This is a genomic window from Acinetobacter ihumii (assembly GCF_900625095.1).
GTDB lineage: Bacteria > Pseudomonadota > Gammaproteobacteria > Pseudomonadales > Moraxellaceae > Acinetobacter > Acinetobacter ihumii.
On the sequence record NZ_LR130760.1, the window covers coordinates 3,014,090 to 3,071,760 of the forward strand.

49 protein-coding genes, 1 tRNA gene and 1 pseudogene are annotated in these 57,671 nt (G+C 38.7%); 26 read left to right on the forward strand and 25 right to left on the reverse strand.

Annotation, left to right across the window (positions count from 1 at the left end; genetic code table 11):
* Together E0D95_RS15690 and metG are read right to left on the reverse strand one after the other, a co-directional pair.
* Positions 1-221, reverse strand: a pseudogene (locus tag E0D95_RS15690) (LA2681 family HEPN domain-containing protein); the annotation flags it as partial.
* Positions 222-284: 63 nt separating this feature from the next.
* Positions 285-2,351, reverse strand: coding sequence for a methionine--tRNA ligase (gene metG, locus E0D95_RS14165; protein WP_284690732.1), 2,067 nt, complete (start codon positions 2,349-2,351; stop codon positions 285-287).
* A 477-nt stretch (positions 2,352-2,828) separates the two neighbouring features.
* Between metG and E0D95_RS14170 the strand changes: the two genes are divergently transcribed.
* From E0D95_RS14170 to E0D95_RS14180, 3 genes are all read left to right on the forward strand, one after another.
* Positions 2,829-3,293: a hypothetical protein gene (locus E0D95_RS14170; protein WP_130804627.1), complete on the forward strand. Its 465-nt coding sequence runs from the start codon at positions 2,829-2,831 to the stop codon at positions 3,291-3,293.
* Between the two features lie 272 nt (positions 3,294-3,565).
* Positions 3,566-4,792 (forward strand): iron-sulfur cluster carrier protein ApbC, encoded by a 1,227-nt coding sequence (gene apbC, locus E0D95_RS14175; RefSeq protein ID WP_130804629.1) that lies wholly within the window; start codon positions 3,566-3,568, stop codon positions 4,790-4,792.
* Between the two features lie 141 nt (positions 4,793-4,933).
* Positions 4,934-5,812, forward strand: a complete 879-nt coding sequence (locus E0D95_RS14180; RefSeq protein WP_130804631.1) for a 5'-methylthioadenosine/S-adenosylhomocysteine nucleosidase — start codon at positions 4,934-4,936, stop codon at positions 5,810-5,812.
* Here the strand turns inward: E0D95_RS14180 and E0D95_RS14185 are convergent.
* On the reverse strand, positions 5,809-6,393 hold the full coding sequence (locus E0D95_RS14185) for a DUF2062 domain-containing protein (protein WP_130804633.1): 585 nt from the start codon (positions 6,391-6,393) through the stop codon (positions 5,809-5,811). The genes E0D95_RS14180 and E0D95_RS14185 overlap by 4 nt on opposite strands.
* Before the next feature lie 457 nt (positions 6,394-6,850).
* Between E0D95_RS14185 and E0D95_RS14190 the strand changes: the two genes are divergently transcribed.
* The 8 genes from E0D95_RS14190 to E0D95_RS14225 all read left to right on the forward strand — a co-directional run bounded on the left by E0D95_RS14190 (position 6,851) and on the right by E0D95_RS14225 (position 17,775).
* Positions 6,851-7,444 (forward strand): LysE family translocator, encoded by a 594-nt coding sequence (locus E0D95_RS14190; RefSeq protein WP_130804635.1) that lies wholly within the window; start codon positions 6,851-6,853, stop codon positions 7,442-7,444.
* 107 nt (positions 7,445-7,551) lie between these two features.
* Positions 7,552-8,121 carry a dCTP deaminase gene (dcd, locus tag E0D95_RS14195; protein WP_130804637.1) on the forward strand — a complete coding sequence of 190 codons (570 nt, stop codon included), beginning with the start codon at positions 7,552-7,554 and terminating at the stop codon, positions 8,119-8,121.
* A gap of 258 nt (positions 8,122-8,379) precedes the next feature.
* A complete protein-coding gene (locus E0D95_RS14200; protein WP_130804639.1) occupies positions 8,380-9,936 on the forward strand; it encodes a hypothetical protein in 1,557 nt (518 codons plus the stop codon).
* 499 nt (positions 9,937-10,435) lie between these two features.
* Entirely contained in the window at positions 10,436-11,731 is a 1,296-nt protein-coding gene (locus E0D95_RS14205) for a hypothetical protein (protein ID WP_228258869.1), read from the forward strand.
* Between the two features lie 249 nt (positions 11,732-11,980).
* Positions 11,981-13,417 carry a hypothetical protein gene (locus tag E0D95_RS14210; RefSeq protein ID WP_130804643.1) on the forward strand — a complete coding sequence of 479 codons (1,437 nt, stop codon included), beginning with the start codon at positions 11,981-11,983 and terminating at the stop codon, positions 13,415-13,417.
* A 10-nt stretch (positions 13,418-13,427) separates the two neighbouring features.
* Positions 13,428-14,105 (forward strand): hypothetical protein, encoded by a 678-nt coding sequence (locus E0D95_RS14215; RefSeq protein WP_130804645.1) that lies wholly within the window; start codon positions 13,428-13,430, stop codon positions 14,103-14,105.
* A gap of 37 nt (positions 14,106-14,142) precedes the next feature.
* On the forward strand, positions 14,143-16,596 hold the full coding sequence (locus E0D95_RS14220) for a DUF6160 family protein (RefSeq protein ID WP_213073705.1): 2,454 nt from the start codon (positions 14,143-14,145) through the stop codon (positions 16,594-16,596).
* Between the two features lie 222 nt (positions 16,597-16,818).
* On the forward strand, positions 16,819-17,775 hold the full coding sequence (locus E0D95_RS14225; protein ID WP_130804647.1) for a DUF6160 family protein: 957 nt from the start codon (positions 16,819-16,821) through the stop codon (positions 17,773-17,775).
* An 8-nt stretch (positions 17,776-17,783) separates the two neighbouring features.
* Here E0D95_RS14225 and E0D95_RS14230 read toward each other — a convergent pair.
* Positions 17,784-17,859: transfer RNA gene (locus E0D95_RS14230), tRNA-Arg, on the reverse strand.
* Between the two features lie 70 nt (positions 17,860-17,929).
* Complete coding sequence (locus E0D95_RS14235; protein ID WP_130804650.1) at positions 17,930-19,294, reverse strand: amino acid permease; 1,365 nt, start codon at positions 19,292-19,294, stop codon at positions 17,930-17,932.
* A gap of 261 nt (positions 19,295-19,555) precedes the next feature.
* On the opposite strand from E0D95_RS14235, the gene E0D95_RS14240 reads away from it, so the two are divergent.
* Positions 19,556-20,554, forward strand: coding sequence for a GGDEF domain-containing protein (locus tag E0D95_RS14240; protein ID WP_130804652.1), 999 nt, complete (start codon positions 19,556-19,558; stop codon positions 20,552-20,554).
* Positions 20,555-20,771: 217 nt separating this feature from the next.
* Positions 20,772-21,674 carry a polyprenyl synthetase family protein gene (locus E0D95_RS14245; protein ID WP_130804654.1) on the forward strand — a complete coding sequence of 301 codons (903 nt, stop codon included), beginning with the start codon at positions 20,772-20,774 and terminating at the stop codon, positions 21,672-21,674.
* A gap of 75 nt (positions 21,675-21,749) precedes the next feature.
* Here the strand turns inward: E0D95_RS14245 and E0D95_RS14250 are convergent, their stop codons facing one another.
* The 4 genes from E0D95_RS14250 to E0D95_RS14265 all read right to left on the reverse strand — a co-directional run bounded on the left by E0D95_RS14250 (position 21,750) and on the right by E0D95_RS14265 (position 24,963).
* On the reverse strand, positions 21,750-22,607 hold the full coding sequence (locus E0D95_RS14250; protein ID WP_130804656.1) for an SPFH domain-containing protein: 858 nt from the start codon (positions 22,605-22,607) through the stop codon (positions 21,750-21,752).
* A gap of 12 nt (positions 22,608-22,619) precedes the next feature.
* On the reverse strand, positions 22,620-23,087 hold the full coding sequence (locus E0D95_RS14255; protein ID WP_130804658.1) for an NfeD family protein: 468 nt from the start codon (positions 23,085-23,087) through the stop codon (positions 22,620-22,622).
* A gap of 267 nt (positions 23,088-23,354) precedes the next feature.
* Positions 23,355-24,272 carry a patatin-like phospholipase family protein gene (locus tag E0D95_RS14260; RefSeq protein WP_130804660.1) on the reverse strand — a complete coding sequence of 306 codons (918 nt, stop codon included), beginning with the start codon at positions 24,270-24,272 and terminating at the stop codon, positions 23,355-23,357.
* A gap of 67 nt (positions 24,273-24,339) precedes the next feature.
* Positions 24,340-24,963, reverse strand: a complete 624-nt coding sequence (locus E0D95_RS14265) for a lysophospholipid acyltransferase family protein (protein WP_130804662.1) — start codon at positions 24,961-24,963, stop codon at positions 24,340-24,342.
* 111 nt (positions 24,964-25,074) lie between these two features.
* Here E0D95_RS14265 and E0D95_RS14270 point away from each other — a divergent pair, with 111 nt between their 5' ends.
* The 4 genes from E0D95_RS14270 to E0D95_RS14285 all read left to right on the forward strand — a co-directional run bounded on the left by E0D95_RS14270 (position 25,075) and on the right by E0D95_RS14285 (position 30,011).
* A complete protein-coding gene (locus tag E0D95_RS14270; RefSeq protein ID WP_130804665.1) occupies positions 25,075-26,322 on the forward strand; it encodes an MFS transporter in 1,248 nt (415 codons plus the stop codon).
* Positions 26,323-26,451: 129 nt separating this feature from the next.
* Complete coding sequence (locus E0D95_RS14275) at positions 26,452-27,561, forward strand: porin (RefSeq protein WP_130804667.1); 1,110 nt, start codon at positions 26,452-26,454, stop codon at positions 27,559-27,561.
* Between the two features lie 427 nt (positions 27,562-27,988).
* Entirely contained in the window at positions 27,989-28,663 is a 675-nt protein-coding gene (locus E0D95_RS14280) for a response regulator transcription factor (RefSeq protein ID WP_130804669.1), read from the forward strand.
* A 22-nt stretch (positions 28,664-28,685) separates the two neighbouring features.
* Complete coding sequence (locus tag E0D95_RS14285) at positions 28,686-30,011, forward strand: ATP-binding protein (protein WP_130804671.1); 1,326 nt, start codon at positions 28,686-28,688, stop codon at positions 30,009-30,011.
* 194 nt (positions 30,012-30,205) lie between these two features.
* Here the strand turns inward: E0D95_RS14285 and E0D95_RS14290 are convergent, their stop codons facing one another.
* Positions 30,206-31,393, reverse strand: a complete 1,188-nt coding sequence (locus tag E0D95_RS14290; RefSeq protein ID WP_130804673.1) for an ammonium transporter — start codon at positions 31,391-31,393, stop codon at positions 30,206-30,208.
* Between the two features lie 310 nt (positions 31,394-31,703).
* Here E0D95_RS14290 and E0D95_RS14295 point away from each other — a divergent pair, with 310 nt between their 5' ends.
* Positions 31,704-32,609: an AEC family transporter gene (locus tag E0D95_RS14295; protein WP_130804675.1), complete on the forward strand. Its 906-nt coding sequence runs from the start codon at positions 31,704-31,706 to the stop codon at positions 32,607-32,609.
* A gap of 184 nt (positions 32,610-32,793) precedes the next feature.
* Here E0D95_RS14295 and E0D95_RS14300 read toward each other — a convergent pair whose 3' ends face one another.
* Together E0D95_RS14300 and E0D95_RS14305 are read right to left on the reverse strand one after the other, a co-directional pair.
* Positions 32,794-33,462 (reverse strand): HNH endonuclease, encoded by a 669-nt coding sequence (locus E0D95_RS14300; protein ID WP_130804677.1) that lies wholly within the window; start codon positions 33,460-33,462, stop codon positions 32,794-32,796.
* Positions 33,462-34,178 carry an ATP-binding protein gene (locus tag E0D95_RS14305; RefSeq protein ID WP_165443244.1) on the reverse strand — a complete coding sequence of 239 codons (717 nt, stop codon included), beginning with the start codon at positions 34,176-34,178 and terminating at the stop codon, positions 33,462-33,464. Before E0D95_RS14305 ends, E0D95_RS14300 begins: the two co-directional genes overlap by 1 nt.
* A gap of 190 nt (positions 34,179-34,368) precedes the next feature.
* Here E0D95_RS14305 and E0D95_RS14310 point away from each other — a divergent pair, with 190 nt between their 5' ends.
* Positions 34,369-34,776: a GFA family protein gene (locus E0D95_RS14310; protein WP_130804682.1), complete on the forward strand. Its 408-nt coding sequence runs from the start codon at positions 34,369-34,371 to the stop codon at positions 34,774-34,776.
* Between the two features lie 21 nt (positions 34,777-34,797).
* Here the strand turns inward: E0D95_RS14310 and E0D95_RS14315 are convergent, their stop codons facing one another.
* The gene (locus E0D95_RS14315) at positions 34,798-35,514 is read right to left on the reverse strand and encodes a glutamine amidotransferase (protein ID WP_130804683.1); all 717 of its coding nucleotides are present in this window, start codon (positions 35,512-35,514) and stop codon (positions 34,798-34,800) included.
* A gap of 311 nt (positions 35,515-35,825) precedes the next feature.
* Positions 35,826-37,337: an acetaldehyde dehydrogenase ExaC gene (exaC, locus tag E0D95_RS14320; RefSeq protein ID WP_130804684.1), complete on the reverse strand. Its 1,512-nt coding sequence runs from the start codon at positions 37,335-37,337 to the stop codon at positions 35,826-35,828.
* A gap of 164 nt (positions 37,338-37,501) precedes the next feature.
* On the opposite strand from exaC, the gene E0D95_RS14325 reads away from it, so the two are divergent.
* Positions 37,502-38,686, forward strand: coding sequence for a transcriptional regulator (locus E0D95_RS14325; protein WP_130804686.1), 1,185 nt, complete (start codon positions 37,502-37,504; stop codon positions 38,684-38,686).
* Positions 38,687-38,689: 3 nt separating this feature from the next.
* Here E0D95_RS14325 and E0D95_RS14330 read toward each other — a convergent pair whose 3' ends face one another.
* Positions 38,690-39,640, reverse strand: a complete 951-nt coding sequence (locus tag E0D95_RS14330) for an alpha/beta hydrolase (RefSeq protein WP_130804688.1) — start codon at positions 39,638-39,640, stop codon at positions 38,690-38,692.
* Positions 39,641-39,833: 193 nt separating this feature from the next.
* The gene (gene mdh / locus E0D95_RS14335; RefSeq protein ID WP_130804690.1) at positions 39,834-41,006 is read right to left on the reverse strand and encodes an iron-dependent methanol dehydrogenase; all 1,173 of its coding nucleotides are present in this window, start codon (positions 41,004-41,006) and stop codon (positions 39,834-39,836) included.
* A 308-nt stretch (positions 41,007-41,314) separates the two neighbouring features.
* Between mdh and E0D95_RS14340 the strand changes: the two genes are divergently transcribed.
* Complete coding sequence (locus tag E0D95_RS14340; protein ID WP_130804692.1) at positions 41,315-43,027, forward strand: AAA family ATPase; 1,713 nt, start codon at positions 41,315-41,317, stop codon at positions 43,025-43,027.
* An 18-nt stretch (positions 43,028-43,045) separates the two neighbouring features.
* On the opposite strand, the gene thiM is transcribed toward E0D95_RS14340, so the two are convergent.
* The 3 genes from thiM to E0D95_RS14355 form a co-directional block, all read right to left on the reverse strand.
* Entirely contained in the window at positions 43,046-43,870 is an 825-nt protein-coding gene (thiM, locus tag E0D95_RS14345; RefSeq protein ID WP_130804695.1) for a hydroxyethylthiazole kinase, read from the reverse strand.
* Between the two features lie 54 nt (positions 43,871-43,924).
* The gene (locus E0D95_RS14350) at positions 43,925-45,082 is read right to left on the reverse strand and encodes a hypothetical protein (RefSeq protein ID WP_130804697.1); all 1,158 of its coding nucleotides are present in this window, start codon (positions 45,080-45,082) and stop codon (positions 43,925-43,927) included.
* 149 nt (positions 45,083-45,231) lie between these two features.
* Positions 45,232-45,489, reverse strand: coding sequence for a hypothetical protein (locus E0D95_RS14355; RefSeq protein WP_130804699.1), 258 nt, complete (start codon positions 45,487-45,489; stop codon positions 45,232-45,234).
* A gap of 391 nt (positions 45,490-45,880) precedes the next feature.
* Between E0D95_RS14355 and pepN the strand changes: the two genes are divergently transcribed.
* Positions 45,881-48,487 carry an aminopeptidase N gene (gene pepN / locus E0D95_RS14360; RefSeq protein ID WP_130804701.1) on the forward strand — a complete coding sequence of 869 codons (2,607 nt, stop codon included), beginning with the start codon at positions 45,881-45,883 and terminating at the stop codon, positions 48,485-48,487.
* A gap of 102 nt (positions 48,488-48,589) precedes the next feature.
* Positions 48,590-48,958, forward strand: a complete 369-nt coding sequence (locus E0D95_RS14365; protein WP_130804703.1) for a hypothetical protein — start codon at positions 48,590-48,592, stop codon at positions 48,956-48,958.
* A 71-nt stretch (positions 48,959-49,029) separates the two neighbouring features.
* Here the strand turns inward: E0D95_RS14365 and E0D95_RS14370 are convergent, their stop codons facing one another.
* Complete coding sequence (locus E0D95_RS14370; protein WP_130804705.1) at positions 49,030-49,473, reverse strand: universal stress protein; 444 nt, start codon at positions 49,471-49,473, stop codon at positions 49,030-49,032.
* Positions 49,474-49,739: 266 nt separating this feature from the next.
* Between E0D95_RS14370 and E0D95_RS14375 the strand changes: the two genes are divergently transcribed.
* Positions 49,740-50,183: an RDD family protein gene (locus E0D95_RS14375; RefSeq protein ID WP_130804707.1), complete on the forward strand. Its 444-nt coding sequence runs from the start codon at positions 49,740-49,742 to the stop codon at positions 50,181-50,183.
* A 49-nt stretch (positions 50,184-50,232) separates the two neighbouring features.
* Here the strand turns inward: E0D95_RS14375 and E0D95_RS14380 are convergent, their stop codons facing one another.
* The 4 genes from E0D95_RS14380 to E0D95_RS14395 form a co-directional block, all read right to left on the reverse strand.
* Positions 50,233-51,408 (reverse strand): benzoate/H(+) symporter BenE family transporter, encoded by a 1,176-nt coding sequence (locus tag E0D95_RS14380; RefSeq protein ID WP_130804709.1) that lies wholly within the window; start codon positions 51,406-51,408, stop codon positions 50,233-50,235.
* Positions 51,409-51,513: 105 nt separating this feature from the next.
* Positions 51,514-52,167 carry a leucine efflux protein LeuE gene (gene leuE / locus E0D95_RS14385; RefSeq protein ID WP_130804711.1) on the reverse strand — a complete coding sequence of 218 codons (654 nt, stop codon included), beginning with the start codon at positions 52,165-52,167 and terminating at the stop codon, positions 51,514-51,516.
* A 72-nt stretch (positions 52,168-52,239) separates the two neighbouring features.
* Positions 52,240-53,229, reverse strand: a complete 990-nt coding sequence (gene tal, locus E0D95_RS14390) for a transaldolase (RefSeq protein WP_130804712.1) — start codon at positions 53,227-53,229, stop codon at positions 52,240-52,242.
* Positions 53,230-53,313: 84 nt separating this feature from the next.
* The gene (locus tag E0D95_RS14395; protein WP_130804714.1) at positions 53,314-54,195 is read right to left on the reverse strand and encodes an HTH-type transcriptional regulator AceR; all 882 of its coding nucleotides are present in this window, start codon (positions 54,193-54,195) and stop codon (positions 53,314-53,316) included.
* An 88-nt stretch (positions 54,196-54,283) separates the two neighbouring features.
* On the opposite strand from E0D95_RS14395, the gene aceI reads away from it, so the two are divergent.
* Entirely contained in the window at positions 54,284-54,709 is a 426-nt protein-coding gene (gene aceI / locus E0D95_RS14400; RefSeq protein ID WP_130804716.1) for a chlorhexidine efflux PACE transporter AceI, read from the forward strand.
* A 245-nt stretch (positions 54,710-54,954) separates the two neighbouring features.
* Positions 54,955-55,962, forward strand: coding sequence for an alpha/beta hydrolase (locus E0D95_RS14405; RefSeq protein WP_130804718.1), 1,008 nt, complete (start codon positions 54,955-54,957; stop codon positions 55,960-55,962).
* Between the two features lie 86 nt (positions 55,963-56,048).
* Here E0D95_RS14405 and E0D95_RS14410 read toward each other — a convergent pair whose 3' ends face one another.
* Complete coding sequence (locus E0D95_RS14410) at positions 56,049-57,602, reverse strand: acetyl-CoA C-acetyltransferase (protein ID WP_130804720.1); 1,554 nt, start codon at positions 57,600-57,602, stop codon at positions 56,049-56,051.
* Positions 57,603-57,671 lie beyond the last annotated feature (69 nt).

A 57,671-nucleotide genomic window follows, 5' to 3' on the forward strand; every position in this document is an offset into this window, starting at 1 on the left:
CCTTTTGAAATAGAATTTGTATTTTTTAAATAAGTTCCAGCATCTATGAATTGACTAGCTAGATTAAAATAAAGATTTAAAACAATATCGTTTGTTTCATGTTTTTCTAATTCACACAGCATCATTTCAGAGCCTAATAAGGCTTCTGCCCATTCACTTTGATCGATAGAGTTAGAAAGAGAATTTATAGCTTCATTAATTTTTTCTAGTGAAAGTTTCATTTTAAATTTTTATAAAAAAGCCCTACTAAAATATAGCAGGGCTTTTTAAAAGTGTCTAAAAAATTAAGACACTTTATCACCCGCTTTCGCACCAGATTCAGGTGAAATCACCCAAACCCCTTCGCCATTACCTGCGGCAAGTACCATACCGTTAGAAATACCAAAACGCATTTTACGAGGTGCAAGGTTCGCAACCATCACCACCAATTTGCCTTTTAAGTCTTCAGGCTGATAAAACTCACGAATACCGCTAAATACATTACGTGGTTCAGCTTCACCCACGTCTAAAGTGAGTTGAAGTAATTTATCAGAACCATCCACGATTGCTGCTTCAAGTACTTGAGCAACACGAAGGTCAACTTTCATAAAATCTTCGATACCGATGATTTCGGCCTCACCCACTTTAGGCTCAACTTTTTTCTCAGCCCTTTTGTCTTTTTTCTTTTCCACTTTTGGCGTTTCAGCCGCAGCAGCTAAAGAATCCTTCGATGCATCGACCATTGCAGCCACCGCTTTAGGGTCAACACGTTGCATCAACGGTTGGAACTGAGCAATTTCATGGCTGATTAAAATCTGCTTACGCGATGCAAAATCAAAACGGTCTAGTTGTAAGAATGCCTGCACTTGATTGGCAAGTGTTGGCAAAACTGGTGCAAGATAAATCGCCAATTGACGGAATAAGTTAATTCCGACAGAACAAACCTCATGAACTTGCTGTTCCTGACCTTCTTGCTTCGCCAAAGCCCACGGTTTTTTCTCATCAATATATTGATTGGCACGATCCGCAAGCGCCATGATTTCACGAATGGCAGCACTAAACTCACGCTCTTCATAAGCTTTGGCAATCGAATCACCTGCATCAATAAAGCTTTGAACTAGATCAGATTCTACGCAATTTGCAGATAACGTATTGTTAAAATCTTTATTGATAAACTTGGCACAACGACTGGCAATATTCACGACTTTGCCGACCAAATCCGAATTTACTTTTTGAATAAAATCGTCCAGATTTAAATCTGAATCTTCGACCTTATCAGAGAGTTTAGAGGCAAAGTAATAACGCAAATATTCAGGATTCAAATGCTCTAAATAAGTTTCAGCTTTAATAAACGTACCGCGAGATTTCGACATCTTCTGACCATTAACGGTCAAAAAGCCATTTACAAACAAACCAGTTGGCGTGCGGTAATTTGCACCTTCAAGCATTGCCGGCCAGAACAAGGCATGGAAGTAAACAATGTCTTTACCAATGAAGTGATAGACTTCATTTTTACTGTCTTTTTTCCAGTAGTCATCAAAATTTAAGTCTGGACGTTTGGTTTTGATATAGTTTTCAAAGCTCGACATATAGCCAATTGGCGCATCGACCCAGACATAAAAATATTTATTCGGCGCATCTGGAATTTCAAAACCAAAATAAGGCGCATCACGGGAAATATCCCAATCTGCCAAACCAGCTTCAAACCATTCATCTAACTTGTTGGCAATAGAGACAGGTAAGCGACCTTCGTCGCGCGTCCATTTTTGTAAATATTCAGAAAAATTAGGTAGTTTAAAGAAGTAATGATCAGACGATTTTTCAACAGGCGTGGCACCGCTTAAAGTCGACCGTGGATCGATCAGTTCAGTTGCATTATAGGTTGTGCCACAGACTTCACAGCTATCGCCATATTGATCGGGCGATTTACATTTTGGGCATGTGCCTTTAATAAACCGGTCGGATAAAAACATCTGTTTTTCAGGATCAAACAACTGAGTTACAGGGCGAATGGCAATATTGTCAGCATCGCGATTTTTAAGATAAATTTCTTGCGAGCGTGATTTGTTGGTATCGCTATGAGTTGAATCATAATGATCAAAACTAATGCCAAAACCTGCAAAATCGCGCTCATGTTCTTTTTGAACATTGGCAATTTGCTGTTCTGGGCTAATGCCATTGGCCTCGGCACGTAGCATAATTGCTGTGCCGTGAGCATCGTCCGCGCAGACATAAGTCACATCATGTCCCATTGCACGCATGGCACGAACCCAGATATCTGCTTGGATATAACCGAGTAGGTGACCCATATGGATCGGACCATTGGCATAAGGAAGAGCGTTGGTGACTAAAATTTTACGCACGGATTTCATTTTCTCATTCGTATTGATCAGAAGGTCAATGATTTTACTTGAACCACGAAGGAAAATAAACTTAAAGCATCGTTTTCAGGCTTTACCCTCAGTTATGAAATCGCTATAGCACTATGCAAGTTGCTGTTAGAAAGGTTCAACATGTCAATCAGTAGCTTTCTATCATGCGGTATCTATGCCGTATCAGATCATTTAAATGAGATCACATCTGAAGAAATGAATGCATAAATCAACGAGCGTCAGCCCTGATGATATCACTGGAATGGCTGAATAATTCTCAGCAGTGGAATAGATAATTATTCCTTTAAAATGAATAACAAAAGTTTCGCTACATCCTGTATCTACTTTGTTTCAAATTGCAGTTTTAAAGCCCAAAAAATTCAAATCCATGTATAAATAAAGTCAGATTCAATCAGATTGATCCGCGCTCAACAAGCGTGTTCTTAATATTTAAAAATCAACAATGAGGACAGCATAATGACAACTGAAAATAAGCTCGATGATTTGAAAGCCAAAGCAAGTGAATTGGGTGATGAAGCCAAATATAAAGCTGAACAAGCCAAGATTGAAGCAGGAAAAGCCTTGGATGATGCCAAACATCAAGCCGAAGAAGCCAAGCTAAAAGGTGAAAAGGCATTCGATGATTTTAAAAAGGATACTTCTGAGAAATATGCTGAAGACAAAGCAGCGGCTGATCAAAAAGTTGATCAAGCTAAAGCAAAATGGAATGAAACCAAACAAGACGCACAAGACAAATATGATCAGCTTAAAACTGAAGCTAGTCATAAACTCGATGAAGCTAAACTCAAAGCCAATGAGTTAAAACATGAGGCTTCTGAAAAATTTGATGAACTTAAAGCTCAAGCCAGTACAAAGTTTGATGAGTTGAAGAAAACTGCGACAGATGCACTGAATAAATTTAAAGGTAATGACAAAACCTGATATTGATTACCTTCAGAGCATTTGATGTGATGATTAAAAAAACTGCTCATATTGATATGGGCAGTTTGCTTATAAAAAGTTTGTTTATAAAATAAGTCAAAAGATTTCTTTAATTGAACCTTTCTATTGCTCCTTTTGAAATAAAAGTAAAGAGGGATCAAACAAGAATGAGAAAATCTAAAGCAGATGAGTAAAATCAACTACGCGCCTATAAAATAATACTGCTAAACTAGTCCTAATTCAGTTTAATGTTCTATGTCTGGAGTGCATATATGTCGTGGCTTTCTTCATTAAAATCGGCTTTTTCACCTGCACAAGAGGTGAAGGAAGAAGAAATCCAGCGCATCTTACAGCAATATCAACTTCCTCAATCTGAGCATTTATTGAAAGATCGAATTACGCAGGTCAATGTAGAAGGGCGCATTTTACAACTGACCATCAATACTTATCCGCATGAAGCAGATCATTTACAACAGATTCATGATGATCTGGCAGCAGCTTTGGTGAAATGCGGTATTGAAGAACTAAACTTGCACGTGATACAGCAGAAATCTGCCAAGCTTGGGCAAGACAAATCGCAAAAAGAAAATCATGCAGCCCAAACTTCAAACTTACCGCCAGTTGTAGATGCATCCGTACAAAGTTCAGAAGATCCGAATAATCCACCGATTCAAAAGGCTGCGCCCAAACAGCGAGATGTCGCGGCTCATCCACGTATTCAACATGTGATTTTAGTGTCATCTGGTAAAGGTGGGGTGGGTAAATCCACCACAACAGTCAATCTGGCACTGGCTTTGCAGCAACAAGGATTAAAAGTTGGCGTGTTGGATGCTGATATTTATGGCCCAAGTATTCCTACGATGTTGGGCAATGCGGGCAAAACCCCAATGATTGAAAATGAACATTTTGTGCCCTTGGATGCTTATGGTTTGGCAGTACTTTCCATTGGTCATCTTACGGGTGATCATAATACTCCAGTGGCATGGCGTGGCCCAAAAGCCACAGGCGCGTTAATGCAACTCTTTAACCAAACTTTGTGGCCAGATCTAGATGTATTGGTCATTGATATGCCACCTGGAACGGGCGATATCCAACTGACATTGGCGCAGCGAATTCCTGTGACGGGTGCTGTCATTGTTACTACACCTCAAAATGTTGCACTAATGGATGCCACTAAGGGGATAGAGTTGTTTAATCGGGTGAATATTCCAGTTTTAGGTGTGATTGAAAATATGTCGACGCATATTTGTTCAAATTGTGGTTATGAAGAACAGATTTTTGGTGTCGGGGGCGGAGATCAATTGTCCCAGCAATATCACATTCCTTTGTTAGGACGTTTACCTTTAAATGTACACATTCGTGAAAATGCTGATAATGGTAAACCAAGTGTCATCGCAATGGACGATGCTGCAGACAGTTACCTGAACATTGCCACTGCGATTTGGCAACAAATACAAAAGCAACCCCAGCGACAACGTGACGACAAACGGATTTTTTAAATAATTGAATAAGCCTGAGATGCTCCATTTCAGGCTTTATCTTTTAATATTCTGTGTAGTTTTTTTAATAGCAGCTTATTTGTCTGCAAAATGGCATATGAATTGCTAAATATTCATTCAATAAGATCATTTGAGTGAAATATGCAATTAAAATCGTTTCTTACAGTCGCAACATGCTCTATCTCGGTTATGCTCAGTGCATGTAACAACGAGGGTTCATCGTCAGTGACTCAAAATAATCAAGATGAAAAATTAAAATTACAGCCTATCGTGATTCAAGGGGCATTGCCTGTCGAATCGGAGCAAATGGCATCCAAACTTGATCAGGTTTCAACTGAAACCATTGGTGGCTGGAAATTCTGGAAAGGAACTTATCAGGGATATCCTGTCATTATTTCCAAAACACGCATGGGCATGAGTAATTCCGCGGCTGCCACTGCGATTGCGATTGAGCGATACAAACCTATTGCGATTATTAATCAGGGGACATCGGGCGGTCATGATCCAAAACTCAATGTCTATGACATTGTTCTGGGTAAGTACGCCACCAACATTGGTGCATTTAAGACACCGTCAAAACCTGTTGGTGCAGGTTCAGACGCATTGCAATGGCATGAAGCCTTTGATGTGTTGCCTGCCGATGAAACTGATCCTGAACCCATTGCCATTCGTAAATTTGAAGCAGATCCTGCATTGTTGGCAGCGGCACATCAGGTTCAACCGCTTTACAAACAAGGTAAGGTGATTGAAGGAACCATAGGTTCGGCAGATGTCTGGAATAATGAGTTAGACCGAATTCAGTTTTTTTATCAGAACTACGGGACATCTGTAGAAGAAATGGAGGCAGCGTCGGTTGCACAAATCGCCAGTCAATTTAATGTGCCATTTTTGGGAATACGTGTTGTATCCAACAACATTACCAATGGAGGGGCATACGATGGTGCAACGGGCGAAGCTTGTCAGGAATTCGTCTTAAATGTTGCGACGGCATATATGAAACAACGCTTAAAAACCAACTAAAATGTAGGTTTTCTGCGTACTGTATCCATCGACTTACTGGATTGAACGGTTTTGCGTTTTTTCCAGTTGCGATAAACACTTAAACGCCAGAAAACCTCAGTTACAGCATATAAAATAATTGCAACCACAAAGGCTTCGATGACTAAACCTGACATTAAAATTTTCGCAAGGCTTAAATCAATATGCCCATGCCCAAAATGTTTGAGCCAATTACAAATTTGGTGCAGCACGCCGAGCATCATTTCTTTATTAATCATATGAACATGAAAAATCTGAGTACCAATCCAGAAACCAACATATAAAATAGGCACAAGTGTTAAAGGATTACTGAGCCATGCCAGAGCCAAACCAACTGGTAAATTCACTTCAAAAAATAAAATCGCAGCGACAATAAACAAACTATGCAATGGAATTGGCAATAAACCAAAGAAAGTACCGATAAAAACAGCTTTAGTAATGGATTTTCGATTGACGTACCAAAGCACAGGATTTAAGGTTCTTTGACCAAAAATCCGCATAAATTTCAGACTGGACACCTTCTGCGGAGAAGGAAGCCATGATTGAAAAAATTGCTTTGCCATAGATTGAGGTTCGAACAATAGATCTAACGATGCTTTATAAATCAAAAGATTAAGTAAATTATTTAAACTTTTGAAGCGCAGAAAGATAGACATAGTGAGAGTGAAAACTTAGCCAAAGCTTAAAAGCTTTGATTAAAAAGAAAACACCAAAGATGGATGGTAGTAAATTACGCCTTTCACAAGATGAAGTCAATTCCATATACTTATTAGGTGTTTTGCTAAATTTTATTAAAAAAACAAGTTATTATTTATCAAATATTTATGTCGATTTATATTTAAATGGCATCGTGCTATAGCATAGACAAAATGATGACTATGCAGTCTAGTGATTTAAATGCGTGATTTGACACTATTTTTTACAAATATCTCATTGTTTTTTCAAAGACTTAATTAAGTTTGCTTTGCTTCTTTGTATGCTTTGGATTAGTCTTCTGAGATTATATAGTGAGGCCATTCTATGATTTCATGGCTTTTTGTCGGCCTTGTTGCGGCACTGCTTCTAACTCCCGGTCCAACGAATACCTTATTGGCTTCATCTGGTATCCAGATGGGGCTTAGACGTTCACTAAAATTAATTCCAGCAGAAGCAATTGGCTACATCATTGCGATTACCGTATGGGGCATGATGATTGATCATCTGGGTAGAAGTTTCTCTTTACTGCCAACCTTACTAAAACTAATGAGTGCTTTTTATATTGTTTATTTGGCAATTAAGCTGTGGCGTACCGCTGATATCAAGTTTGATTTGAATCAATCCACGATTCGACCACGTGAACTATTCTGCGCTACTCTACTAAATCCCAAAGCATTGCTATTTGCATCTGCAATTTTTCCAGCATATGCATGGATGGAGATAAAAACCTATTTATTGCATATGACGATATTTTTATGCCTGATTTTACCGATTGCGATGTTTTGGATTTTCATAGGTTCTGTTTTGGCCGCTAATAAAGTAAGTTGGTTAAATGCTTGTAATTTACAACGTACAGCCTCTCTGGTCTTGGTGAGCTTTTCTATTCCGCTGAGTTATTCTGCGATTTTAAAATTTTAAAAGTGGACTATGTGCATATAAAGTGCAACTGACTATAAATCATTTTCATTAAAGATGAATTACGTTAAAGTAGTTGGCAGTAAAGTCTTGAGTATTGGGATAAATAAATGGCAATTAAGTCTGATCGCTGGATTCGCGAGATGAGCGAAAAACACGGCATGATTGAACCGTATGCAGAAAATCAGGTTCGCTACAATCAAGATGGCGAAAAACTGATTTCCTATGGCGTATCAAGCTATGGTTATGATGTGCGCTGTGCTCCAGAGTTTAAAGTATTTACCAATGTTCATTCTGCCATTGTTGACCCTAAAAACTTTGACGAGAAAAGCTTTATTGATATTGAGTCCGATGTTTGCATTATTCCACCCAACTCTTTCGCATTGGCGCGCACCGTTGAATATTTTCGTATTCCGCGTAATGTCCTGACCATTTGTTTAGGAAAATCGACCTATGCGCGTTGCGGTATCATCGTCAATGTCACACCACTTGAACCAGAGTGGGAAGGTCATGTAACACTCGAATTTTCCAATACCACCAATTTACCTGCGCGTATTTATGCAGGGGAAGGCGTGGCGCAAATGCTATTTTTTGAAAGTGATGAAGTCTGTGAAACGTCTTATAAAGATCGTGGTGGTAAATATCAGGGTCAAGTCGGTGTGACGTTGCCAAAGGCTTAATAGTCGCTTGATCTAAATAAGTATTTTGATAAACGACCTGATAGGGTCGTTTTTGTTTTAAAAATAGAAATTAAAAAAGCAAAAGTTATTAAAATTTCAAAAAATGACAGATGGTAATTTGTTTTCATAAATTTGTTGTAAAATAGTTAATATTTAGACTGCTCATAATATTTGATCTATACCAAAAGATTTGAGAAAGGTTCAAATAAAAACAAATAAAAGTAGCAGTTATTTTGATTCAGTGATACGGAGATCAATATGCCAAGGTTAAGTTTTTTAACATGTGCAATATGTGCATGTTTAAATGTAAGTGCGGTTTATGCAGCATCTGGACTGACTTCTATGTCTGATTCAGAACTTGCTGCAACACAAGGTCAAGCTCTAATGAGCTTGTCATATATTGCTCCCAACGACAGTACAAATTTAGAAAAATTAAGAGATAGCAGTAGTAATATTGGCTTTTATCGATTGGGTATGGAGGCAAAAGTAGAGCTCAATGCAAACATTGCTAATCTACAGCTAGGCTGTGGTGGGGCAAATGGTGCTGGTGGCTGTGATATTGATATTAAAAATGTTTCACTTAGTGGCTTAAATGATGGTACGGTAACTAGTGGGGCGCAATTAGGTAGTCCAACATTTAACAATCCCAGAGCATCAACCAGTGCTCAAATCACAAATCCTTTTCTTGAGTTTGCCATTAAGAATCCGCAAACAGCTGCTACACGTCAAATCACTGGGTTTCGATTAAGTGCGGAAGCGATAGAGGGTCTGTTAAGCTTAGGTCTAGATAATAATAACTTTACAACCTCAACGGATGGTATTCAAAGCTTAAGTGGATACCTACAATTAGCTAATTTGAGCGGTCAAGTGACGACTGCCGCATCGACTTTTGGTGTTAACGATAATGCTAATTGTGCAGCCATTGTTGGGATGCCCAATGGTACATGTCAAGCAATTGCTGGGAAATTAAATTCAACGATTGGTGGCCAGCGTGATTTTGTAAGTTATACTGGGGCTGGAAGCACTGATACTAAGGGTATTTCTGTACCCAGTATGACTGTACCATTTACTAAAAATACTACTTCAGTCATTACAGGGAATCGGATGACAGCAGCAGTAGTAAATAATATTAATGTTTCTATTCCTCATATTGCATTAGATTGTGCCAATTCAGATCGCGCAAGTGCATCAGCATGTGGAAACCTCCCGACTGGTAACTTTGTGAATCAATTGGCTGTAGATTTAGTTAATTATAAAAAATATAATACGGGTGAAAGTGTTGCACCTAATGGTAACAGCGCTAGTTGTATTGAAGTATTTTGGATATGTGCTGTTTCTTCTGCCAAGTTTCAGATGGCATCTGGTTCCACATTAGATGGGTTAAATCTTAATGTTACATTCTCTGAAGCACTCAATATGTTTCATAATATTCCTTTAAGAGGCACAGGTGGTTATCTTGCACTCCAAAGCCAGACACTGCGATGGCCTGGTGCGAATAGTGATGATATTGCGCAAAAGGGTTGGTGGTTGTCCTTTAAAGATCCTATTGACTTAGGGTATTTAACGTCTACAAATTCAGCAGATATTTCTGCAGTGTTGCCTCAGGTTGCGGGATTTATTACACAGTCGTTAATGAATGGTAGTGATATTCCTATTAGTCTCCTTGATGGTTTGGGTGCAGCAACTAATAATGCTATTAAAAAGCAACTCAATATTGATGTAAGTAGCCAAACAGCAAATCTAACTTTAAGTAACTTGCAACTAACTTCTCAATATTTAAAAAGTAATTGTTATGGTAGCTTAAAATTTTGTTAAGTGTTGGTTAGTGTAAGCGTTATAATATATTTTGCTGAATAATGAGTAATCACATGCAAGCTAAAGCATTCTTTGGTATATATCTTTAGCTTGTTACTTTTAATAGCATATTTTATTGAATAATTACAGTTATGATGCTCAATAGTTAACTTGTACATTTGAATCCATGTACTGTTAAATACAGAATCTTTTTTGCCTTTTAAGGTTTCATTGCTTAAATTATAGTTACAAATAAGTCATACCATTTATGTTGAATAATAAATAAATTTTAGTTGCTTATGTGGGTTTTAATCTATTAATTCTTTTTTTAAAGCTCCATGATTTTTCATCTCTTTTATATTTTTGTAAAAATAATATTAAAACATTGTAATTTTCACACAATTTAATAGAGAATTAATACAATCAAATATAAAAATCTACTGAAATTGATAAAAATCATATCGATTTTTTGAAAATTTTGTTGACAGGAAAGTCAAATAACCAGTGAAAAGGAATGTTTATGAGCGGCTATAAAAAAAACATAACATGTTGCATTTTCTGTATTAGCTTAGTCTCTAGCTTAAGTACAACACACGCCCAAATTGTGGCTTTGGATGATAAGGAACTAAGAAATACACAAGGTCAAGGTCTGATGACACTCTCCTATATTTCTCCGAATGATCCACAAAATAAAAATGTGGGGAGTAATATTGGATTTTATAAACTGGGTATGGAGGCTCAGGTTGACTTAAATGCCAATATCCGCAAATTGCAATTGGGCTGTGGTGGAGTAAATGGTGCAGGAAGCTGTGATATTGATATTGATTATCTAAGCTTAAGTGGCATTTCAGATACAAGCACTGGAAGGGCAAGTTCGTCAGCCACAATTACCAATCCATTTATTGAGTTTGCAATTAAGAATCCGAATTCTGCTTCAACGCGTGAAGTCAGTGGATTCCGTTTAAGTGCTGAATCGATACAGGGCTTGCTTACATTTGGTCTAGAAAATGGAGATGCGAAAAGTGGTATCAACTCTTTTAGTGGTTATATGGTCACTAAAGATACTACAGGCACAGTAAATACAGGTGCAGTGAATTCTGGATTGACGCAAAGTAGTTTAAATCAGGCGATAACGGGTAAAATTAGAAGTTCAGATGGTCTTGTTACTGGAAACTTTACCTCTTCAGACTATAATTTAACGTTGAGTTCAGCATCTGGTTCTTTGTCACTTCCATCTCAAGTAATTACTGGTAAACGTATTACAACTGCAAACTTAACAGGAACAGCGGTAGTTAGTGGTATTCAATTAGGTGGTACAGTTAATGCCGATGCAAAAGTATATGGCTTCATCCCTGTGTCTATTTCAGGTACTTTAAATGGCACTGTAAATAATTTAGGTGTTGATGTAGCTGTTAATGAAGATTTGGGATACTTTCATAAAGTGAACTTAAATGGTACAGCTGCGTCACTTTCCATGCAGAAACAAAACTTAATTTGGACGAATGCGAAATCAACAGCGCAAACTGGATGGTGGTTAGAGCTCTCAAATCCTATTGATATTGGAGATGTGTCACCCGCTAAAACTGTGACTATTACTTCAGATGTAGTGAAGCAGACGTTGACTCAAGTGAGTAGTTATTTAACAAGTAATCCGATTAATTGTGGTTTACTCGCAACTACTTGCCTAGCTGGTACTATTAATACGGGAACTGTTGATTTATCTAATTCATCCTCGGTATCAATGGGATTGACGAATCTAGTCCTGACCAATCAAAATTTTGCTCCAAATTGTTATGGCAATTTAAAATTCTGTTAATTTTGGTCATTTAAAATTTGTAAGTAAAGCGTTTGATGGTGTATCTCTCAAGTTTGTTCTCTATTTTCATTTATCGGAAAAGTTTTTTTTTACACGTTTTTTTTTGCATTTGAGTAATTAATACGCATAATAGAAAGTGAGTAAAGGTTGGCAAATCCAGCAAAATTTTCTTAAGCTCGGAATGCTTAAGTAAGCTCATGAATGTATAGAAAAAGAAATATGATGCGGAGCATCGTATAAAGGATGGTCATGATGACGGCAATTACTTATACGGTAAATTTAAAAAAAACCGTTTTAGCAAGCGTAATTGGCTTATTCTTAAGTCAATCTGGTTTTGCTCTGCAAGAAATTTCTGATGATGGTTTAAGTCAGACCACTGGAGAAGGAATTGCATTGCTTCCTACAGAATTTTCTTTTCAGTTAAATGGAGCAAACAGTATAGCAAGTACTTTTACGTCTAAAGTTGATGTTGCAGATAATAGTAATCCTGGAACAGGATATTTACATATTATTCCTGTAGGTCCTTTAAGCTCAACCATCCAAACCTACAATCAGACAGGAGCTAATAAAATAGGTAAAGCTGATATTTACCTTTATGGATTAGCACTTTCGAAAAACGATAATAATGTAAATACAAGATATAGTGGACAAAATATTTCAAGTTGGGGAACTGCTGCAAATCCGTGGGTACTCAAAGTATTGACAGCTCAAAATATTCCTAACTTCGCAGGGACAAATAAACCTGTGAGTTATTTAACATATGAAGCTCCCTTATATGACAAAAATGTTTATTCAAATCCCGCGACTGCACCCGATGACTATAATTTAAAACTAGGATTATGGTTGGATGCGTTTGTACGTGATCCAAGCAAAGTCGAAGGAGATGCTGCTGAGTTCTGTTTAAATGGTGCTACTGATTGTAAAACCAATACTAATAATTTACGTGCGAATAGATTACGTTTACAAGGCGTTTGGAATGGTTTAAGCATCAATGGAAGTAATCTTAAATTATTCCAAACCTTAGATGGTTCAAGTATATCGGGTTATAACAATACATTAGGTCTCGCTGGTTTATTACGTTTTAATAGCTTGAGCTCAATCTCTACTACTGGGAATATTATTAAAAACACAAGTAGTGAAGATGGTGTTTTACGTTTGAGTACGCGAGAGGCTGCTGCAAGTCCGAATCTTGATAAACTTATTAATACGCCAGCAATCGATGGAGGGGCTGTCCCTACATTTAATGCCGAAGAAGGGCTTTATTTATATAATCCACATATTAATCTTGCTTTAGGTAGTTTATATCAACCTGTTGTTTTAGGAGTGGCTGATGATGGAAAAAATATTGTTCTTGAAGTGACACGAATTCCTAATGTGGCAGCAGTTTATAACCAGATTTATACGAATTATAGTGATCTTTCTAGTAGTACTTATTTAGGGTCAACTTGTAGCCAATTTGAATGCGGTACTTCTGGAACAAACGCCCGTAATCCGACGCATAGCAGTATCACGATTGGTGATGTAGCTTATAACACGACGACGAAATCTATTTCAGCGGATACCTCTGCTAATGTAAAAGGTATTACATTTAAAGATGGCGCTGGTGGCAGTTCTGTAAATTTAGGGTCTGCTGCGATTGATGGTGTGCTTATTCAGCATATGAAAATTACAACAAAAGGGCTGTAGGAGTTTAAATATGCAAAAAATTATTTTAAGTTTGGCATTTTTAATTTCATTACAAAGCCATGCAGCCTTGGAAGCTTTAAATAATATTGAACTACAAAAAATTGAGGGTCAGGCTGGTGCTGATATTTCATTAAAAGTAACGCTAAATCAAAATGCTACAGGTCAGTTTGATACGAATTTATGTTCTGATTTGCGTTATTGTCGTTTAGCAATAAATTTAAATAACATAGGTAGTGAGGCAGGTGGTGATAGAAAATGGCTGGTATTCAAAGGAATACAGGGAGCAATTAATATTCAGAAGCTTGGCTTAGATGGTGCTGATTTAAAATACAATAATAAAAGTGGAACTGAAATTGTAAAACCTGCCATTCAGCTCGGATCGAAGTATGATAGTCCTATTCTTTTTCGTGATTTCGGTTTCGATACGATGTCAATTGAAACAGATGCAGGAACAGGTGATGTGAATGCCGGTTATTTGGCAAATTCTAATGGAGGTGCGCAGGTTACTCAAAGTGGTAATCCCTCGGTTGTACTCAGTGATAATCGCTATTCGAATGGTAAATATATAGTTTCTGGATATGACAATGGTAGAGAGGTTGGTTTTACAGGAATGAAACTGACTGGAAATTTAGCTCTAAACGGAAAAATGATGATCTTTAGTTGTGACTCAAGCCATCCACGTTGCTAAAGCTAAATATTAAGGAATCCAATAAAAGGAATTTGAAATGAAACAAGTAGCAAAACAACAAAAAGAATTTCTATTAAGTTTGCTTACTGCCAGTATTCTATTTTCAATGCAAAACAGCTTTGCCATGCAAGTGATGAACGACAATGATATGCGGGCAGTGGATGGTCAAGATGGAGTAGTCGCTGAAGTCAGTTATGGATCAGTTGGTTTTGATCAGCTTTATTGGGATGATAAATCTGGCAGTTCATCTACAGCTAACACACAAGAGAACTTAAGAGCAAGTTTAACTGGAGTCAAAATAACAACAGCAAATGTAAGCCAACCTAACATTACTTTAAAAATGAACGCAGGTAGCTTGGCAAATGGTTCAAAAACAGGACTGGATTTAGACGTTGCTGCGAATTTAGGGACAATTCAAGCTGATAAATTTACTTTATGTAAATCTACAGACTCACTCTCTAGCTGTAGTGCCGCTCCTTCTTTTGGTAAATTAGCCATACAAAACACTCAAAATACACCAATTAGCCTTCACATGATTACTGCGGATGGTTTGTTTAGTAAAGCAGGTTTTTCCTCACTTGACTTAGGGATTAAAGGATTAGATATTAGTTTGAGCCAAAAAGATGTTGGTTCATCTTATAATGCCCTGATTATGAATGACTTTAATTTTAACTTTGGTGCTAAGGGATATATGTATGTTGATCCAACTGAGGGACTAGTCTTACGTACTAATCCAGTCAGTGGTAGTGGAGCAACAGATATCGGTTATGTTGATTTTAAAAGAGACGCAAATAATAAACCAGGTTTGAATCTTGAGTTTATGATGCAGCCAAATGTCGGTAATAACGGAACCGATGTAAACGCAAGTTCTGCCAAGGGGATTTTACGTGCTGGTGCAAATGGACGAATGATCAATGGTGTATTACAGTTACGCGGAACCAAAGATACAGCAAGTACAATTTTAGGAGCCACACCAAATGGTAATTCGATTGCTGGAGATACTGGCCTAGCATTTCGTTTAAATGGTGAGTTTACGAGTGACCGTGATAATCTATCTGGTGTTGAAGCAACGAGTTTGGAGTTAGGTGGGGCTGGTAATCAAACCTATGGGCTTAGATTTTCTAATATTACTCCTTTACAAACCCGTAAAAATATTGATGTAAATGGTAACCCTGTCGCATCTTTAAATGGACAGTCATTTTCAAATTTAACTGCATTGAATGCTGATCATGCTGGTTTAAATATGGATGGAATTTACTTTAATTTGGTCAATGCAAATCAAATAAAGCTTCCCGAAAACTCTGCATTTACAGCCACAACATTGGGTCAGAGTGGTACACATTTAGTCAGTGCTGCAGACTATATTCAAAATTTATCAACCAATAATACGCCTTACACTGTTTTAGCCATTCGTGGCATGAACTTCGCAGCTTTGTCACGTCGTGGTCAATTTATATATACAGATTCAGGTGGAGTGGTAAATCCTGTATCTACTACAACTAAATGGGGCTTGGGTTTACCAATTTACAATCTCAATGCAAATTTTGCATTTAGTCCACGTGTGACTACAGGTGCTGTAAGTGAAACAAGTTCGGATTATATCGTGACAAAGAGTGGAGATACATATACTCAAACAGCATTATCTGGATCACAACGTATCGGATTTAGTGGTTCTATTAGTACCCAAGGTGTGAGTGCAGACGGCTCAAAATCCACTTCGATTCTTCTAATTGATGGTGGGAATAATACCAACGATTCTCTAGGTAATGGGAACTATAATCCAACGGATTATTATATTGGTCTTCGTAATATCGATATGCTACTGAATGGTACAGGAAGCATGGGGTTTGAAAACGGCAGGATCAATGTCAGTATGCCAAAGCTTCTAATGGCAATGTCTGCGCAATTAGCAGCAGGTTATTTACCTGGAGCCAAATATAAAACATGTCCGACAGGAGCCAATGCGAGTGGATGCTATGCTGTATCTAACAGTTTTACTCAGCCTTTTGATGTACTTACAGGTATAAAGATAAGACTTGCAGGAGCTGCAAATTTTTCGATTATTCCTCTTTCGCTTTCTGCATCTGATTATAATAATGATGGCACACCAAAGGATGGTAAAAATGCTTTAAATTTTATTGGTCTTTTAAAATTAAGCAAAGATTTAGCCAACAATAATTCGATTCAAATCGTAGATCCTATTGATGGTTCTACATTTGGGCTTGATAATATGACAGGGACAATTGGCTTTGATAATAAGTTAGTCGTAAATAAAGATAATGTTGGATTTAACTTTGGATTTAACTTTAATCCTGCAAAAACACCTGAGGAAGTTTTTCGAGTTAAAAATATTAATTTATATCCTGCTATTAAGGATAGTAATGGTGCAGTTACGGGGATTGGAGCTGGACAGCGTATTGGAGAGCTTGCAATTACTGGTGGACGTTTAACCAGTGAAATGAGAATTACGCCAAGAGATGGAGCATTTTAATATTCTGAAATATAAAAATTTAAGTAGTTAATAAGCTACTATGAGTGAAATATTACGAGTATATGGTGGGTTCTATTAAAAACTCATATGCATTGGTAGAATATTGCAGAGCTTTAAAATTCTGTTAACGTACCTTTAGTCGGATATAGTCTTACATATACTCGAATTATTGTAATATGTGTAAGAAGTAACCAAATGATATTTGTCTTAAGGATTAGGACAATGAAGAAAAACAAAATACTGGGATGTATAAGTCTATTTTGCTTTGCACCTCTTACACTGGCGATGCAGCCAATGGATGACCAGAGTCTGTCAGCAACGACGGGGCAGGATGGTATTAGCATTGGTGTAGGTGTCAATAAAGTCGAATTTAAACAGGTAGCTTTGATTGATAAAGATGGCATAGCTGCGTCCACCACTTATAACAATCGTGCAAGTATGGTTGTTGCTGGGAGCAATGCAACGCCAGTGAGCTTAAATTTTATAGGTGGAAATTCTGATCCGACTTTTAAAATAGTCATGGATACAGATGGTGGCGGCACAAATAAAGCGTTTGCAAACTTGGCAATCTCATTTGCAAATCAAATTTCAGGTTTAACCATTTCACCATTTTCTATTTATTTAGCAGGAACTAATTCAAGTTCAAGTTTTAACACTTCAAAATCTATTTTTACAGGAACAACTTTAAATAGTGATGTTAAAGAGTTACTTAGAGTCGGTAGTAACATTGATGTAAACTTTGTATCTGGTAATGCTCCTAAAATGAATATCCAACTTGGGAGTGCGCCACAAAGTCATATGATTCAATTTGGCGGGGCGATCAGCTCAATTTGTAATGGCGGCTGTCCCATTACTCTCGTATCAAATTATGTTGATACGCAAACTCCTGCTAATTCTTATTCAACAGGCATTACTTTTGATCTAAGCCTAAAAGCAACAGATCAAACCAATGGATTTTCATTGAATGGTTTTTATGCAGGTATTGAATCAACTGGATTTGTTTTTGGTAACACTGGCACTTCAAATCAATTAAATGCGACCCTAAAGAATGTGACTTTGGGTGAGGCAGGTCAAAGTAATGCGAATGTCTTTAATGGCGTGCAAAATGGACCTATGGGTAATATAGGGGCAGTCGGTGCATCGGTTACCGATTTAAAGGTAAAAATCAGCGGGATGTAAAAAGTTAATGGTGCGCTCGGCGGGACTCGAACCCACGTCGGTCACTTAGGAGGCAACTGCTCTATCCAGTTAAGCTACAAGCGCATAATTTTATGATTATAAACAAAAAAGTTACTGCGAAGGCAATAACTTTTTTGTTTTTCTATTCTAGATTTTATTCAGAAACAGATGATTTTGAATTTAACAATTTATAAAGTACATACATCAATACAATCCAGATTGGAATCATAATCACGGATTCCATAAAACCTTGAGTCCACATAATGTATAACACCGTCGCAATAAACAATAAAACCAGATAGTTACTCACAGGTGCCCAAAGTGCTGGGAAGGAGACTTTATGGTTGATTGCTTTCATGGCAGATCTAAATTTTAAATGTGTCAAACTAATCATCGCCCAGTTTAAGACCAATGCACCGACCACCACATACATTAAATGACCTAATGCATCTTCTGGTACAAAATAGTTTAGTAATACACATCCAAAAATTAAGACAGCAGATAACCAGACAGCGGGTATTGGAACCCCTTGTGAATTGACCTTTTTAAACACGGCTGGTGCATTGCCTTGTTGGGCTAGACCATACAGCATACGGCTGTTGGCATACATACCACTGTTATATACTGACAGTGCTGCGGTTAGAATGATAAAGTTTAATAGATGTGCTGCCCAACCAATTCCCAATTGACTAAAAATCATCACAAATGGGCTTTTATCCAGACCACCTAAATCGAGTTGATTCCAAGGAACTAAAGAAAGAAGAATGGTAAGAGAGCCGACATAAAAAATCAGGATACGCAAAACCACCTGATTGATTGCCTTGGGAATGGTTTTCTTCGGGTTGTCGGCTTCAGCTGCGGCCATACCAATCAGTTCAATACCACCAAAGGCGAACATTAAAAAGGCAAGCATATAAAACAAACCATCGAAGCCATTTGGAAAAAATCCACCATGTGTCCAAAGGTTGCTAAATGAAGCTGTAGAATCAGGGCCAGCAGTAAATAATAAATATAGACCAAAGATGATCATGGAAACCACAGCCACAACTTTAATAATTGAAAGCCAAAATTCTGATTCACCATAAAATTTAACGTTGGTTAAATTGATAGCTGTAATGACCAAAAAGAAAAATAATACCGATGCCCACGAAGGAATATGAGGCCACCAATAGTTAATATATTTGGCAACCGCTGTAAGCTCAGTCATCGCCACCAAAACATAAAGAATCCAGTAATTCCAGCCCGCTAAAAAGCCCGGAAATTTCCCCCAATATTTATTGGCAAAATGACTAAATGAACCTGCAACAGGTTCTTCCACAATCATTTCACCCAACTGGCGCATAATTAAGAAAGCGATTAAACCACCGATGGCATAACCCAAAATAATTGAAGGACCAGCAGACTGAATAACTTGTGCGGAACCCAAGAATAAACCCGTTCCAATTGCACCACCCATGGCAATCAACTGGATATGACGGTTTTTTAGCCCCCGCTGAAGTTTTGAAGAATCGTTGTTCAAAGCACTTCGCTCTACCGTGAATAAGCTGAATATTCTAAAGGATCGAGTGTATTTAGCCTAGTCAGCCGATAAAAAAAGCAGCCAACTTTAGTTGTACTTAAGCGTCGACTTTTGCCAGTGTTAAGCTAAGTGCTCAGGGTGAGTCATTCAAGCAGGTTGCATATAATGAGAATGAATGGATGAAATAAGCTGATTTTTGGTACATATTTTGAATAGATTTTGAGTACAATACAGTCACTGTGAGGAAAAATAAAACATAACATGCTTAATGATAACGATTTAGAGACAGTCTTTATGTTAGGACAGCAACAATTACGTTCGCTGACTCCTTTTATTTCAAAAGATATCATTCAAAGTTCGGTTCCTACGCTCTCTTTGCTGGATCAGTTGCCTGTACCTGCATTTATTTTAAGTACCAATGGCGTTTTTTTAAAAGTAAATCAGCTCTATGCAGATATCTATGCCAGTGATGCCTTGTATATGCAAGGTAAGCTCATGAGTTATTTTATTGAAAATATGCAAACCGAAATTCAGGTGATTTTAGCTCAGTTCGAACAAGAATCATTTCACGAAAAAGAACTTTATGTGAAAGGTCGTTTTTATAATAGTTATTGGCGACCTTTAACTGATCAAAATGAACAAATCATTGCCACCATGGTCATTTGGGCAGAAGTCACACGTTTAAAACGCCGTGAGCGGGTACTTGAACTGAACAATTTACGTTTACAGGAACACCTTTATATTGATTCAGTCACAGGTGTCGCCAACCGCCATGCGCTTGAACAAGCATTGACCCAGCTCAAGTCAGACCAGAAGGTCAGTCATCTTCATATATTGATGCTTGATCTGGATAATTTTAAAAAATTTAACCAAACCTATAGTTATAGTCAGGGCGACATTGTATTAAAGGAAATTGCTGAGTTGTTACAAAGCTATTTGATTCCTGAAGAATCACGGTTGTACCGTTTAAATTCAGCTCGATTTATCATTGTGATGCCGAATGCTTCAGAGTTAACTGCCTATACCTTAGCAGAGCGTTTGCGCATGGCAATTTATGATGCAGCTTATCATTTTGATGCTTCAGAGACTCAGAGACTCAGTGCTTCTGTTGCCATTTATCATCCTTCATACCATGAACTTGATCATTTTTCTGAGATTGAATCTAAATTATCTATTGCAATTAAAGACAGTAAGTTAAATCAACCGAATAAAAATGCAAATACAAGCCGACCTCCTATACTTGGCGAACACTCATCCTGAGTTTGTCTGATAGATTCTGTGTCATGCCCGTGATGAAGTCAGTATTTTTAGGCTGATTGTTTTCCCAAGCCAACACAATTTTATCCAAAAGAGAGTGTATGCCCAGATTTTGAAAAATTAAACATGTTTTTGCATGATTTGAATGTGATATCTTTACTCACATTCATCAAATACATAGCCTAAAGCTATTTTCTCTTCGTTTCATTTGAGGCCATCCGTGACATCAATTTCGCAAGTCAATGCATTATCTGCTGCTCAAGAGCGTATTCAGCAAGATTTAACGATTGCCTTAGAGGCATTTGCTTTACCTGAACCCTTGAAGTCTGCGGTGCATCATGCAGTGATGCTCGGAGGGAAACGTATTCGTCCTGCATTATGTTATGCGGCTGCTTCATTAAAACAGCATCCCAACTTTGCAGCCGCACGTCGTGCTGCTGTTGCGGTTGAGTTTATACATTGTTATTCACTGGTGCATGACGATTTGCCTTGCATGGACAATGACTTGTTACGTCGTGGTCAACCCACCTGTCATGTAGCATTTGGTGAAGATACGGCCTTACTGGCAGGTGATATCTTGCAGTCGATGGCCTTTGAGGTATTAACGAGTCGGTTATTTGATCAGCAGCAAAGCGTAGACAATGCCATTGTGTTGAAACAAGTACAAATTTTGGCAACAGCCAGTTCTAAAATGGTCAGTGGTCAAGTGCTTGATTTGCAATCGGAAGGGCAACAGATTCATCAGGATGCGCTTGAAACGATTCATCGTAATAAAACAGGAGCATTAATACAGGCTGCAATTATGATGGGAGCGGTCACTGCATTTGCTGGAACAGATCAAGCCATTCCACAATTACGTCAATTTGGACAAAATATTGGTTTAGCATTTCAGGTTCATGATGATGTGCTGGATATTATATCTACCACTGAAACTTTGGGTAAAACTGCCGGTAAAGATGAACAAGTTGAAAAATCTACTTATCCAGCATTAATGGGCTTGGAAGCCGCACAACAATATGCGCAATCTTTACAACAACAAGCACTTTCTGCACTCGATTATTTTGGTGAGTCTGCTCGAGACTTGCTCGAAATTGCACAATTTGTATTATCCAGAAAAAACTGATTTTTCAGTTAAAAAAGGCAGTCCCTTGTCTTTAGAGCAAAGGGACTGCAAACGATAGAATCATCAACAGCAAGTTTAAGACGGATTACGTCCCATCACACCGCGAATGGTATTCAGAATATCAGCAGGTAATACCACAGTTTTGGCATTGTTGGATTTCGCCATATCCTGCATGGCTTTAATATATTGCTCACCCAATAAATAAGCGACTGGAATTTCCTGTTCACCGACTGCTGAAGTCACCATTTCAATGGCCTTTTGTGAAGCTTCTGCCAGTACCACCTGAGCTTCGGCATCACGACGCGATGCTTCCAGACGACCATCGGCCTCTAAAATGGCTGCTTGTTTTTCACCATCTGCTTTGGTTACGGTGGCACGACGTTGCCGTTCAGCTGCAGCTTGAGCTTCCATAGCCGCTTGCATGGTCGGTGAGGGTTGAATATCCTGAATTTCTACAGTTTTAAGGGTAATGCCCCAATCTGAAATATCATCTGAAATGGCGGCTTTGAGTTTGGCTTTTATATGGTCACGTGAAGATAATGCATCATCCAGATCCATTTCACCCACGATAGAACGCAAAGAAGTCTGAACCAGATTTTGAATAGCCCATGTGTAGTTTTCAATGCCATATACCGCTTTTTCTGGTGTGGTTAAATTAATATAGGCAACTGCATTCATGACCAAGACAGCATTGTCACGGGTGATCACTTCCTGAGAGGGAATATCAAGCACAATATCTTTTGTAGTCACTTTATAAGCGACTTCATCGACATAGGGAATGACAAAGTTAAGTCCTGGGCTCAAGGTCGCATGGTATTTACCCAAACGTTGCACAATCCATTTATAACCTTGTGGGACAATGCGCACCCCTTTAAAAATGGTGACACCGACAAAGATGAGAAAAGCTAAACCAATAATCGTACCGACTGGCATAAAAAGATCCTCTTATGTTTCTTGAGATTTATGTAATTGAACAACCAGATCATTGCCCATAATATCGACCACGCGTACCCGATCACCGACCTGAACAGGGGATAAACTACGACAGTTCCATTCGTCCGAACCTAACACAGGTAGAGAGAATCGAACCACAACCTGATCATGAGTCAATCCAGTTTGGATGACCATTCCGACTTGACCGATTGTCGCTTCACGGGACAATCCTGCTTTGGTTTTGTCAATTGAAAGCGGTTTAATAAATTTAAACCATAAAAGTGTGCATATCACCGATAGAATAATCCACATGACAATTTGTACCGTGAGATTCATTACCGGGAATAGCCACAATAAAATTCCCACCAAAATGGCGGCAATACCAAACCAAAGGGCAGCAAAGGCAGGTAAGATCAGCTCAGAAAGCATCAAAACAATACCTAAAATAAACCAATGCCAAGGTTCTAAAACTAATTCCATAGCGTTGCTCGTATTACTTATGATAAAGATGAAAAAATCATCAAAGATCAATGTAGCAGAACTGGCGCATCATGAATATGAAAATCAGTGGTAGATCTAAAAATAGGGAAATTAGCTCAGATTTCTTCGCTGAATCCTTTTAATTTTTGCTGTAAGAAGAAAAGGAATGAGGCTTTTAACACGGATAAAAAAATCGAGTATTCAACCTAAATCGGGCAAAGAAATGCAATAAGGACTTAGCATTTCTTTGCGCATAATGATGGATAATTAAAACTTCGCACGTGGCGCAGGTTTAAGCGCAGCAGGGGATTGTTTAAATGCCTGAATGACACTTTGAATTTCTTTGATTTTAAGCTGGGTGGCTTTTTCACCTTCTAAAATTGCCTGATTACTCGATTTTAAATCCAGTACCCCCAGATTACCGACTTTGGGTTGAATCACCACACTGGCCTGATTTAACTCAGTACTAATACTTTGCTGTCCCATAATATTAATAGTCTGATCCAGCAAACCGAGCATATTGCCGGCACCTGAACCGGTTGGTCGTGCAGAAATATCCACCGCAATCACAAGATCCGCGCCCATATCTTTGGCTGTTTTAACAGGAATTGGGCTGACCAGACCACCGTCCACATATTTCACATTGGCAATGGTGGTAGGTACAAAGACATTCGGAATGCTGCAAGAGGCGCGAACCGCTTGTCCGGCGTTGCCTTTAATAAAATCTGCTTTTTGTCCATTATCGAGGCGGGTTGCGACCGCAGCAAAACGAATTGGAAATTTTTCAATCGGTTTATTCTCGACTTGAGCATTGACATAATTTTGTAATTTTTGACCTAAAATAATGCCTTGCCGATTCAGGGTCAGATCACGCAAATCTGATTCCTGTAATTTGAGTGCCAGACTCTGCATTTGGTACGGTGTTTTCCCACTGGCATAGATGCTCCCGACAAAACTACCTGCACTGGTGCCTGTCACAATCTTTGGTTTAATGCCGTGCGACTCTAACACCTTAATTACACCAATATGTGCAAAACCTTTGGCACCGCCCCCTCCCAGAGCCAGTGCAATCACAGGTTCACGTGCTTTGATGGAACTGGTTTGAGTTGGTGTTTTTACGCTTTTATCACAGCCAAATAAAGCCAGACTCAGTGCGCTGACCAGAGCAAAATGTACAACTTTCATCTTAATTTAAATAACAAAATCTGGACAAAAAAGATGCGCTCATCTGAACAGATTTAAGATGCGAATACTAGCGTTTTTTCACAAGATTTTGTAAAGGTAAAGATAACCAGTCAGGTGTGTGCGGGGAAAATTTTCCTTCAAAACGCTGCATTATTTCGTTCAAATCCTGTTCATAATCTCCCGTAGGATGGAATATCCCCAGACAATGAATCGTTTTTTGATTAAAGTCGAAAGAAAAAATAACGATGGGAATCTTTGCCTTTAATGCAATTTGATAAAATCCACTTTTGATTTTTTCAGCTTTCTTGCGAGTTCCTTCAGGTGCCATGCCTACCCAGATTTGATCCTGCTGTTGAATAAACTCAACGACTTGTTGGGTTAAACCATTGATTTGATCACGTTTGACTGGAATCAGTCCTGCCCATTTTAGTACAGGTCTCAAAGGGGGCTTAAATAGACTGTCTTTACCCAGAACAGTTATTTTAATTCCTAAAGCACCAATCGCAAGAAACCCGTACCATGCATCGATATTAGACGTATGGGGCGCAACAATGGCAACAGCTTTGGCTAAATTGGGAAATTCACCTTCAAAACGCCAGCTTTGTGCTAAAAACAGAGCTTTAAAGGTCGCTCGACTCAGGGGTGTTCCACGTCTTGGAATTTGGTCGGGGAGTTCTGGAAAATGCGGCATATCCTGATACCTTAAAAATCATCCTTTTTGTGCATGATAGTCTTTTGAAACCTCGCTGACATTGGCAAAATGGTGAGTTTAAATGTGCATGATTTTGCCAAAGGAAATCGAATGCTCAACCCAGCGCGGTTATATGTCTTGTTATTCTCATTGTACTGGGCGCAAGGTTTACCTGTCGGTTTTATGACACATGCCTTACCGGTTATTTTAAGAGCGCAGGGCGTTTCACTGGCTCACATTGGTGGTTTTGGGTTATTAATGTTACCGTGGTCTATCAAGATTTTTTGGGCACCACTTGTTGACCGATTCGGTTGGTCTAAATTAGGACATTATCGAAGCTGGATTATTCCGACTCAACTTTTGAGTGTGGTCATTTTAATACTCTTATCTTTTTTCCCAATTGACGAATTGAATCAACCTTTTACGCTTTCTATCTTTTTTATTTTATTTCTCTGTCTAAATTTAACTGGTGCAACACAGGATATTGCCACAGATGCCTTGGCGGTGAATTTGCTAAAAACCGATCAGCAACACTGGGGTAATACGTTTCAGGTGATTGGCTCACGTTTGGGATTTATCGTAGGGGGAGGCGTTGTACTGTGGGCATTAGATGGCTTTAGTTGGCAAATAACGTTTTGGATGTTGGCACTGATCGTGTTGCTCAATACTTTGCCGATTTTGTTTTATCAACAATCGCATGATCATACAGCGCAGCATTTTGAAACATCTCAAAAACGTGTGAGTTTTAAGCAGTATTTTCAATACTTTACTCACTCCAAAGAACTACGTTCCTGGTTAGTCGTGCTGGTGACATTTAAAGTTGCAGATGGATTATCTGGCCCTTTATTAAAACCACTGATGGTGGATTTGAGGCTGAATTTTACTCAGATTGGCGTTTATATCACTATGCTGGGTGCTTGCGCTGCACTGTTGGGAGCCGCAATTGCAGGTTACTTATTAAAAAAATATGCTCGTGCGCAATTACTGATCTGGTTTTCCTTGTTAAAGGTGTTGAGTTTATGTGCCTATGTAGGACTGGCTTTTGCTTATGAACAAAAAATCGTGATCAGTCATTGGATCGTGTATGTGGTGAATGCAGTTGAAGATGCAATTTCTGCCATGCTTCTGGTGGTCATGCTGACATTGATTATGCAATATAGTCGCAAAATGCTAGCAGGCACAGATTTCACTTTTCAGGTGGCAATTATGGCAACCATGAGTGGCGGCTTATATACGATCAGTGGAATCTTGGGCGACTGGTTGGGTTATTTTATTTATCTCAATATCATTGTTGTCGTGGCAATGCTGTGTGTAATCCCGATGTTCATATGGAAACAGCATTATCAAAAAAACGGATAAACATTGATTTAAAATCAAGCATATAAAAATAGCCTAAGCTAAAATTTTTATAAGTTAATCAAAATTTAATGGTTCTGTAACATTTAGGGTCTGTGTAGGATTTGTAACAAATTAACACAGGAACACAACATGAAAACCAAAATTGTGTGGGCATTTGCCTTAAGTTTGATTGCGGGAAGTAGCTTTGCAGCACCCACCTTATATGGTGAAATTGATGCCTCTTTAGATTATTTACCTGAAAATAATGTCACAAAATCTGATCGTGATGTATGGGAAGTCAGCTCAAATAGTTCTTATCTTGGAATCAAAGGTGAGGAAAAGTTATCTGAACGTTTAAGTGCTGTTTATTTGGCTGAGTGGGCATTTAACGCTGACGGAGATGGCACAGACTGGTCGCAGCGTAACCGTTTTGTCGGTTTGAAAGATAATGTGTGGGGAACAATTAAACTCGGTAAACATGATACGCCAGTCAAACAACTGTCCAGTGTGGTGGATACATTTAATAATTATGTTGCTAACAAAGCCGATATTACTGGTATTTTTACGGGTGAAAACCGTGTCGACAATGTACTGCTCTATGAATCACCAGCAATTAATTTAGCAAATGGCAATATAAAAATTAATGCATTGTTTGCCACTGGAGAAGGTTCTGGCATTAAAGCTTCGAGTGGTGGGGTAAAAACCGCGGGTCGCGGTTTAGGAGATGCATGGTCAGCTTCAGCTGTATATGACAATAAAACAGTAGTTGCAGGGGTGGGCTACGATAAAGCCATTCCGAGTACGTTTTTGGGGCGTGGTTTTTTAAATGCGTCTGAACCTGAAATTGCAGGTGGTTCATTGCTTGCCGCAGCCAACACCATTCGTGGTATTGGTCGTTTGAATTTACTGGATAGTCATTTGGCATTAAAAGCATTGTATCAGAGTTCAGAGGTTGAGGACGTTGCAGGAAATGCTGCGGGTTCAGCAAATATTGACGATGCACAAGGCTGGTTAATTGGGGCGGAATATAACTTCCCTAATGCCAACAAATGGACGGTTAAAGGACAATACAGCCAAAATAATACCAGTTTTAAAAACAACCAATCCGATTTTGAAGCCACACAGTTTATTGCAGGTGCAGATTATGCATTCAGTAAACAATTTAAAAGTTATGGCTATGCAGGATATTTAACGCTTGAACAAGCCAGTAAAAAAGACAAACAACCTGTTGCAGGGATTGGTTTAGAGTTTAAATTCTAATAAATCAATTGACTAAATCAAGGTGATCAACATGATCACCTTTTTTATTTAAGTGATTTTTAAGTTTAAATTTTTAGATTAGGCAGTTGTAATCAAAATATGATGTGAATGTTGAATTGCATTTTGAGTCTATATTTTTGAGTTTATCCCTGATTGAACCGAGTTTGGATCATCTATTGATCTTTGTTCTATTTATACCTCAATAAAATATAAGCTCAGAATAACAAAAATGATTTACAGTCGTTATAAGCTATCCAATCACACAGTTAATTTATATGAGGCTGGTGGTTTGTTGCATAACCTGCTTAAATACTGATGAAAATAAACATTCAACATTCGGATACAAGGCTGTATGCAATAAAGATCATTTCTTTTAGTATTTTTTTGCAAGCCTCATAATCAACCTGATGAGCCGTGAGTCAATCCTATGCCTAAAATTCTGATTATTGAAGATGACTTCATGATCGCAGAGTCAACCTTGACCTTGCTTAAGTATCATCAATTCGATGTTGAATGGGTGAATAATGGCATTGATGGTCTGGCACAACTGACCAAACAAAATTTTGATCTGGTCTTGCTGGATCTTGGCTTGCCGATGATGGATGGCATGCAGGTGTTGAAACAGATTCGACAAAAAACAGCCGTGCCTGTGCTGATTATTTCTGCACGTGATCAACTTGAAAACCGTGTCGATGGTTTAAATCAGGGTGCCGATGATTATTTGATCAAGCCTTATGAGTTTGATGAATTACTCGCACGCATTCATGCTTTACTACGCCGAAGTGGCAAAGAAGCACACACCAGTAGTCAGGATCAAGTTTTACGTAGTGGTGATGTGGTACTGAATATTGAAAAGCACGTGGCAACGTTAAATGGTCATGAAGTTGAACTGTCTAACCGTGAGTGGGCAATTCTCATTCCATTGATGACTCATCCCAACAAGATTTTTTCCAAAGCCAATCTGGAAGATAAACTTTACGATTTTGATAGTGAAGTGACCAGTAACACGATTGAAGTGTATGTTCATCATTTACGTTCCAAGTTGGGTAAAGATTTTATCCGTACCATTCGTGGATTGGGCTATCGACTTGGACACAGTTAAATTGTAGGAAATATTATCCCTCATGCTTCAGCATTATTCTTTAAAACGACGCCTCATCTGGTACACGTCTATTTTTAGTATTTTGCTGGGCTGTGTGCTTATTTTTTCAGCCTATAAAATTGCCTTACAGGAAAGTAATCAAATTTTAGATGCTCAGATGCAATATCTGGCAAAGCGTTCCGCGACACAGCCGTATTCATCCGTTGTCAGTCACTTTGAACAGGATCGGATCTATCGGGAAGAAGATCTGTTTGTCGATATCTGGGCGTATAAAAACCAGAGCCATTTGAGTCATGCCGATCGTTTACTGGTTCCGCCTGTTAAATATGCGGGCTTTTATACCCAACAAACCGAGCACGGTGTCTGGCGTACCTATGTGATGCCGACCAAAGATTTTCAAATCCAGATCAGCCAGCAGCAAAAAGTCAGACAAGTGATGGCACTTGAGCTTGCAGGCAGCATGTTTTTACCCTATGTGATTATTTTACCGTTTGCCTTAATTGGTTTGGCAGGAATTATTCGGCGTGGTTTAAAACCACTTGATGATTTTAAATCGGAGCTGATTCAACGTGATTCTAACGATTTGGCACCCATTCATGAGAAGGACTATCCTGAAGAATTATCGCCCACTATTCATGAAATGAACCGCCTATTTGAACGAATTTCGACCGCGCAACAAGAGCAAAAACAATTCGTGGCAGATGCTGCGCATGAACTTCGTACCCCAATTACAGCCTTAAACTTACAGACTAAAATTCTTTTAAGCCAATTTCCAGATCATGCGGCTTTACAAAATCTAAGCAAAGGTTTGGCCAGAATTCAACATTTGGTCAGTCAACTGCTGGCACTTGCGAAACAAGATGCTTCTATGAGTAGTCTTGAGCGTTTTAGTCATTTTCTTTTAAATGATGTTGCACTCAATTGCGTAGAACAGCTCATGAATCTGGCAATGGAAAAAGAAATTGATTTAGGTTTTGAGCGCAATGAAAATATTGAAATTGTCAGTATAGAGCCGACCGTACATTCCATTGTTTTTAACCTGATTGATAATGCGATTAAATACACACCTGCAAATGGCGTGATTAATATTTCAGTGTTTGAAGACAGCAATCAATGCGCCTGTGTGCAGATTGAAGACAGTGGTGCAGGAATTGACCCACAATATTATGATCAGGTACTGAAACGCTTCTATCGCGTACATCATCATCTGGAAGTTGGGAGTGGTTTGGGACTGTCTATTGTGGATAAAGCTACCCAACGTTTGGGCGGAAGATTGACACTGGCTCAAAGTCAGGAATTAGGTGGTTTAAGTGTTTTGGTGCAATTGCCCAAAATTTTAAAAAGTTGATTTTGATCAATGGAGACTCCCTCACCATTATTAAGCTCTCGTTATTTTATAAAAATTTATATAAATCAATTATATAAAATATATTTCGGGTTTGTATGATCTTTTTAAACAAAGACTTTGTATAAAAATATGTGCATATCTAAAACAAAAAAACGGCTCAATTCGAGCCGTGAAAATCATAATCAAAAAAGAACTTAAAACATTCCATCTTCCGAGTTTGCAGAGATTTTATGAATGGATAAATCTGCACCCTGAAACTCATCTTCTTGAGAAAGACGAATGCCCATGGTCATTTTTAAAATACCATAAACTACAAAACCACCCAATAAAGCGATGCTGACGGCGAGCAGGCTGCCAATCAGTTGTGAGATAAAAGAAATCTGACCCAGCCCACCTAACCATTGTTGACCAAAAATGCCGACTGCAAGTCCACCAAATACACCACAAACACCATGTAAGGGCCATACACCAAGAACGTCATCAATTTTGAGTTTATTTTGGGTATACGTAAATAATTTGACAAAAATGAATCCAGCAATCGCACCAATCACTAATGCACTAAATGGATGCACAATGTCCGAACCAGCACATATCGCAACCAATCCCGCCAATGGTCCATTATGTAAAAAGCCGGGATCATTTTTTCCTGCCAGATTGGCACTTAATGTTCCACCGACCATCGCCATGAGTGAATTCATGGCAACTAAACCCGAAATAGCATCGACACGTTGTGCACTCATGACATTAAAGCCAAACCAGCCCACTATAAGAATCCATGAACCTAAAGCCAGAAAAGGAATGGAAGAGGGTGGATGCGCACTAATTCGACCGTCTTTTTTATAACGACCATGTCGCGCACCCAATAAAATCACGGCAGCCAATGCAATCCAGCCACCCATCGCATGTACCACCACCGATCCTGCAAAATCATGAAAAGGTGCGCCAAAATGAGCTTCTAGCCAGCTTTGTAAACCAAAATTACCATTCCATGCGATGCCTTCAAACAGTGGATAAACCAAAGCCACCAGAAAGAAAGTTGCAATTGCTTGAGGACGCATTTTGGCGCGTTCGGCAATTCCACCTGAAATAATGGCAGGAATCGCGGCGGCAAAGGTCAACAAAAAGAAGCAGCGCATTAAGTTGTAGCCATGTTCTGCTGAAAGTGTCGTGCCTACATGAAAAAAATGCAGGCCATAGGAGATGTAATAGCCAATAAAAAAATAGGCAATTGCTGAGATAGAAAAATCAGTCAAAATTTTGCTGAGTGCATTGACCTGATTTTTATGACGAACTGTTCCTAGCTCTAAAAATGCAAAGCCTGCGTGCATGGCAAGAACCAATACTGCACCTAACAATAAGAAAAAAAGATCTACATTCTGCATAGTTTGCTCAAAATAAGTGCTAAAAACCATGTTGAAGTACAAAAAAATGATGATTTGCACCAAAATGGTTTAGTAAATCTAAAAAATACCAATCAAAAGTTTGGGTTTTGATTATTGAAACTCTTGAAAGCAAAAAACGCACCAGTTTTGATATTTTTATCGAGATTTTGGTAATTATGGTGCGAAATGGGCAAGTTTGGTGCTGATTTAATTTTTTAAAGAAATTATTTTAAGATTTAAGCTCATTAATTATTTTAAGCATTAGAATAAGTCAGGACTTAAAAATCATGATAATAGATACTGGTCGGACATGGCTCATATTCTTCTTGCACTTTTTCCCCTCATAGCATTGATTGCGACAGGTTACTTTTTTAAGAAATATCATTTCTTCACAAATGAATTTTGGGCGGGCGCAGAAAAGCTGAACTACTACGTGCTTTTTCCAAGCTTACTTTTTCATACATTGGCAACAGCAAACATCGATCCGCATAGTTTGAAAACGGTGATTGCGACTATGTTTATCGTCCTTTTCATCATCACTTCTGCATTTTATATTTTACGTTTTTTTAAACGAATCCCACCTGCTCGTTTTGGCGTACATGTTCAAAGCTTGATACGTTTCAATACTTATATTGGATTGGCTTTAGTGGCAGCGCTTTATCATAAAGAAGGAATGGCAATTTTGGCGATTCTATTGGCCATTTGTGTGCCAATCGTCAATATTATTTCTGTGCTTGCACTTACGCCGTCTGAGCAAATGTCATTCAGAGCTGTTGTGATTGCCCTGATTAAGAATCCTTTGATTTTATCCTGTATTTTAGGTGGTTTGGTCAATGCATTACAGATTCCAATCTGGGAGGGCTTGATGAATTTACTCAAACTATTTTCTGCATCGAGTTTACCTTTGGGGCTACTCTGCGTAGGGGCTGCTTTACAGTTTATGGAAATGAAAAAGGATGTTCCAGTTTTGATGCTGGATACTTTTGCTCGGTTACTTTTAATGCCTGTATTGGCTTATGTTGTGTGTTTATGGTTCGGGCTGTCTAAACTTGAAAGCCAGATTACCGTGATCTTCTTTGCTTTACCGACTGCATCGGCAGCCTATATTCTGACTAAAGTTTTAAAAGGGGATAGTCAACTGATGGCAGCGGTGATTAGTTTGCAGACCTTGTGTGCTGCGGTGACGTTGCCGTGGGTGATTTGGTGGGTGGGGTGATCTAATCCTTGCTATTTAGCTGAGTTAAAGAGCCAAGTGAAATGGGAAAATATAGTGCTTAATGCTTATGGAAAGTGAGTGGGGGAGAAATAGTGTCGCGGCATAAGGTGCTTTGATGGGTCAAATAACCCCTGCCTAACCCTCTCCTAAAAGTAGAGCGAATATTGATTAATCAAGTCAAATATTATAAAGCTTCAGCAAGTAAAGCTGTTAATTCTTGAACTTGATTTAAGCGACTAACTATAAGAGCTTGAATATCTTGTTTAGATAGTTTCTGACGTGAATCAAGTAATTCATCTGTCACTTCAATTGTTTTGAAACTCACATTATCCCAATCACTATAACTTTGAAAAAAGCGACTCAAGTTGCAAAACTCTATAGTTTTTGCACCCTTATCAGTTTTCTTGATCAGAAAATGATGATTGGGGTTAGCTGTTTTTTTAATTTGAATATGATCGTCATAATTATCATAGAAAGGATGGATGAAAATATATTTGTCAGAACCTTTTGGCAAATTTTTAACATTTATGTTTCGTGACTTGTGAGGATTATTATTTCCTTTTGCAGAATTACAATCGACACAACTTACTATAAGATTTTCTGATTCAAATAAAAATTTTGTATAGAGTGATTTAGGTAAAATATGGTCTATATCCCAATATCTACCATGTTGAGATGGGATCTGATGCCTACAGTAGAAACATATGTTATTGGTTTCTGTTAAATAATGAGCACGAATTAAACTTTTAAGTTCTAGAATTTCCTTACATTCCTTGTTCCAAAATGTGTGATCTTTTTTATCATAAGTATCAATATATTCATTAAATTTTGAAGGAATAAAAAATATTTTCATTATTTAACCTCAAGATCTAATAAGACTTCAACCAATGTTTTTACTTTATCATGTTCTTGAAATTTCTCTTCATAATATAATTTTTTAACTAATTCCTTTGTGTTTATCTCATCTTCATTTAAGGTGATGCCAGTATTTAATTTGTTTAGAATAATAAGTATTTTTCTTAATAAATATTCATTATTATTTCCTGGGGAACTGAAAACTTCAGAAAGCTGAAAGTCGGCAGATCTATTCATTATTTCCTTAGTATTTCTTAATTCATTTGTATTTAGATTTAAGATAAATGAATTATCACATGTCAGATTTGAAACTACTTGAGGAGAGTGTGTAGCTATTAAAAATTGGCAATTTTTATAACTTTTTGAAATTGATTCAATTAGATTGATAATTTCTTCTTGCCATTGTGGATGTAAGTTAACTTCGGGTTCATCGATACAAATAAGCGCATTATTTTCCAATTCGCAGATTAATGCGAGACCCATAGAAAGAATTGCTAACTGACCAGAACTTAGATCTCTATAATCTATCTTTTTATCTGTTTTTTTGTCGTGCAAATATATTCTAAAAATATCTATAACGTTTAATAAAATTAAATCAATGATTGTTGAATCTAAATTTGCTAATTCTTCTAAAGAAATTTCTAAAGAATTTATTTCTTCTAATTTTTTTATAATCTCAGTATTATCTTCATCTAAGTTTTTAATTTTTTCCAATATACTTTTTCGTATTACTAATCTAATTATTAGTGTGTTCAAATGGCGATTCAGCGTTTAATTGGTTTTGGGAAAAAAGAAGAGTTTAAGGAAATTCTGGCAATTTTAAGAAGGCAGATGCCTGATAGGATAAGAGTTCTGTGAAATTTGTCGTGTACAGAGTCATATTATATAAAAAAGAGGAAACGCCATGATCGGTCAATGTTTATGCGGATCAGTTCAGTTTGAGGCGCATATTGCACCAGAAAAAATTACAGTTTGCCATTGTTCCATGTGTCGAAAATGGGGCGGTGGACCCTCTCTTACTCTCGAATTGACTGATCATTTAAAAGTGATAGGCGAAAAATCGATTGCAAAATATGCTTCATCGGAATGGGCAGCGCGGTATTTTTGCAAACAATGTGGCACCAATTTATATTACAAATTGAATGAGCGCGACTACTATAGTTTAAACGCTGAACTTTTTGATTTGCCTGAACAGGCAAAAATAGATCTGGAAATCTATACAGATCATAAACCTGCGTATTATCCATTTTTATCTTCAGCACCACAGATGACCGAGCAAGATGTGATTGATCTATTTTCTTCTGAAAACTAAACAAAGTATGAAGACTTTCTTCTAATTTAATAGCTGGATATTTTTTAAAAACTGTTTAATTACATGGTATGCAGCATGTTCAAGTTGCTGTGCATATTGAGCATTTTCTTGACGTAATTGGGGAATAGACAGTTTGGCTTGTCGTAATTCACAGGTATGACCAATCAGCCAACGTTCAAACATATCTTCTGCCACTTCAATGTGAAATTGCAAAGCCAATACATGTTGTTCAATTGCAAATGCTTGATGTGGATAAACGGATGAACTGGCAAGCAAAGTGGCATGTTCAGGTAAGTCAAAGGTATCCCCATGCCAGTGTAAAACCGCAACACCTTCAAGCGGTTGTAAAATATGATTCTCAATGGGCTGAATGTCGAGTTCACTCCAACCAATTTCTTTTTGATGGCCTGCGTAAACTTTTGCACCTAAAGCTCGTGCAATCAATTGGGCACCTAGACAAATGCCAATCGTCGGTTTTTGATCAGCAAGACGTTGCTTGAGCAAGCGAATTTCATCCGTTAAAAAAGGATAATCCTGTTCTTCATAAACCCCAATTGGCCCACCCAAGATTACAGTTAAACCCTCATAGTTCAGTGCGGGCGTAAGATCATCTACACCTGCTTCAAAATAGCGAATACGAAAGCCTAACTGATAAAAAATATCTTCTAATGAACCCAAATCTTCAAAAGCAAGATGCTGAATCGCGTAAATGGTTTTGGAAAAGGTAGGATGAATCATACTAGGTTCGGAATTGCATCGATAGATTTCACATTAAGCCAAAATAATGAAAAAGAAAACTGAATTGTTGATGCGATTGAAAAGAAAGAGTTGTTAAATTTGCAAATCTTTTTTTAAAGACTGCCTGAGTCATAATTGAATCTGAGTAAGCACGAATTTTAAATCAATGATCACAACATGATGATCAGCTACGCAACATTCGACCTGTTAAACATGATTTCGATATGTTGCAGATTTAAAAAAACATTTTGTTCTAATAAAAAATAGAGGTGAATCAATCACCTCTATTTTATGGTGTGTGAAGATGGGTTTTAGAAAAAGCCCATTGGTTTGGTTGAATAACTAACCAATAAGTTTTTGGTTTGTTGGTAGTGATCTAACATCATTTTATGATTCTCACGACCAATACCCGATTGTTTATAGCCACCAAAGGCAGCATGAGCAGGGTAAATGTGATAGCAGTTTGTCCAGACACGACCCGCTTCAATCGCACGACCTGCTCGATAAGAGGTATGCGCAGAACGTGACCAGACACCTGCACCTAAACCATATACAGTGTCATTGGCAATGCGCATCGCATCATCAAAATCCTTAAATGTCGTCACAGACAAGACAGGGCCGAAAATTTCTTCCTGAAAAATTTTCATGCTGTTATTGCCTTTGAAAATGGTCGGTTCAATATAAAAACCACCATCGACATCATGACGCGCATCACCACCTGTTAAAAGCTGTGCACCTTCATTTCGACCGGTATCAATACAGCCAATAATTTTGTCAAACTGTTGCTTGGATGCTTGCGCACCAATCATGGTGTCAGTATCTAATGGATGACCTGTTTTGATCTTTTTAACACGTTCGACTGCCATTTCAAGAAAACGATCTGCGATACTTTCCTGAACCAATGCACGTGAAGGGCAGGTACACACTTCACCCTGATTCAGGGCAAACATGGCAAAACCTTCCAGAGTTTTTTCCAGAAAATCATCTTCTCTATCTAAAATATCTTCAAAGAAAATATTCGGTGATTTGCCACCAAGCTCAAGCGTGACTGGAATGATATTCTCAGTCGCATATTGCATGATTTGTTGACCGACTTTGGTTGAACCTGTGAAGGCAATTTTTGCAATACGTGGATTGGTTGCCAGTGGACGACCCACTTCAACACCATAACCATTGACAATATTTAGCACACCCGCAGGCAAAATGTCCTGAATCAGTTCAACCAGCAACAAAATACTCACCGGTGTTTGTTCAGCAGGTTTAAGCACAATACAGTTGCCCGCAGCCAAAGCTGGTGCAAGTTTCCATGCCGCCATTAAGATCGGAAAATTCCACGGAATAATTTGACCGACGACGCCCAAAGGTTCATGAAAATGGTAGGCAATGGTGTCTTCATCAATCTCAGAAATTCCGCCTTCTTGTGCGCGAATACAGCCTGCAAAATAACGGAAATGATCAATCGCCAGTGGAATATCCGCAGCCAGTGTTTCACGCACAGGCTTACCATTGTCCCATGTTTCTGCAACTGCCAACATTTCCAGATTGGCTTCAAGACGATCGGCAATTTTTAACAATAAATTAGAACGAGTGGTTGGAGACGCTTTATTCCATTGCGCTTTTGCTTTGTGCGCTGCATCTAAGGCTAATTCGATATCTTCCACACTTGAACGCGGAATTTTAGTAAATACTTTGCCATCGACAGGAGAAAGGTTTTCGAAGTATTCTCCTTTTACAGGGGCAACCCATTGCCCACCAATAAAGTTTTCATATTGAGCTTTAAATTGAACCTTAGAACCCGGTTGATTAGGATCGATATAACGCATATAAATATTCCTTTGCTGATCATTGATATACATATCAAATTTGAAGCTTCTACAGCTTTGGTATAAGGTACTTTTGTACACTATGCAGTTAGCATATAAGAGTGAAGGTTGGAGAAAGGTTGGAGAAAGGTTGGAGACCATGACAATTTTCAAGGGATTTGCAAATGATTACAAAACAACAGCTCAGGGAACAGCGCGACAGAATTGATACTTTTCGTCAACAAGAACAAGGCTCTATAGCACAGTCAGGTCAGTTGAATGAAAGCATTGCCAGCTCATGGCAACGCTCGGTTTCTGCTGCAATTCCCAAAGAGCGTTCTGCTGCGCCATTATTATCCTTGACGCAAAAACAGCCTTCTGCACTGGATATGGCATTGCAGTATTGCGGCAATGATCTGAAACATGTGGCTGAACAATCATCGATGGTGATTGCGGTAGGCGATGTTGGCAGTACGATTATCTGGACGGCTGCCAGTCGGCAGATGCGTAGTGCGGCTGAACGCGTGCATTTTGTAGAAGGCGGGCAGTGGGGCGAGGAAATGGTCGGCACTAATGCTTTAGCACTTTCCATCAAAACGCGGCAATCCAGTTGTGTATTTTCCAATGAGCATTATATGCAGTCAGTGCAAGATTGGGTGTGTTATGCCGCTCCTATTATCGATCCACATTCGAGGCAATTGCTCGGTGTAATTGATTTATCCACCACATGGACCAATCATAATTCACTCGGTATTTTGGCGGCTGAACGCTGCGCCTCCATTATTCAAACCGCTTTGCAGGAACAGCAACGTCAACAGTTGTATATTCGCGCATTTTCTATTCCACAAGTATTATTTAATGGAAAAAATCTGGTATTAACCCCACGCCAGATTGAGATTCTGAGTATTTTGGCATTATGTTCGCAAGGTTTAAATCTGGAAACGCTGCATCAGGCACTTTACGGGGAACGTAAAGTCAGTATGGGGACGCTCAAGGCTGAAATGTCACAGTTACGTGATGTACTTGGCGGAATGTTGGGTTCACGTCCTTATCGCTTGTTGGCACATGTCGAAGCTGATTTTTTACAGGCTGAAAATGCCCTGGATTCGGGCTATGTATCTTCAGCTTTGCAGCTATATACAGGGGTTTTCTTGGCAAAAACCGAAAGTCCATTTTTATGTGCATGGCGTGATTGTCTGGAATCACGTTTAAGTGATGCCATTTTTAAAGCCAAAGAAACCGATATGTTACTCAAACATGTGGCGCGTTTCCCTGAAGCGATTGATGCCGTGGAGCGTTTAATGGAGCTATTGCCCAATGATCATCCTGCCCACCAATCATTGATGAAATATCAGCAGGCAGAACAATAAACGTTAAGGCATTTTGATGTTTAACCAATCAAAGAGTTGCCGATAAACCTGATTACGAACAGGTTCAGCTGATAGAACCAAATCATGCAGACCATGCTGAATGGTTTGAGTGGTGACATCACCTTGAATTTTATGTGCATATTTTTCAATATCTTTAACGCCCAAAATTACATCACTTTGTGTGGCTTTTTTGCTCCATTTTCTTGGATTTTTAGTTTGGTTTGAATGCATGACCAGTGCAGGAATGGAAAGTTTAACACCACGATGAATTTCTTTTTGAGCGACATGAATGGCACGAATAAAACTGAGTTGAACTTTCTTCATATTTGGAAGTTTCCAGTTTAAATCAAACCACCATTCACCATAATAATCTTGATGCAAACTAGGCACATACCATTTATTTAAACCGCTCGGAAATTTGGCTTGAGGTAAATAACGACCAATTTGACTTAATAGAGGTACACCGACCGCTTTTTTTAGCGAATTCATATTAAAGTCATAAAAGGGGCTATTGGCCCAAAGTGCTTTAATCAAAGGATGATCTGAATGGTGTGCAGCATATAAAGTCGCAATCAGACCGCCAGTTGAGTGTCCTGCCAAAAGAACTTGACTATGTTGTTCTTCACCAATAATTTTAAGGGCTTCGCTAATCTCGGCATTGTATTCATTCAGATCGAGTACGTTATATAAAATTTGATGCGGAAGATGAGAACGACCATATTTTCTCAAATCCAGTGCATAAAAGTCATAACCATGTTGATTAAATTGTTCAGCCATTTCAGTCTGAAAAAAATAATCGATAAAACCATGAATGTATAAAACGGCTTTATTGGTTGGTGTTTTCGCTTTTTTTCTGACTAATGTAGCAATCACTTTGCCTTCATAATCATCAGGAAAAGTTAAAGTGAGTTGTTGATAGCCTTCACCTAAAAGATCGGGAACGTATTGATTCATATTTTTTATTCATTTGTTATTTAAGCATGCTGTCATCCTTGTCTGAAATATTAGTTTTGTCAATTGAAGCTAAGAAAAAAAGAGGGAATATCTTGGAGAAATATTCCCTCAATCGAGTTAGCTGGTTGGAGAGAAGCTAACTCGAAGGACAAAGTTGGAAATTGTAGCGTGATTTAAAATGTATCAAGTTTCATTAAAGAGCGGCTTTAAAAATTTCCACCACCTGTGCATGGGTTGCCTTGCGAGGATTGGTCAGCATGCAGGCATCTTTTTGCGCATTTTCAGCCATTATTGCCAGATCTTCAGTTTTAACGCCTAGTTCTGTTAATCCAGATGGAATGCCAATTGATTTTGATAATTCACGAATCGCGTCAATCGCTGCGCGTGCAGCCTGAGTTTTGCTGAGTCCCTGAGTTTGTACACCCATGATTTCGGCAATTCGTGCATAACGATCAGGACAGGCAATTAAGTTAAATTCACTCACATGGGGGAGTAATACTGCATTACAAACGCCGTGCGGTAAGTTATAGAAACCACCGAGTTGATGCGCCATCGCATGTACATAACCAAGTGACGCATTGTTAAAGGCCATACCTGCTAGATATTGGGCATAGCTCATCGCATCGCGCGCTTCAAGGTTTTCACCATTGGCGACTGCTGGACTGAGCCATTCACTGATCATAGAAATGGCTTTTTCGGCGCAGGCATCGGTAATTGGATTGGCGGCAGTAGACACATAAGCTTCAACGGCATGGGTCAAAGCATCCATTCCTGTTGCCGCGGTTAAACTTGCAGGTTTAGCCACCATCAGTTTTGGGTCATCAATCGCGATAAGCGGCGTACAGCGCCAGTCAACAATTGCCATTTTGACATGAGTATCTGTGTTGGTAATGATACAAAAACGCGTCATTTCCGAGGCTGTACCTGCGGTGGTATTCACTGCAATCAGCGGGGTCATCGGTACTTTACTTTTATCGATGCCTTCATAGTCACGAATATGTCCGCCACCCGCAGTGACTAGCCCAATGCCTTTAGCACAGTCATGTGAAGAACCACCACCCAGTGATACAATAAAATCACAATCATTGTCGTTATAGGCATCGACACCATTGTGTACGTTTTTATCGGTTGGGTTAGGTTCTGCACCTGCAAAAATATGACTATTTACACCTGCATCTTTTAAATATTCTGCAATGGTATCTGCCACCCCAAATTTGAAAAGGCCTGCATCGGTGACAATCAGTGCTTTTTTTGCACCTAAATTTTGTGCTTTGGTTCCGATTTCCTTGGCACAGCCTGGGCCGAAAAGAGAAACACACGGGATATAAAAACCATTTGTTTGGTCAGCAATATTTTTTAAAGCCATGGAGCGATTCCTTCTTCCATTCATCCATTTGTTTTACAGGTGCTCTTCACCTTGAAGCTAGTATTCTGATTTGATTGTTTTTTTCCTACCTACCAAAAACCTACCAATACATATTTGGTTTTATATTTTTGATTTATTTAGTTTTTTATAAGTTATTGTTGTTTCTCCGCTAAAGATAAAAATAAAGAGTATTCAAATCGCCATGAACGAATCCTGTTATTGTTTTTATATTTTTAATGGGCTTTCGGATTTCACTTTTGTATGTAAAGTCGTTAAGCTATGGGCTGTTTTCTGGAAATGATCAGGTTATGAAGCAAGAAACTGCACTGAAGTTATTAAAAGCGGGTGAAAATGTGTTTTTAACAGGTTCGGCCGGTGCAGGAAAAACATATACCCTGAATCAATACATCAATTACTTAAAAGCGCGTAAAGTACCTGTTGCTGTGACTGCATCGACTGGAATCGCAGCAACGCATATGAATGGCATGACCATTCATACGTGGGCAGGAATTGGTATTAAAGATCATCTGAGTGAGGATGATCTCAAACGCATGAAAGAGCGCAAATATTTAAAAGAACATCTTGAAAATGCGCAAGTTTTAATTATTGATGAAATTTCCATGTTGCATGCCAAACAACTAAATTTGGTCAATCAGGTCTTAAAATATTTTAAAGAAAGTGATGAGGCATTTGGTGGGATTCAGGTCATTGTCGCAGGTGATTTTTTCCAGTTACCGCCTGTAGGCAAAAATGATGAACGTAATCGTGATAAGTTTTGCTTTATGTCTGATGCGTGGGTCGAGGCCAAATTTCGAGTGTGTTATCTGACTGAACAACATCGTCAGGACGATGAAATCCTCAATCAAATTTTAAATGCCATTCGTGCGCAAAACATTCAGCCACAGCATACACAAGCTTTACAACAATCACGTCAGCAAGAGATTGGCGATACTTTTACCCGTCTTTATACACATAACATGGATGTCGATAATATTAATTTTCAACACTTAAATGAAATTGAAAATGAAGGACATCAATTTAATGCAGTCTTAGATGGCAATGAAAAACTTCTGGAAACTTTAAAATCATCGGTTCGTGCGCCTGAAGAATTACTGCTTAAAAAACATGCCAAAGTCATGTTTGTAAAGAATAATTTTGATATGGGCTACATCAATGGCAGTTTAGGTGAAGTCGTTGGTTTTGAAGAAGATGATGAGCATGGCTTGTTGCCAAAAGTGAAGATGACGGATGGTACGACGCTTTTAGTTGAACCAGAAACATGGTCAATTGAAAATGAGGCGGGTAAAAGTATTGCCAGTTTTCAGCAGATTCCACTGCGTCTGGCATGGGCGATTACCATTCATAAAAGTCAGGGTATGACCTTAGAAGCGGCAGAAATCAATTTGTCGCATACCTTTGAAAAGGGACAGGGTTATGTGGCTTTGTCTCGATTAAAATCCTTAACGGGTTTGCGTTTATTAGGATTTAATGATCAAGCATTAGAACTAGATGCATTGGCACTTAAAGCGGATAAGCGTTTTCAGGAATTATCTCAGGAAGCAGAAGATCATTTTCTGGATACAGATTTAACTGATCAACATAAGGCCTTTATTCGGCATTGTGGTGGTACCTTGAATGAAACCGAGATTCAACGCAACGAGAAAAAACTCGCCAAAGGCGAGAAGCAAAATTATGGCTCTGCAACTTTAGATGAAACTCGTACCTTGTTTGAAGATGGCTATGATATTCAGGATATTGCAACAGAACGTGGCTTAACACCTGCAACGATTATCAACCATTTGTCACGACTACAAAAAGAGCAAGGACTCGATATTTCGGTTGCACATCCGGGCGATGAAGTGGTTGAGCAAATTAGAAAATTATATAAACGGGTGCAAAAAAGTAAACGACCTGAGAACTTTAATGATGACGGTTCAATCAAACTTAGACCCATTGTGGAATTAACCAGTCCGCGTATGGGTTATGATCAAGTCCGTTTAGCGTTATTGTTTATTGAATAACACAGAATTTCTGTGCGGTTAATCATCTGAAATCAATTCAAGACAGGCATATTGTTCAATCAAATTCGCATCCATCATGTGGATATAATCCATAAACATGGTATTAAAACTGCCTATAGTTTGAGCCTGATCATAGGCAAGTTTGCCTGCAATCGCAAAATGAATATGTGCAGCAATCGTCGCTAAATGAACAGGAGCAACTGCACAATAGGCCGCGATCAAGGCACCCAAAGCACAGCCTGTAGCGGTAATTTTAGGTTGTAAATGACTACCACCCCGAATTTTGACGATACATGTCATGGCATTTGACAAGATATAGTCATTTTCTCCCGAGATGGCAACACAACTGGTTTGAGTCAATAAGCCCTGTGCAAGTTGAAACATTTCATCACTTTTTAAGGTACTGTCTACGCCTTTACTCTGGGTCAAATTCCCTGCAAGCGCACTAATTTCAGAGGCATTACCACGAATGACAGAAGGATGATATTGTAATAATTCATCGACCATCTCACTGCGCCATTTTAAAACTGGGCCATAACCTACTGGATCAAGCACCCATGGAATCTGGTTTGCATGTGCAGTTCTTGCTGAAATTTGGATGGCCTGCATTTGCTCACTCGTAGGTGTGCCTAAATTGATACTAAGCGCACCACTAATTTTGGTAAAAGCTTCTGCTTCAAATGGATTATCAATCATTGCAGGAGACGCACCTGCTGCCAGCAGCACATTGGCTGCATAATTAGCTGCGACACTGTTGGTTATGCATTGAACTAAAGGAGCGTGTTCTTGTAATTTTTCCCATGCAGCAATGACATAATCAATAATATTAGATGAGTTATACATATTTTTTCCCTCAAAGCTTATAGCGCAACGTTTATATTTCAAAGCTTATAAAAATTATTTGGTAAAATAATGATCCTGATGTTTGCAATGACGACAAATCAGCGACACATAGTCAGCAGCATCATAATCCACTTCTAAATCATCAGAACCACAATACATACAACGTTTGATCGAATAAAAATTAAGTCTGGGTTCAATTTTTCGCCAAGCTCTCCAAATCGGTTGAATGAAAATACTTTCATCATAAGATAAAAATTCAAACAAAAATATCTGGCTCATTTTACTCAAGGGCAGATTCATGGGGCGTGGCAGTGTTGAGGTTTCCCATTTTTCATTGATTGAGCGTTCGCGATATTGTTCTAAAGTTTTCTTTAATATATTGGTATTAATAAAGTTTTCATTGCGTGGCTGCAATGCCTTTTGAGTATATAAATATTCCAGTGCTGTTTGAATCAAATAATAAATTTGCCCAATCGCCAAACTTCCCATGAGTCTATAGCAAAACTGTTGAAAGCTACGATTTCCTGCGATTTGTATGCCCCACGTGCGACAGTACATCTGCATGAACTGAATCACTTCCTGATATAGCATTAAAAATAATACGTCTTTTACTTCTTCTGTGGTTTTATAGGGAATGCCTAAGCTGAGTTTTTCATAAAACCAATGCCGTAATTGTTGTGCAACACTAAATAAGCTCGGTTCACTATAACCTTCTAAACGAACTCTTAAATAATAAATTTTATCGTCGTCATGAGGGTTTTTGTGCACTAAAATTCCAGACTTTAATAATTCTTTGATCAGACCCGATTGAAATAAATAATTGGGACTGATGTAGTCGTATTTAATCTGATCCCAGTAAATATATTCATCATGCGGCACATTTTCCCGAATCCGATCATCTAGCAAAGCCAAAAGATAAAGCTTATGTAACAGACTTAAATCTTCCAGATTATATATGAGATCCTCTTTAACTTTATTTTTACGTTGTTCTTGTTGCAGTGTTTCCTGCATCATTTTTTTGCGTTGCTTGGTGCAAGTTGCACAATGGCAGACCATTTTTGCATCACTAAAGACTTGATGCTGACAATGACTACACTGGTGAAACTGGACATCCTGATCGAACTGTTCTGCTTCGACAAAGTACATGGCCGCCTGACACAACGGACAAAGGGTACTTTCATCTAACTGTTTCTTCAGAATATTCAGAGTCATACCTTTTGATATAGCGAATTAAAAACACGATTATAACGTGCTATTGCAAGATTGGTCAGATCAAACCGTAGAATTACACTATGAGAAAGCAAAAAGCCCAAACTCGATCAGTTCGAATTTAGGCTTTTCATACATGAATGAAAATAGAGTTAGACAGGGCAAGGCAGAGATTCGTCATGTTGTCCGAGTTTTTTAGCAGCGATCAATGCTTTGACTTTTTTGCTTGGTGCTTTTTCTTTACCCAATGCATCATAAGTATTGACGATACTGATCACATCCTGCGGCTGAAGCTCAATACCTTCTGCGCTCATAAACACGGCAATAACATGATCAGGTACGCCTGCATCATGTAAATCATGAATCGCTTTGATATTTTCAGCACGATATAAGTGTTGAGTTAATCCCATGTTATGTCACCTCTCGGCTATTTTATGTCTACAGTAGTTGTCATCATCATCTTGACCGATGATGTTATTTAAGACTAAGCAAAAAGCGTGCACAAAATGTAATCTATTTATGAAAAAAGTAATTCGAGGTAATCGCCGCAAAAAAATGTGCAAATAAATGGGTTAATTTGTAACCGTAAAATGACTTGTTTCTAAATCTTTAGTGTCTACATTGATGCAGCATTTTGCTCAATAGATATATTTAAAGCGTGAACAATTGAAAAATAAAAGCATGACACCCATGTAAATTTTAAATTGAAACAACACACACTTCAGCTAACTTGGCGTATGATCAGTTTCATACACAATAAATACTGATACCACGACATGATGTGGCGACATAGGAAAATATATGAATATTGCGGCAAATCCACACGTTCAGGCAGATCAAACGGTATATCTTAAAGATTATCAAAAACCTTCATTTTTAGTGGAGTCCGTTAACCTCGATATTCAGGTATACGATGATCACACGATTGTTGATGCAACTCTGGTGATGAAACGTCAAACTGCTGGTGATTTGGTGTTATTGGGGCGTGATCTGGAATTAAAGTCGATTGTATTAAATGGAGAAAATTTACAATCTGATCAATATCAACTCAGTGATGAACAACTGGTGATTGCTCATGCACCTGATGATGTCATTTTAAATACCCAAGTGATGATTCATCCTGAAAGCAATACGCAACTTGAAGGCTTATATAAAGCGGGTGATTTATTTGTCACCCAGAACGAACCAGAAGGTTTCCGTAAAATTACCTATTATCCTGACCGTCCAGATGTGTTGGCTGAGTTTACGACACGTGTAGAAGCAGATAAAAAATATCCTGTCTTACTCGCCAATGGTAATCTGCTGGAAACTGGTGAAGCAGGAGAGCATCGTCATTTTGCAATTTGGCAAGATCCAACCAAGAAACCCAGCTACCTATTTGCCTGTGTCATTGGTGATTTAGCCGTATTAAAAGACCGTTATACGACCTCTGAAGGGCGTGATGTTGCTTTAGAAATTTACGCGATTGAAAAAGATATTCCAAAATGTCATATCGCGATGGAAGCTTTAAAACATTCAATGCGTTGGGATGAAGAACACTATGGTCGCGCCTATGATCTGGATAATTATATGATCGTGGCAGTCAGCCAGTTCAATATGGGCGCAATGGAAAATAAAGGTTTAAACATCTTTAATACTTCATGTGTTTTGGCGGATGAAGAATACACCACCGATGCCGCGATTATGCGTGTTCAATCTGTGATTGCCCATGAATACTTTCATAACTGGACAGGCAACCGTATTACCTGTCGTGATTGGTTCCAACTGTGCTTGAAAGAAGGTTTAACGGTATTTCGTGACCAGTCTTTTTCAGAAGATTTACAATCGGCTGCGGTACAACGTATTGATGATGTCGCGGTGCTAAAAGCACATCAATTCCCAGAAGATGCAGGTCCATTATCACATCCACCGCGTCCCGACCATTTTGTTGAAATTAATAATTTCTACACTGCCACGGTTTATGAAAAAGGTGCGGAAATTAACCGTATGATGTCGACTTTGCTTGGAAAAGAAAAATTCCGTCAAGGCACAGACGAATATTTCCGCCGTTATGACGGTCAGGCGGTCACGGTAGAAGATTGGGTCGATGCTTTATCCGCAGGTTCGGGTGTGGATTTGGCGAACTTTTTAACATGGTATAACCAGCCCGGTACACCTAAACTTGAAGTGCAGGGTCAATACGATGCCCAAACACAGACTTATCGTTTAACACTCAAGCAAAGTTTGAAAGCACATCCGAAATATCCAAATTTAAAGGCTGTTCCAATTCCAGTGGCTTTGGCATTATTTAATGCGAAAACAGGCGAACAATATACGCTGCATTGTTCAGACTTGTTTGTCGATAATGTCCAAGATGGTGTGTACTTGTTCGATCAGGATACTGCCAGCATTGAATTTACACAGGTGACAGAGCAACCCGTGGTGTCATTGTTACGTAATTTTTCTGCCCCTGTGAATCTTGAGTTTGACTACAGTGATAATGAATTGGCATTTTTAATTCAGCATGAAACCAGTGGTTTTAACCAGTGGCAGGCGAGTCAAACATTGCTTGAACGTATCTTGCTTAAAGACCATGAGGTTCAACCTTATATTCAAGCTATTAAAAATACCTTGCCTGATTTAGTGACAAAAGATCCGTTACTTGCTTCACGTTTATTTGATGTGCCAACTGAAGGTTATTTGGGTAGCCGTATTGATGCAGACTATGAGCCACAAGTGATTCAGGAAAAGCGTAACTCAGTGCTGGAAACTTTGGCACGTGAATTGGGAACATTCTGGAAAGAAACTTATTTGTCACTTGATCCATCTTTGCAAAATGACTTTTCTCAAGCGATGGGTGAGCGCGCTCTAAAAAATATCATGCTGAGTATGATGGCACGTCAGGGCGATGACAGTGCGTTTGAGCTGGCTTATGACCAGTATCAACAGACTCACAATATGTCGGAGCGTTTAGGTGCGCTACGTGTGTTGGTCTGGAATGATGCACCGCAAGCTCAACAGGCTCTAAATGATTTTTATAATCGTTACAAGGATGAAGCTTTATCTTTAGATCAATGGTTTATGGTACAAGCCGCAAATCCAAATGCAACAGCGACGACGATTCATGCCTTAACACAGCATCCAGATTACGATTTGGGTACGCCAAACCGTGTACGTGCAGTAAGTGGCGGTTTAAGTAATAATCCTGTCAATGCATGGAGCTATGGGGTAGAACATTATATCGGTTTGGCAGAATACTTTGATGCGAAGAACCCAATTTTAGGTTCACGTTTATTACAAGTTTTGTCACGCTGGTACACCTTAGCTGAACCTCAGCGTAGCAATGTTCAAAAAGCACTAAAAGCGTTGCAGTCTCGAGTAAAATCGAAAAATGTCACTGAAACTTTAAATAGTATTTTAAGTATTTAAATCGAAGTGAATAATAAAACAGCATTGGTATTATAAAACCAGTGCTGTTTTAGTGATGACTAATGTTATGATGAGATCACGTTATCGACATCATTATTTTTCATGTCTCATCTTTCAAAATATGTCCAAAGTATTTTATATCCAGAGCAGCCTTCTGAGCATCAGGTGGTTGATAAACAAGAAAAAATAAAAGAGTGGCTGGACGGAGATATTCAGGTTATTGGAAAAATGTCGCTTTTTCAGTTTGAAAATGGCATTACCATCCGCAAAATTGAAGAACATGATGCGACACCGGTCGAAATAGACGCTTGCCGTGAACACTGGATTAGTTATGAAGTGGTCGATCATCAGCATCGATCAGAAAATATTAAACCGAAACGAATTCAGTTTAATTCCGAATGTCGAGAAGCTTTCTGGCTTAAATATTTTAATGATGAACTCGCAAATGAGAACGAGCTTAGGTCAAACTAGAACAAACTTATGTGAAAAGAAATAAGTCGATATTTCCTTTCACAGTGAAGTTTACTGCGCAATCAACACGCTTACGCTTTTACAATCAGTACAGGAATTGGGCTTTCACTCAGAACTTTTTGTGCCACACTCCCCAAAACCAGTTTCTTTAAACCTGAACGACCATGTGAGCCCATGACGATCAAATCGGCATTGACTTCATCTGCAACATTCACAATACCCGACGCAGTAGGTTCTTCACGAATAATTTTAATATTGGCTTCGATACCATTTTCAGTAAAGGTGCTTTTAATTTTTTCCAAATGAGCTTCTGCATTTGCTTCGGCTTCAAACAAATGTTCAGTCACAGCTGGAGCAACTTTATAAAAATCGACGCCAACAAAAGGGTCAATAGCCACCACACTCATCACGGTGACCTGACTATTAAATGCTTTCGCCAGATCTATTGCATGCTGTACTGCCGCAGTTGAAAGTGGAGAATCGTCGACTGGAACTAAAATACGCTGATAAGTCATAATATCCTCATAATTTATTGTTTATAAAAATCTTTTATCATTTAGGCTAACATAATATTGAGACAGCATGGCTTTAAAATTATTAATATTTGTATAATCTTGAAGAGTACTCGGTACAAATTAATTTGTTTTAGAATAAGCGTTGCTGTTCTGATTGTTTCGTAAACGAGATTTGCTCAGCTCTTGTTTCGTAATGCACGATTTTCAATTAGTATGAAACAGATTTGAAAGAAATAATGTCTTGATAACAACAATGTGAGGAAAACATGTCTTATAAATATGAATATGCAGGTTTTTGGGTACGTTTCGGTGCCTCTATTATTGATACACTGATTATGATGCTGGCGATTATTCCTTCTGCCTGGATTTTTTACCAAGGAAATTACGATCTGGTTTTTTCAACAGGGTTGAGTGACCAGCAACCAGCACTTTGGTTTGATATTTTAGTGAATTATATATTTCCGTTTTTATATACCATTTTGTTTTGGTTATTTTTGGCAGGAACCCCCGGCAAGCGTCTGATGCGCTTAAAAGTGCTGGATGAAAAAACAGGTAATAAGCTGACGGTGGGGCAGTCTATTATTCGTTATATTGGCTACATTCCATCGACATTGGTTTTTTTGCTGGGTTTTATCTGGATTGCCTTTGATTCAAAAAAACAGGGTTGGCACGATAAGATGGCAAAGACTGTGGTCGTAAAAGAGTTATAGAAATGAACAGAAAACACGATGCTATACTATGCGCCGTGTTTTCTCACAATTACGCTGATTTAAGTTTTACTTTAAGTACAAGAGAAACAACAATTCCTACAATTAATCCCCAGAAGGCGGAACCAATCCCAAAAAACTGCACACCTGAAGCACTGCATAAAAAAGTGAGTAAAGCAGCTTCTCTGTCATTTGGTTCATGAAAAGCAATCGCAATATTGTGACTAATCGTCCCGAACAGCGCAATTCCTGCAAGTGCCATGATAAATAATGATGGAAATGACATCAATAAACTGGTCAAGGTGGCTGCAAATAATCCCATCAAAATATAGAAAAATCCACAGCTTATTCCCGCGATATAACGTTTGGCAGGATCAGGATGGACTTGATCATCCAGACTGACGGCAGCACTAATTGCCGCAATATTGACGGTATAACATCCAAATGGTGCGAGTAGCGTTTGAGCTGTACCTGTCCATCCGATCAATTGATTGACATGTGGTTGATAGCCATAACTTTTAATCATGGCAATACCCGGTAAATATTGGGATGCCATATTAATAACAAATAAGGGTAACGCTAAGCCTAAAATTGCAGACCAAGTAAATTCAGGGCTAATCCAGACAGGCTTTGCCAAATCCCAATGTAAAACAGGAGGGTGAAACTCCATAAAAAATGGACACATCACGATGCCAACGACAACCGTAATGACAATACAATAACGTGGCCATAAGCGTTTAGACGCAACATAAACAGCCAGTAAACTCAAAATAAACAGCCAGTGATCCTGCATATTGGCAAAAATTGCGATACCAAATTTGAGTAAAACACCGGCAAGCATGGCACTGGTTAAACTTTGCGGAATATAAGCAAGGACTTTTTCAAAAACACCAAAAAAACCAAGCAGTGCGGTGATTAAACCACATATTAAAAATGCCCCAATTGCTTCATGTAAATTATAGCCGCTACCTGTAGCAATAATCAGAGCCAGCCCAGCAGTAGACCATGAGGTTGCCACAGGATATTTAAATTTCCATGACAAAATCAGACCTGTTAAACCGATACCAATGCCTAATGCCCAAAACCATGATGTAATCTGTTGAGTATTGGCACCGAGCATTTGAGCCGCTTGAATAACCAACACAGCAGAAACACTAATACCAATTAGGAAGGTTACAAATCCGGCAAATGCCGCTGGAAGAGAAAAATCGCGAATAAACTTTTGCATGGTTCAGCTTTTAGGTAATAAGGATTTAAAATGATGTAAATATAATGATAGAAACCGCCTGATCAGCATTCTAAACGCAGTACGATTTAAACAAAAGGTAAAATATTACAAAGTGGAGGTGGCTAGTTTAAGTCCAAACCCAAAAAATAAAATACCAACCATAAAGATACTCACCGCAGAAATTTTATGTCTTCTACGAAAGAAACTTGAAAGCTTGACACCTGAAAAAATCAGCGCGGTTAAATAGCCTAAGCTTACAATCTGTAAAATCACAGCGAGTACAAAAAAGCTTAAAGCTGGATAAGCATAATCAGGATCGACAAATTGCACAAAAAAAGACAGAAAAAACAAAATTGCTTTAGGATTAAGTAAACTGATCCCCAGTGCAGTTCGATAGGGATGAATCTGATCAAGACGAGGTAAATCAGCCATCACAATATCATGTTCAGAAGAGACCGTATTCCAGCGTTGGTAACTGGCAATTAATAATTTAAAACCCAAATAAGATAAATATAATGCGCCCACTATTTTTAATAGAGTAAAAATCCACGGAAAAGCATGCATGAGCGAGGCTGCACCGAGTACGGTACATACAATTAAAATTGAATCGCCAGTAAAAATACCAAACGCACCACGGTAGCCAGTTTTAATGCCATAACGCGATGCAATTGACATGACATAAATAGAATTGGGGCCCGGCAAGAGCACAATTAACAAAGTACCAATCATGTAAGTTGTTAGATCTGTAATGCCGAACACAATGAAATACCATTAAAAAACCGATTTTCGTACTATAACAAAAATCGGTTTTAATATGTGAATAATCAACTATTAGGGTTGAATTTCTGCATCTATACCAAAAGACTGGCGTAACAAAGTGTTGAGTTGATCACGGGCTCGGATAAAGCCATCGACACCGCCTTGTAACAATTGAAAAGCCATTAAGTCATGCTCAAGTTCGATTTTAAAACTTTCGCGGGTTTGTACTTCTCGACTGATTTTTTCAGCTTGAATTGCAGATTCTGGACTTAAAACCGTTTCAACTTGACGCTGATCCTGATTCAGTTCAGCCAATAAAGAGGGAGAAATCGTCAGTAAGTCACAGCCAGTTAAGCCTAGAACCTGATCGATGCTACGGAAGCTTGCCCCCATCACCTGAGTCTTGATGCTATTTTGCTTATAGTAGTTATAGATTTTTTTCACTGAAATCACACCAGGATCTTTTTCAACCGGGTAGTGATCGACATGTTCGGCTTTTTTGTACCAGTCCAAAATACGACCAACAAATGGAGAAATCAGTGTCACATGAGCATCTGCACAAGCTTGTGCCTGATGTAAGCCAAACAGGAGGGTGAGGTTGCAAGCAATCCCTTCTGCTTCAAGCACTTTCGCCGCTTGAATACCTTCCCAAGTTGAGGCAATTTTAATTAATACTCTGGATTGATCAATGCCATAGTCCTGATAGAGCTTCGAAAGCTCACGTGCTTTTGCCAAGGTCGCTTCAGTGTCATAAGACAATGAGGCATCCACTTCGGTCGACACCCGTCCTTCAATCAGCTTTAAAATTTCAACACCGAATTTAACCGTTAAAATATCAATGGTACGTTCAATGAGTTCATCCGCTTGGTAGCCTTCTTCACGCGCTTGTGTATATGCTGCTTCAATCAGTTCGCGATTTTCAGGCTGACTTGCCGCCGCCGTAATTAGTGAAGGATTGGTTGTTGCATCTAAAGGGCGAAATTGGCGTATTGCTTCAAGGTCACTACTATCAGCTACTACTGTGGTTACGTTTTTTAATTGGTCTAAAGCGGTTTGTGTCATTGTCATCAACATCTTGGTTTAAAATATTTATACATGAGTTATAGCATATTCTATTGTAATTCGACGTTAAAACTTGTCGATTGATTACTTTCTGTTGTGTCGAATATGTTTAATCAGATATCTGGCTGCCATTCCCAACTTACTTTCACGACTCCAAACCAAATCAATAAAATAATCAAACTTTGGAGAAAAATCCAAAAGATGTAGCACTTTTAATTGTTGTTCAAGTTTTGGGTTTTCTTTAAACATTTCCAGCGGCAGCACACCCCAGCCCAGATTGCGTGTGATCATCATGCATGCAGAATGATGGTTGTCTGTTCGCCAATAATTTTTTGAAAATAACAGTTCGGGCTTAATGCGATTGTCACGACTGGCAACCACAATTTGTCGTTCCTGTAGCAAATCTTCAAATTTGACATATTGCATAGAGGCAAGAGGATGACTTCGTGCAACCACTGGAATCAGAGATTCTTGTTTGATCTCGACAAATTGCTCCCGGTAATCCAGACGTTCACGTTCAAACATCCATGCCAGTTGCGCGCGTTGATCTAGCAACATGGCGAGTGCATCTTCCTGTGGTGCGGAAACAATATTGATTTGTAAACTTGGAAATTGTTCTGCCAATAAACTGACATAGTCTGTCCAGTTGGTATTGAGTAATTCTGATGCGATGACGATATTTAAAGTAGACTCAAGCCCTGAGCTGAGCGCGTAGGCTTGTTGTTTCCATTGATTCATCTCAATGAGTAATTCAGATGTTTTTTCATATAATATTTGGGCTTCAGGCGTTGCAACAGGTTCACGTCCTTTGCGTTCAAATAAGCTTAAATTAAGGTCAATTTCCAGATTGGCAATGGACATGCTGACTGCCGAAGGAACTTTGCCCAATTTTCTAGCGGCAGCAGAAAAGGAGCCTGTTTCCATCACAGTTTTGAAAATGGTCAGTTGTTCTTGATTAATATTCATCTATCAAAACTATTGAAAGAACCTGATTGGATTTATCAAGATTATAAAAATAAAATGGACTCACTTCAAACAAAAAGAGTGTTTTAAAATGTTGATTTCCAAAAGACGAATTGTTCATGCTTTGAGCTATGAAGTGATTCTATTGGTCATCATAGCAATTGCTTTAAGTTTTATTTTTGATGTTCCAATGGAAGTCACTGGCTCGCTCGGTATAGCCATGGCGGTTACTTCTGTAGTATGGAATATGATTTTTAACCATTTTTTTGAGAAATTTGAGCGAAAATATCAGCTGAAAAGAACGGTTAAAGTGCGTATTCTCCATGCGATTGGTTTTGAGGGAGGCTTAATGCTTGCCACGATTCCAATGGTTGCCTATGCCATGAACATGACTTTATGGCAGGCTATTGTTGTCGACTTCGGTTTGACCATGTGTATTTTGGTTTATACCTTTATTTTCCAATGGTGTTATGACAGCATCGAAAATAAAATGGGATATACACCAGAATATAAATAGAGAAATGTATATTCTGCGGTTGTTCAAAGAGCAAAGCCAGTTATTGAAACGATAACTGGCTTTTCATGCTCAGGTTTCAAAAATATAAGAGAACACAACAGAGCATCACAATTTCATAATTCTGGCATTGAACCTTTATTTTAGAATAAACAGATAAATGCATAAGATTGCCATTATAGCTCATCTAAACATGCTAGGGCGTTTAGAAAGGCAGGCAATTATGTGCATGATATTTTGTATTTCAGGTGATTAAATTGAAAAAAGTTGCATTGGGACTGGTATTGAGTCTGGGTATTTTCTCCTCAGGTTGTCAAAGTTTGCCGACCACATTGACGGCAAAATTAATGGATAACCAGCAAACGCGTGAAAATGTTAAATATCTTGAACAGTATGCGAATCAGCAGATTCAGCAAAAGCTGATTGTAAAAACAGATCTAAACTATGGCGATCAAAGCAGTCAAAGACTGGATCTGATTTATCCTGAAAAATTACAGTTCCAAAAACTACCTGTGGTCTTTTTGGTGCATGGTGGTGGCTGGGTAGCAGGCAATAAAGGAGGCATGTTGCCTTATGCAAAACTCATTGCAGATCAGGGCTTTTTGGTGGTTAATGTCGAATATAGTTTAGTTCCCAAAGCAGCTTATCCTGAGCAAGTCCTCGAATTAAATCAGGCTATTAATTATGTCATGCAGCATCAAAATGAGTTGCCTCTTGATCCAACACGTATTTTCTTAAGTGGGGATTCTGCTGGAGCAAATATCAGCAGTAGCTATGTGGCTGCATTAAATGCACCAGAAATGGCACAACAACTGAAATTAAATCCTTCGATCTCGGCGAAGCAAGTTCAGGGTATGGTGTTGCATAGTGGGGTATATGATCTTAAAGCACTATATCACTCAAGTGCTCAGGCAGGGAGAATTGTGGCGTGGGGGGCACAAGGTGTCATCGCACAATATAGTGGTCAACAGCAACCTACAGACCAGCAACTCGATTTAATGTCAGCTTATCCTTGGCTCAATTCTAAATTTCCGCCAGTTTATATCAGTGCCACAGAAGTAGATGTGTTGACCAAAACTCAGACCCAACCTTTTATTAAGAAATTGCAAGAACTGGGTGTGCCTGTAACTGCTCAAGTCTATAACAAAGATTATCAGGAACAGATTAATCATGATTTTAATTTTAATATGAGATTTAAAGCAAGCCATGATGTATTTAAGCAGTCCATTGAGTTTTTAAAACAGCATTCGCATTAATAAATAATCAGAGCAATCCTGATTTTTTAACGCGTAAAAAAACAGCACTTATTTAAGTGCTGTTTTTTTGGGGCTTGACTAAAGAATTACTTTTCTACAATCGCAACTACACCTTGACCACCTGCGGCACAGATAGAGACTAAAATACGACCTGAACCTTTTTGATTCAGGATTTTAGCCGCAGTTGCAAGAATACGACCACCAGTTGCCGCAAATGGATGACCCGCAGCCAAAGAAGAACCATGAATGTTTAGTTTAGAACGATCAATTGAACCCAAAGGTGCATCCAGACCTAGACGCTCTTTACAGAATTTTGGATCTTCCCAAGCTTTAAGGGTAGAAAGCACTTGTGAAGCAAAGGCTTCATGAATTTCATAGTAGTCAAAATCTTGAAGTTTAAGACCAGCACGCTCAAGCATACGCGGAACCGCATAAGCAGGCGCCATTAACAAGCCTTCTTTTTTGCCAACAAAGTCAACCGCAGCAGTTTCAGAGAAACTTAAGTAAGCCAATACTTCGTGACCATTGGCTTTTGCCCATTCTTCAGATGCTAAAAGCACAACAGAGGCACCATCTGTCAACGGGGTTGAGTTACCCGCAGTCATGGTTGCATTTTCGCCTTTACCAAATACAGGTTTAAGCTTAGAAAGTTTCTCAACCGATGAATCTGGGCGTAAATTGTTATCGCGCTCAAGACCCATAAATGGTGTGATTAAGTCATCAAAGAAACCTTCATCGTAGGCTTTTGCCATTTTTTGATGTGAAGATGCCGCAAGTTCATCTTGTTCTTCACGACCAATGTTCCATTCAAGCGCAGTAATCGCAGCATGATCGCCCATGGCTAAACCTGTACGAGGTTCACCATTTTTCGGAGCGTCCATTAATTCTTTTAAATTAATTTTGGTTAATGCTTTTAAACGGTCTTTACCAGTTTTTGCGATGTTAAGCTCAAGTAGCGCTTTACGTAAACCATCACCAAAAGCAATCGGGGCATCAGAAGTGGTATCTACACCACCTGCGATACCGACTTCAATTTGACCCAATGCAATTTTGTTTGCGACAGCAAAAGCTGCCTGTAAACCTGTACCACAAGCTTGCTGGATATCATAAGCAGGTGTTTCTGGTGCAAGAGCTGTACTCAATACACATTCACGTGTCATGTTAAAGTCACGGCTGTGTTTAAGCACTGCACCTGCAACCACTTCACCCAAACGTTGACCTTGTAAGCTATAGCGTTCAACCAGACCATTAAGTGCAGCAGTCAGCATGTCCATGTTTGACGCTTTAAAATATGCACCATTTGAACGTGCAAATGGAATACGGTTACCACCAATAATGGCGACACGACGAATAGAATTTTGACTCATGTTTTTATCCTGTTGAACAGAAGGTTGAGCTTTGGTTGAAGATGACGCTTTCGCAGTCGAAGTTTTTGAAGCCGTAGTTGCCGCAGCCTTCGAACGCGTCGTGGTACGCGTGCGTGGTGTTTTGGCTGGCGTAGCAGGGGTGGCTTGAGCTGTAGCAGACGTTGTACTTTTTTTAGTGCGCGGTGTACGCTTTGATGTATTTGACACAACGTCAGAAGCTGGATTATTTGCTGCTGACTGTTCTTGCGAATGGTCTTGAGTTGTTTTGCTCATAAGGCTTTTCCAAGCGTGTTTATGATATTCTTGAGATGTACATTAACATAATTAAAATAGACCCGAATT

Bases quoted from the DNA above. Each gene is read 5' to 3' on its own strand.
- E0D95_RS14295 (WP_130804675.1), top strand. From the start codon at position 31,704: ATGGCTCATATTCTTCTTGCACTTTTTCCCCTCATAGCATTGATTGCG.
- mdh (WP_130804690.1), bottom strand. From the start codon at position 41,006: ATGGCTTTAAAAAATATTGCTGACCAAACAAATGGTTTTTATATCCCG.
- aceI (WP_130804716.1), top strand. From the start codon at position 54,284: ATGTTGATTTCCAAAAGACGAATTGTTCATGCTTTGAGCTATGAAGTG.
- E0D95_RS14300 (WP_130804677.1), bottom strand. From the start codon at position 33,462: ATGAAAATATTTTTTATTCCTTCAAAATTTAATGAATATATTGATACT.
- E0D95_RS14365 (WP_130804703.1), top strand. From the start codon at position 48,590: ATGTCTCATCTTTCAAAATATGTCCAAAGTATTTTATATCCAGAGCAG.
- E0D95_RS14180 (WP_130804631.1), top strand. From the start codon at position 4,934: ATGCAATTAAAATCGTTTCTTACAGTCGCAACATGCTCTATCTCGGTT.
- E0D95_RS14350 (WP_130804697.1), bottom strand. From the start codon at position 45,082: ATGACTCTGAATATTCTGAAGAAACAGTTAGATGAAAGTACCCTTTGT.
- E0D95_RS14395 (WP_130804714.1), bottom strand. From the start codon at position 54,195: ATGAATATTAATCAAGAACAACTGACCATTTTCAAAACTGTGATGGAA.
- exaC (WP_130804684.1), bottom strand. From the start codon at position 37,337: ATGCGTTATATCGATCCTAATCAACCGGGTTCTAAGGTTCAATTTAAA.
- E0D95_RS14380 (WP_130804709.1), bottom strand. From the start codon at position 51,408: ATGCAAAAGTTTATTCGCGATTTTTCTCTTCCAGCGGCATTTGCCGGA.
- E0D95_RS14375 (WP_130804707.1), top strand. From the start codon at position 49,740: ATGTCTTATAAATATGAATATGCAGGTTTTTGGGTACGTTTCGGTGCC.
- pepN (WP_130804701.1), top strand. From the start codon at position 45,881: ATGAATATTGCGGCAAATCCACACGTTCAGGCAGATCAAACGGTATAT.
- E0D95_RS14205 (WP_228258869.1), top strand. From the start codon at position 10,436: ATGAGCGGCTATAAAAAAAACATAACATGTTGCATTTTCTGTATTAGC.
- E0D95_RS14185 (WP_130804633.1), bottom strand. From the start codon at position 6,393: ATGGCAAAGCAATTTTTTCAATCATGGCTTCCTTCTCCGCAGAAGGTG.
- E0D95_RS14290 (WP_130804673.1), bottom strand. From the start codon at position 31,393: ATGCAGAATGTAGATCTTTTTTTCTTATTGTTAGGTGCAGTATTGGTT.
- E0D95_RS14225 (WP_130804647.1), top strand. From the start codon at position 16,819: ATGAAGAAAAACAAAATACTGGGATGTATAAGTCTATTTTGCTTTGCA.
- E0D95_RS14270 (WP_130804665.1), top strand. From the start codon at position 25,075: ATGCTCAACCCAGCGCGGTTATATGTCTTGTTATTCTCATTGTACTGG.
- E0D95_RS14310 (WP_130804682.1), top strand. From the start codon at position 34,369: ATGATCGGTCAATGTTTATGCGGATCAGTTCAGTTTGAGGCGCATATT.
- E0D95_RS14340 (WP_130804692.1), top strand. From the start codon at position 41,315: ATGAAGCAAGAAACTGCACTGAAGTTATTAAAAGCGGGTGAAAATGTG.
- E0D95_RS14275 (WP_130804667.1), top strand. From the start codon at position 26,452: ATGAAAACCAAAATTGTGTGGGCATTTGCCTTAAGTTTGATTGCGGGA.
- thiM (WP_130804695.1), bottom strand. From the start codon at position 43,870: ATGTATAACTCATCTAATATTATTGATTATGTCATTGCTGCATGGGAA.
- metG (WP_284690732.1), bottom strand. From the start codon at position 2,351: ATGAAATCCGTGCGTAAAATTTTAGTCACCAACGCTCTTCCTTATGCC.
- E0D95_RS14170 (WP_130804627.1), top strand. From the start codon at position 2,829: ATGACAACTGAAAATAAGCTCGATGATTTGAAAGCCAAAGCAAGTGAA.
- E0D95_RS14315 (WP_130804683.1), bottom strand. From the start codon at position 35,514: ATGATTCATCCTACCTTTTCCAAAACCATTTACGCGATTCAGCATCTT.
- E0D95_RS14330 (WP_130804688.1), bottom strand. From the start codon at position 39,640: ATGAATCAATACGTTCCCGATCTTTTAGGTGAAGGCTATCAACAACTC.
- E0D95_RS14355 (WP_130804699.1), bottom strand. From the start codon at position 45,489: ATGGGATTAACTCAACACTTATATCGTGCTGAAAATATCAAAGCGATT.
- apbC (WP_130804629.1), top strand. From the start codon at position 3,566: ATGTCGTGGCTTTCTTCATTAAAATCGGCTTTTTCACCTGCACAAGAG.
- dcd (WP_130804637.1), top strand. From the start codon at position 7,552: ATGGCAATTAAGTCTGATCGCTGGATTCGCGAGATGAGCGAAAAACAC.
- E0D95_RS14280 (WP_130804669.1), top strand. From the start codon at position 27,989: ATGCCTAAAATTCTGATTATTGAAGATGACTTCATGATCGCAGAGTCA.
- E0D95_RS14285 (WP_130804671.1), top strand. From the start codon at position 28,686: ATGCTTCAGCATTATTCTTTAAAACGACGCCTCATCTGGTACACGTCT.
- E0D95_RS14325 (WP_130804686.1), top strand. From the start codon at position 37,502: ATGATTACAAAACAACAGCTCAGGGAACAGCGCGACAGAATTGATACT.
- E0D95_RS14190 (WP_130804635.1), top strand. From the start codon at position 6,851: ATGATTTCATGGCTTTTTGTCGGCCTTGTTGCGGCACTGCTTCTAACT.
- E0D95_RS14260 (WP_130804660.1), bottom strand. From the start codon at position 24,272: ATGAAAGTTGTACATTTTGCTCTGGTCAGCGCACTGAGTCTGGCTTTA.
- E0D95_RS14210 (WP_130804643.1), top strand. From the start codon at position 11,981: ATGATGACGGCAATTACTTATACGGTAAATTTAAAAAAAACCGTTTTA.
- E0D95_RS14200 (WP_130804639.1), top strand. From the start codon at position 8,380: ATGCCAAGGTTAAGTTTTTTAACATGTGCAATATGTGCATGTTTAAAT.
- E0D95_RS14410 (WP_130804720.1), bottom strand. From the start codon at position 57,602: ATGAGCAAAACAACTCAAGACCATTCGCAAGAACAGTCAGCAGCAAAT.
- E0D95_RS14220 (WP_213073705.1), top strand. From the start codon at position 14,143: ATGAAACAAGTAGCAAAACAACAAAAAGAATTTCTATTAAGTTTGCTT.
- E0D95_RS14240 (WP_130804652.1), top strand. From the start codon at position 19,556: ATGCTTAATGATAACGATTTAGAGACAGTCTTTATGTTAGGACAGCAA.
- E0D95_RS14255 (WP_130804658.1), bottom strand. From the start codon at position 23,087: ATGGAATTAGTTTTAGAACCTTGGCATTGGTTTATTTTAGGTATTGTT.
- E0D95_RS14215 (WP_130804645.1), top strand. From the start codon at position 13,428: ATGCAAAAAATTATTTTAAGTTTGGCATTTTTAATTTCATTACAAAGC.
- E0D95_RS14250 (WP_130804656.1), bottom strand. From the start codon at position 22,607: ATGCCAGTCGGTACGATTATTGGTTTAGCTTTTCTCATCTTTGTCGGT.
- E0D95_RS14265 (WP_130804662.1), bottom strand. From the start codon at position 24,963: ATGCCGCATTTTCCAGAACTCCCCGACCAAATTCCAAGACGTGGAACA.
- tal (WP_130804712.1), bottom strand. From the start codon at position 53,229: ATGACACAAACCGCTTTAGACCAATTAAAAAACGTAACCACAGTAGTA.
- E0D95_RS14370 (WP_130804705.1), bottom strand. From the start codon at position 49,473: ATGACTTATCAGCGTATTTTAGTTCCAGTCGACGATTCTCCACTTTCA.